The organism is Pseudomonas sp. PGPPP4, assembly GCF_002256045.1.
In the GTDB taxonomy this organism is placed as follows: domain Bacteria; phylum Pseudomonadota; class Gammaproteobacteria; order Pseudomonadales; family Pseudomonadaceae; genus Chryseomonas; species Chryseomonas oryzihabitans.
The window spans coordinates 55561-112308 of sequence record NZ_NKID01000002.1; the positions used below are offsets into that span (position 1 = coordinate 55561).

Consider the following 56748-nt stretch of genomic DNA (forward strand, 5'->3'; position numbering starts at 1 on the left):
CTCGGGCTGCCGCCGCTGGGCCTCCTTGGCCAGCATCACGCCATTCATGCCGCCGGGCATGATCAGGTCGCTGAACAGCAGGTCGATGGCGGGTTCGCGCGCGAGAATGTCCAGCGCCTGTTGGCCATTGTGGGCGACCAGCACCTGATAGCCGGTCTCTTCCAGGATGGCCTGGGCCAAGGCAGCCACGTCCGGACGATCGTCCACCACCAGGATGGTCTCGGAACCGCCGCCGTCCTCGTGCAGGGTCGGCAGGGGCGCCGGGTGTTCGCGCGCCTCCTCTTCGGAAACCGGGAAATAGAGCCGCACCGAGGTGCCTATGCCGACCTCGGAATAGAGTCTGACCAGGCCGCCCGACTGCTTGAGGAAGCCATAGACCATGGACAGGCCCAGGCCGCTGCCCTGGCCTTCGTCGCGGGTGGTGAAGAAGGGGTCCAGGGCGCGTCCGAGCACATCGGTCGACATGCCGCAGCCGGTGTCGGTCAGGGCGATGCAGACATAATGCCCCTGGGCCAGGCCGCCATGGGCCAGGTCCTGGCCATTGACCTCGACGTTGAGGGTTTCCAGGGTCAGGGTGCCGGTGCCGCGCTCCTGCATGGCCAGGCGGGCGTTGTCGACGATGTTGAGCAGCGCCGTCTCCAGCTGGATTGGATCGAGCCGGCAATTCCACAGCGCCGGTGCCGGGCGGAAGATGAAGCGGAAGGGGTCGCCCAGCGCCTGGGCCAGACGACTCTGGCGGGTATCGATGAGTTTGTTCAGGTCCACCGCGCGTCCAGTCAGACGCTGCTTGCGGGCGAAGGCCAGCAGCTGCTGGGTAAGGGTCGCCGCCCGGTTCACCGCGTCGCGGGTGTTATCGACATGGCGCTTGGCCTTGTCCCTGTCCAGTTCCGGGCGGTCCAGATTGATCCTCAGGATATCCAGGTAGCCGACCATCACCTGCAGCAGGTTGTTGAAGTCGTGAGCGATGCCGCCGGTGAGCTGACCCAGGGCCTCCATCTTCTGCGCCTGGCGCAGGGCGTCTTCGGCGTCGCGGCGGCGGGAGACGTCCAGCTGCGAGGCGAAGAAATAGCGCAGCTGGCCCTCGGGATCGAGCACCGGCGAGATGAACAGCGCATTCCAGAAGGTCGAGCCGTCCTTGCGGTAATTCAGCAACTCGATATCGCAGTCGCGCTGCTCGCGGATGGCGTTGCGGATTTCGGCGATGTGCTCCTGGCGGGTGTCGGGTCCCTGCAGGAAGCGGCAATTACGGCCGAGCACCTCGTCCAGGGCATAACCGGTGGTACGCAGGAAGGACTCGTTGGCAAAGATGATCGGGTTATCCGGCTGGTGCGGATCCGTCACGATCATCGGCATCCGGGTCTTCTTCACGGCGGCAAAGAAGATGTCGTCGTGGCCGAGACCCTTGCCCAGCTCCGCGATCTGGGCCGCGGCGGGGTGGGAAGACGAGGCGTTGGCGGTTTCGGTCATGGAGAGGAAGCCTGCGAGCGGACAGCGATACTTTTATTGTGACCCTTTATACGGCCACAAGCTCCACCAGTTATCGTCATACGATGAGCAATGTGTCTGGAAGCACGGCGAACGCACAGGATTTGACCGGTTTTGCGTATGATGATCGCTCTCTGTCAAGGAACCCTACCCATGAGCAAGGTGCTGGACAACCTGGTCGATCTGCTGACCCTCGAATCCCTGGCCCCCGACCTGTATCGCGGCGGCAGCCAGGATCTCGGCTTTCCCCAGCTCTTTGGTGGTCAGGTCCTGGGGCAGGCGCTGTCGGCGGCCAGCCAGACCGTGCCGGTGGAGCGCCGGGTGCACTCGCTGCACGGTTACTTCCTGCGCGCCGGGTCGGCGGTCGAGGCGGTGACCTACCAGGTGGATCGCATTCGCGACGGCGGAAGCTTTTCCACGCGCCGGGTCACCGCCTTCCAGGGCGAGCAGCCGATCTTCTTCTGCAGCGCCTCCTTCCATATCGAGGAGCCGGGTTTCGAGCATCAGACGACCATGCCGGAGGTACCGGCACCCGAGACCCTGCAATCGGAAATCGCCCACGCCCAGCGCTATGCCGAGCTGATTCCTGCGCCGCTGCGCGACAAGCTGCTCGGCCCGCGCCCGATCGAGATGCGCCCGGTGGTCTTTACCGACCCCTTCCAGCCGCAGCCCACCGAACCGGTCCGCCACGTCTGGTTCCGCGCCACCGGCGACCTGCCGGACCAGCCGGCCCTGCATCGCTATCTGCTGGCCTACGCCTCGGATTTCAATCTGCTGCCCAGTTCGCTGCTGCCCCATGGCACCAGCTTCTGGGACCGCTCGCTGCAGATCGCCAGCCTCGACCATGCGGTCTGGTTCCACCGCGATTTCCGCCTGGACGACTGGCTGCTGTACGCCATCGACAGCCCCTGGGCCGGCGGCGCTCGCGGTCTGTGCCGCGGCAGCATCTACAACCGCGCGGGTCAGCTGGTGGCCTCGGTGGCGCAGGAAGGACTGATTCGCAAACGCGGTTGAGGCCAGGCTCTCTGGCTGGCTATTTAGGCGGCACCCTTATAGGCTTTTGCTGCAGAAGGACTGGATGCCCGCAACTGGGCGTCCCAGGCACAACATTAGTTTGAGGCATCGTTCTTGAATCGACTCGAGCGCGTCGTAACCGGTATCCAGGGGCTGGATGAGATCTTGAAGGGAGGCCTGGTTGCAGGTGCGTCCTATGTCATCCAGGGGCGTCCGGGTTCCGGCAAATCGATCATGGCCAACCAGATCGCCTTCAACCATGTGCGCGGCGGTGGGCGGGTTCTGTTCGCCACCATGCTGTCGGAAACCCACGAGCGGATGTTCCAGTTCTTTTCCACGCTGGATTTCTTCGACCGCTCCTGCATCGGCGACCAGGTCCAGTACCTGAGTGCCTTCGACACCATGGAAGGTGAGGGGCTGGACGAGGTGGTCCGCCTGCTGCGTCGCGAGATCAGCCGGCAGAAGGCCAGTCTGCTGGTGGTCGATGGCCTGCTCAATGCCCGGTCGCGCGCGGAAACGCCGATCGACACCAAGAAATTCATCGCCGAGTTGCAGGGGCATGCGGCCTTTGCCGGTTGCACGGTCATCTTTCTCACCAGCGCGCGTCTCGAGGACGGCAGCCCGGAACACACCATGGTCGATGGTGTGCTGGATCTGCACGAGGAAGAAATCGGCAGTCGCACCATCCGCCGCCTGGCGTTGCGCAAGACCCGTGGCAGCGGCGCGCTGCCGGGCTTTCACGAATTCACCATCTCCGATGCCGGCATCACCGTGTTTCCGCGCCTCGAGGCGCTGTATCGCGATCCTTCGGCCGGCGCGACCTATCGCGTCAGTCACCAGCGCGTGCCCAGTGGCATGGCGTCGCTGGATGCGATGATCGAAAACGGCCTGCCGGAGAGTTCGACCACCCTGCTCATGGGGCCATCGGGTGCCGGCAAGACCTCCATCAGTCTCAACTTCCTGGCGGCCTCGACGCCGGAAGCGCCCGCGCTGATGTTCGGCTTCTACGAGCCCCCGGAGCGACTGCTGCTCAAGGCGAGTGCCCTGGGCCTCGATCTGGCCAGCCGGGTCGACGAGGGCGCCTTGCATCTGCACTGGCAACCGACCACCGAGATGCGCCTCGACGAGGTCGGTCTCGAACTGCTGGCCATGGTCAGACGGCACGGCATCAAGCGGCTGGTGATCGACAGCCTGGGCGCCATCGCCCGCTTCGCCCTGCCGCAAGGACGGCTCATCGAATACTTCAGCGCGCTACTGAACGAGCTGCGTACCCAGGGCGTCACAGTTCTAGCCACCTGGGAATTGCGCGACGTCTTTGGCGCGGACATCGCCGCGCCGGCGCCCGAACTTTCCAGCATGGTGGACAATCTGATTTTGCTGCGATTCGTCGAGGCCGAGGCCGAGATCAAGCGGGTGCTGTCGATCCTCAAGGTCAGGGACAGCATCTACGATCCAGCGCTGTGCGAACTGATCATCGACGACTCGGGAATCGAACTGAAAAAGGCATTCAAAGACATGGTGAAGGTACTTTCAGGTTCAGCCATGCCCTCCACACAACCATGATCGCGTCGGGTGGGAGAATCTCCAGATGACGACGATACTGGTGGTCGATGACGAATTCCTGATAGCGGACATCCTGGCCTTCGCCCTCGAAGACGAAGGCTACATGGTGGTCAAGGCGAGCAATGGTCGCCGAGCGCTTGACGTCTTCGATCGCGAACTACCGTCCCTGGTCATCACCGATTTCATGATGCCGGTGATGAACGGCCGCGAGCTGGCAGAGGCCCTGCGTGAACGTCAAGGCTTGCAGCATCTGCCCATTATCCTCATGAGCGGCGCCCAGGCGCATCTGGCTCAGGAGAGTTCGGAGCTGTTCGATTCCGTGTTTCAGAAGCCGTTCAACATCAGCGACATCGTCGATGCGGTGCACAAGCACCTGGTGACCCTGGAGCAATGACGAACCCATAGCAAAAAGGCCTGTCTAGACAGGCCTTTTTGCTATGGGGCTGGCGCAGCGGCCAGCCCTGCGTCTCCGATCAGGAGCGCGAAAGCAGTACGCCCAGCACGAAGCCGACGCCGCCGGCGATGGCCAGGGCAGTGAAGGGCTTGTCGGCGGTCACGTTGCGCGCGCAGTCGATGGCCTGGCCATACTGCTCCTGCAGCTTGCCTTCCAGCTGACGGGCCTTGCCCTGGGCTTGCCAGTCGGCATTGCCGGTCGCCGCGCCAAAGCTATCCTGGACCTTGCCGGTAGCGTCCTTGGCATTGCCTATGATCTGATCGGTATTCATAAATGCACCTCGTGTGGGGAAACGGGGGAGGTCATGCCAAGCGGCATGCTTCCTTTATTGATCCGCGCCAGACGCATTTCGTTCAGGTCAATTTGCTGTTCGCGACGTGTATCGCGGTTCCCTGCCGAGAGGATCCATGATCTCCAGCCGTTTTTCCGCCCTTTGCCTGCTGTCGCTCCTGGCGGGCTGCAGCACTCAGCAGCCGCCGGCCGAAGCCCCGACCGGGGCCGACGACCTCTTCGCCCGTCCTATCATCGCCGAGAGCGTTCTGCGCGAGGGTTCGCGTCTGCAGATGGCGCTCGCCCTGGCCGATGGCGGCTCCGCCCTGGTCTCCCTGGATTGCGTGGCTGACCAGGCCGAGTTGCTCTACCTGGATGGCGCTCAGCGGGTCTATCCGGGGCGGGTGAATGCCTATGCCGCGCCCTTGCCGTTGAGCGCGGCCAAGGTCGCGGCGCTCAAGCAGCGTCCCGATGTGGCGGCGCTCTGCGCCCGGCCCGCCAACGCCGACTGGCGCGCCCTCGCCAGGGGCCCCGGCGGCGACACCCTGGTGATTGATCGCAACAGCCTGGTGGACGATAACGGCGTGCGCCGTTTCTGGGCGGGTCAGCAACTGCCCGTCGTCCTGCAGACGCCACGCTACGGTGCTCCGGTGCGCCAGTGGCGCGAATCCCTGGCGGCCGACTGCACGGCGCGCCGCTACCTGCTACTGGCGCGCTACGGCCTGGACGATGCGGGGCGGGTGACCGACAGCCAGCCGAGCGCCCAGGGCCAGGAAGCCTTCACGGCGGCGCCGGCCGAACGGCGTACCCTGCTGGAAGCCGCCTGTGATCGGCGAGACGCCTTGTTGGCTACGCCGCGCATGGAAGAGGTGAGGGCCGCCGCCACACCGCCGGCTGCTCCGCCGCCTCCCGGCGAACTACCCGCGGCCCAGGCGCAGCCCCTGCAGGCGCTCAAGGCGTTGGCGCTGCCCGCGCCGCGGGTGGTTGTGCAGCGCTTCGTGGAGGAGGGCGAGAGCCGCTACGAAGGCCAGACCCATGCCTATCGCGAAGAGGTGCAGGTCAGCCCTGGCGCCCAGCCCGGACTGCTGCGCTTCAGTGCCCAGGGCAAGGCGGCCCGGGTCGATTCGCTCACCTGGCGCGGGCTGATCGACCTGGTACGCCGTACCCGTATCGACAACGGCAACCTGCCGGTGGAAGAAGTCGCCAGCCTGGATCAGCTGACCTTCAGCGGCGACTGGCGCGCCCTCGCCGTTGGCAGCCAGGTCGGTTACCAGGCGCGGCAGACCCTGACCGGCAATCTCAAGGGCGCCGAGCAGCGCGAGATCAGGCTGTCCTGCAAGGTGGTGGGCGACGGCGAGGCGCGCCGGGTATTGGCCAGCCTCAGCGGCCGGGCCAAGACCCTGGAGTGCCGGCATGGCGAGGCGGGCCATGGCCCCCTGAGTCGCTGGACCTACCTGGAGGACTACGGCTTCTTCCACCTGACCAGTGTCGGAGCCGGACGCGCCATGGGCCTGGAAAAGCACCTTAGCGACCTGCGATAGCCGGCCCAGAGCCCCTGGTCAGGCCGGGGGCTGCTGCATGAGGTCTGGAAGTTCCCAAGTGATATTTTCCTCAGAGGTAAATATCACTCTCTAAAAGGACTCTTTTTGGCGAATTAGTACTGGGAGTACGCTGTGTCTATCGAAACAGCACAACCAAGAGGTATTCGCTATGAAAGTCCTGGGTGTCCAAGCCATCGTCGCCGTCCTGTTCATGGGTCTGCTGTCGGGCACGGCGTCCGCCGCCAGCCGCGATATGTCGAGCAAGTCGATTCGCGCCAACGCTCAAGCCCAATTCCAGTCGGAGCATCCCAACCGGGTCTCCGCGCTCTACCAGAACAACGCCAACTAATCTGGCGGCTGTCTCGACGCCCCGGCGACCCACTCATCGCCGGGGCGTCGTCCTGTCTGGCCCCTCATCAGCCGGACTATCCATGTCTTCCCCCTCCGGTAACGTCGCTCCCTCAACCCCCTGACCGTCTTCCGTCCTTGCTGCAGCGGCTCCGGCACGGCAGGCTGTGCACCTCAGCTCAACGAGACAGGATGATGAAGATCGGCGAATTGGCCAGGCGCACCGATTGCGCCGTCGAGACCATCAGGTACTACGAGCGCGAAGGGCTGCTGAATCCGGCGGCGCGCAGCAGCAGCAACTACCGCAGCTATGACGAAAGCCAGGTCGAGCGCCTGGTCTTCGTTCGCCATTGCCGGTCGCTGGACATGACGCTGGAAGAGATTCGCGCCCTGCTGGCCCTGCGCGATACCCGCGAACCCGGCTGCGCCCAGGTGGACGCCCTGATCGGCGCCCATCTGCATCATGTCGAGGTACGTATCCGCGAGTTGAATCAGCTGCGTGAACAGCTGGTGACCCTGAGGCGCCACTGCCAGGGAGAGGGCGAAGGGGACCGTTGCGGCATCCTGCGCGAACTCGGTCAGCCGGCGGCACCGTCGGCGACCACCGCCAGCTGCAGTGCGGCCGGGCACGCCCATGTGCCCGGCACCCACCGCCTGCATGACTAGCTAGGAATCAGAGCGCCTCTGCCCAGAGGTCGTACTCGTCGGCGTCGGTGACCCGCACCCAGACCTTGTCACCCGGCTTCAGCGGATTGGCGCTGTCGACATAGACGTTGCCGTCGATTTCCGGGGCATCGGCATAGGAACGGCCGATGGCGCCCTGGTCGTCCACCTCGTCGATCAGCACCTCGATCTCGCGACCGATCTTGAGCTGCAGGCGCGCGGCGGAGATGGCCTGCTGGTGCGCCATGAAGCGCTCCCAGCGCTCCTGCTTGATCTCGTCCGCCACCGGCTCCAGGCCCAGCTCGTTGGCGGGTGCGCCCTCGACCGGCGAGTACTGGAAGCAGCCGACGCGATCGAGCTGGGCCTCGGTGAGCCAGTCCAGCAGGTACTGGAAGTCTTCCTCGGTCTCGCCGGGAAAGCCGACGATGAAGGTGGAGCGGATGGTCAGCTCCGGGCAGATCTCGCGCCAGCGCTTGATGCGCGCCAGGGTCTTGTCCTCGAACGCCGGGCGCTTCATGGACTTGAGCACCTTCGGGCTGGCGTGCTGGAAGGGGATGTCCAGGTAGGGCAGCAGCTTGCCGGCGGCCATCAGCGGAATGACGTCGTCGACATTGGGGTAGGGGTAGACATAGTGCAGGCGCACCCAGACGCCCATGCCCGACAGCGCCTCGCACAGCTCCAGCATGCGCGTCTTGACCGGCTGGCCGTTCCAGAAGTCCAGCTTGTACTTGAGGTCGACGCCGTAGGCGCTGGTGTCCTGGGAGATCACCAGCAGCTCCTTGACGCCGGCCTTGACCAGGCGCTCGGCCTCGGACAGCACGTCGCCCACCGGGCGGCTGACCAGCTTGCCGCGCATGGAGGGGATGATGCAGAAGCTGCAGCTGTGGTTGCAGCCTTCGGAAATCTTCAGGTAGGCGTAGTGGCGCGGGGTCAGCTTGATGCCCTGGGGCGGCACCAGATCGATCAGCGGATTGTGCTCCAGCTGCGGCGGCACCACCTCGTGCACGGCGCTGACCACCTGCTCGTACTGCTGCGGACCGGTCACCGCCAGCACGCTGGGATGCACGCCGCGGATGTTGCCCTCGTCCACACCCATGCACCCGGTGACGATCACCTTGCCGTTCTCGGCGATGGCCTCGCCAATGGCGTCCAGGGACTCGGCCTTGGCGCTGTCGATGAAGCCGCAGGTGTTGACCACCACTACGTCGGCGTCTTCATAGGTCGGCACGATCTCGTAGCCTTCCATGCGCAGCTGGGTGAGGATGCGTTCGGAGTCGACGGTGGCCTTGGGACAGCCGAGGCTGACGAAACCGACCTTGGGGGCGGACGTTTGGATGGACATGGGCTAACCTCGGCGGGCGCTCAGGAGGCGCCTTGATCAAAAAACGCGCGATTCTAGCCATCTCTGCCGCTGCTTGGAAGGGGCAGGCAGGTCCTGGCGACCGCGCAGAGCTTTTTGCCGACCAAGGAGTCTATGGTGCTGGAAGCGCTGCGCTGAGAGGTTGCGCGCGCCACGCTACCGGCCTTTTCAACTTGATCCTGACGCCGCTTCGGCGCAGGATGCGCCGATTTTAGACTCTAGGAGCCCTGCATGAGCCGTCCGGAACACGAGCACGGTGGTAAAGCCCCTTCGGCCTTGGGAATGATCGTGCTCGCCACCGGTGTGGTATACGGCGACATCGGCACCAGTCCTCTCTATACCCTCAAGGAAGTCTTTTCGCCGCACTACGGCTTGCCGCTGAATCACGACAGTGTGCTCGGCATCCTGTCGCTGATCTTCTGGTCGCTCATCTGGGTGGTCACCCTTAAATACATCACCTTCGTCATGCGTGCCGACAACCAGGGCGAGGGCGGCATCATGGCGCTCACCGCCCTGGCCCGGCGTGCCGCCCAGGGCTCGCCGCGCCTGGCCACCACCCTGGTGCTGCTGGGGCTGTTCGGCGCCGCGCTCTTCTATGGCGACAGCATGATCACCCCGGCGGTCTCGGTGCTGTCGGCGGTGGAGGGCCTGGAACTGGCCTTCGATGGCCTGGAAGCCTGGGTGGTGCCCATCGCCCTGGTGATCCTGGTCGGCATCTTCGCCATCCAGAAGCGCGGTACCGCCACCATCGGCAAGTTCTTCGGGCCGGTGATGGTGCTCTGGTTCACCACCCTGGGCGCCCTGGGTGTCTATGGCATCGTCCAGCAGCCCGAGGTACTCAAGGCCTTCAATCCCTACTGGGCGGTGCAATTCTTCGCCGATAACCCGGTGAAGGGCTTCATCGTGCTGGGCGCGGCCGTGCTGGCGCTGACCGGCGCCGAGGCGCTCTACGCCGACATGGGGCACTTCGGCCGCAAGCCCATCGCCCGGGCCTGGCTGCTGCTGGTGCTGCCGGGGCTGGTGCTCAACTACTTCGGTCAGGGCGCGCTGTTGCTCGCCGATCCCGCGGCGGTGCGCAATCCCTTCTATCTGCTGGCGCCGGAATGGCTGCTGCTGCCGATGATCGGCCTGGCCACCCTGGCCACCGTCATCGCCTCCCAGGCGGTGATCACCGGCGCCTTCTCCATGACCCGCCAGGCCATCCAGCTGGGCTACATCCCGCGCATGCAGATCCAGCACACCTCCAGCCAGGAGCAGGGGCAGATCTACATTCCGCTGATGAACTGGGCGCTGATGCTGGGGGTGATCTTCCTGATTCTGACCTTCCAGTCCTCGGCCAACCTGGCCGAAGCCTACGGTGTGGCGGTGACCGGCACCATGCTGATCACCAGTTGCCTGGTGTCGGCGGTGATCCTGCTGCTGTGGAAATGGCCACGCTGGATCATGGTGCCGCTGCTGATCGGCTTCCTGCTGGTGGACGTGCTGTACTTCTCCGCTAATGCGCCAAAGATCTTTTCCGGCGGCTCCTTCCCGGTGATCGCCGGTATCGTCATCTTCATCCTGCTGACCACCTGGAAGCGGGGCCGGCAACTGGTGGTGGAGCGCCTGGACGACGGCGCGCTGCCGCTGCCGATCTTCATCAGCAGCATCCGCGCCCAACCGCCGTTCCGTGCCAAGGGCACCGCGGTGTTCTTGACCGCCCGTACCGACGTGGTCCCCCACGCCATGCTGCACAACCTGCTGCACAACCAGGTGCTGCACGAGCAGGTGGTGCTGCTCACGGTGCGCTACGAGGACCGTCCGCGGGTGTCGCGCGGCGAGCGCATGGAGGTCGAGGACTTCGGTGACGGCTTCTATCGGGTGGTGCTGCACTACGGCTTCATGGACGAACCGGACATTCCCCTGGCGCTCAGCCATTGCCCCTATCCGGGACTGGACTTCACGCCGATGCGTACCACCTACTTCCTCAGCCGGGAGACGGTCATCGCCTCCAAGCGCCTGGGCATGGCGCCCTGGCGTGAGAATCTCTTCGTCTTCCTGATGAAGAACGCCAACGGCAACCTGAGATTCTTCAAGCTGCCGGTGAACCGGGTGATCGAACTGGGTACCCAAGTCGAGATCTAGCCGAGCGCGAAAAGCACAAAGGCCCCAGCAGGGGCCTTTTCTTTGCCTAGTTGAAGACTGGTGGGGGGAGGGCGTCGGGATCGGTGATGAAGGGCATCTGCCAGCTGTCGAGGGTCTGGCCGCGGCTCTCCAGCTCGCTGCGTACCGTGCCGATGTAGCCGGCCAGGCGCAGGGGATCGGCGTAGTCCGCCTCGCCGAGCTGTTCTTCGGTATAGAGCGTCTTACCCTGGGCATCCACCACGCCCAGGGCCAGGTCATGGCCATCCGCACCGGACGACACCACGCAGCCAAGGGGTTGGAAGGCATCCACCAGGATCTTGCTGGCGGCATCGGCGGAAAGCGGTGTGCTCATGTCGGGGGTCTCCGTGGCTGTTGCAGCCATAGACCGCGGGAGACCATCCCCTTGTTCCGGCCGTTCGTCCGGGCCCCAAGCCAGTCCAAAGTCTGCTGCGCGTCGGCTAGGCGGCGTTGAAAATAGCTTCGCGGGGCCGCCTAGGCCTTGCTTAGCTCTAGCTCGCTAGACTTTGAACAGGCTTCAAGCCCGGTCTATCTGGTGGCTATTGCGGCGTACGGGCCTCGATGGCCTTGACCATGAAGTCGGCCAGCTTGTCGTAGTTCTCGTCGAAGTGATGACCGCCCGGGCGGCCCAGCTTCTCGCCCGGCTGGCCTGGCTGGGTGCAACCGCTGTCGTCCTTTTCTTCCTCGCCATAGACGCAGAACAGCTTGGCGGCGGGGATCTTGCTGGTTTCCGGCAGGGTGTCGGCTTCGTCACCCGGCTTGCCCAGCCAGCCTTCCACGGCGATCTCGAAGTTGCTCTTGCGGCTGAAGGCCAGCAGCAGCAGCGAGGTCACCTGGTCCTGATCCGCCTTCGGCAGGCGGTTGTAGACTGCCGGCAGGATGTCGGCGCCAAAGGAGTAACCGGCCAGCACGAAGTGCTTGGCGTTCCACTTCTCACGGTATTCCTGCATCAGGTTGGCCAGGTCGGCGGCCACCTGTTCCGGACTCTTGTGCTGCCAGAAGTAGCGCAGCGCATCCACACCCACCACCGGATAGCCTGCTTCGTTCATGGCCTGGGCGGAGAGCCGGTCGATGTCGCGCCAGCCGCCGTCACCGGAGTAGAAGATGGTCACCACGTCGGGATGGCCGGGCTTGACGTCAGGATCGGCCGGCATCTCGATGGTCGGGATATCGTTGTGCTGACCTAGCAGGCGGTTCTTCAGCTGGGTGCGCAGCACCACCGGCAGGGCGGTGCCGTAGTCGGCGATGGTCAGGTCGGCATTGCTCTGCTGACGCACGAAGATCGCCGAATCATCGGTCGGATGATCGTTCCAGGCGATGTGCCACTGGCCGGCTGCCGCCTTGGCGGGCAGGGCGTCCGGGCAATCCAGGGTTTCCAGGTTGAAGCCGACACTCAGGGCGGCGGCCTTGGCGTTGTCCTGGGTGGCCAACCAGCGCCAGGCGCGGGCGGCGCCCGGGCCGATGCCGCCGACAAAGGTCGGCGCGCCGCTCAGTTGCTTGGCGGCGGCGGCGAAGTCGTCGTTCTGCGCCTGGCAGTTGTTGGAGATCTGGACCTCGTATTGGACGATCTCGGCGCCGGTGTTGGTCGCCAGCCCCAGCAGATCGGCGTCCGCCAGCTGCAGATCCGCAGGTGTGGCCAGCACCACGCGAGCGTGCGGCTCGCCCTTGGGCGCGGCCATGGTCAGCAGGCGGCCGTCCGGCTGCGCCATGACCTTGACCTGGGGCGCCGAGGGCCAGCGATGGAGCCACCACCAGCCGAGGCCCCCCGCGATCAGCAGGATGACGAGCAGTACTGCGAGTGCACGTTTCAGCATAGGAGTCTCAACGTTTGACCAGGCCGGTATAACCCCCGGCGATTAGGGCGGCGGTATCGGCGAAGGCGACCAGGGGATCCAGGCCGGCGGGGACCGCCATGTAGCGCGGTTCCCATTCCGGATCGAACTTGTCCTTGAAGCGGCGCAACCCCTGGAAGTTATAGAACTGTTCGCCGCGTCTGAACACCATGGCGCCCAGGCGCTGGGTGATGGGGGCGCCACGGCGGGGATGCAGGCCGGCCAGCGGAACCATGCCCAGCGAGAAGCGCGCGAAGCCGGCGGCCTTGAAGTGCAGGATCAGCCCGAGCATGAGGAATTCCATGGTCTGCTTGGGCGCATCCGCGGTGACCCGCATCAGGTCGATGCTGGCCAGATCCGGGCGTTCGGTCTCCAGGAGGTTGGCGAAGGCCACCGCCTTGCCCTGGAAGCGCACCACGGCGATGCGGAAGTGCTTGAGATAGGTCGGATCGAAGCGACCCAGGGAAAAGCCCTTCTCGCGCACCTGCTTGCTTTCCAGCCAGACGTCGGAGATGGCCTTGAGCTCGGCCAGGGGCGCCTCGCCCGGGGCGTGGAATTCGATGGCGAGGCCATCGCGCTGACCACGATTCCAGGTGTATCTGAGGTCCTTCTTGCCCTTGCTGTCGAGATCGAAGGCATGCAGGTCGACCCGCGCCTCTTCGCCGAGCTTGAGCGCGGTGAGGCCGATGTCCATGTAGAAGGGCAGGTTCTCCGCCCGTACCTGGTAGAACACCGGGCGTGCATGGTGCAGGTCGCAGAGGTCGCGGAATTTCCAGATCAGCTCGGCGCGGGGCTGGGAGCGGCCGATGGGATCGAAGAGGGCGATCAGGCTGCGGCCGCGGCGTCCGTACATCAGGAAGGCATCGTCGGTTTCGTGGAAGAGCAGGGCCTTGTCGCCGGTCATCACCAGGCCGCCATCCGGCTGGCTGGACTTGCGCACGATGCCGAAGGCGCGCTCGAGCTCGGCGCCGGTGGGCGCTTCGATGGGCGGCGGCGCGGCGCGCAGCAGCCAGCCCAGGGCGATGATCAGCAGTAGGACGGAGCTGCCCAGGGCGGCACGCAGGCCGCGCGGGGCATCGGCGTCCAGCGCGAATTGCCACCAGAGGCGGGTGTCGTAGGGCACGTCCTGATAGGCGAACAGCAGCAACCATACCGAGGCCGCGACCACGCAGATGCTGGCGGTCACGTACAGCGGCGAGAAGGGCTGTTCCATCAGCCGGCTGCGGCGATAGAAGGATTTACGGAAGATGGCGAGCAGCGCGGCCGTCATCGCCAGAATGGAGGCTTCCTCCCAGTCGAAACCTTTCAACAGGGACAGCAGGCAGCCCAACAGCAGCAAGACCAAGGTCACCGCCCAAGCCGCGGAGAGGCGCCGACGCAATCCCTGCGCCAGCAATAGACAAACGACGCCGATCAGGCTCGCGCCCAGGTGGGAGGCATCGATCAGCCGCTGGGGGAGCAGGAAGTCCATGCCCTCCAGGCGGGTGTCTATTTCAGGGGTGACCCCAGAAAAAAGCAGCACCACCCCAGAAAAAAAAACCAGGATGGCGAGGATGGGTGCGGCCAGGCCGGAGGCGACCCGTACGGCCGGACTGTTCGACAGCAGGCGCCGGCCTTCGCTGAACAGCAGCACCAGGCAGGCGATCACGAACGGCAGCAGCACATAGAAGAGGCGGTAGACCACCAGCGCCGCGGCCAGCTGCGCGGCGCCCAGTTCATTGGCGAAGGCGGCCAGCAGTACCGCTTCGAACACGCCGACACCGCCCGGAACATGACTGAGCACCCCGGCGGCCAGGGCCAGCAGGTAGACCAGCAGGAAGGCACCGAAGGGCGGCGCCGTGGGCAGCAGCAGATAGAGCACCATCGAGGCGGCGGTCACGTCGAGGATGGTGATCACCAGCTGCAGCACGGACAGCCGCAGGGTCGGCAGGCGCAGGGCGCGCTTGCCGATGCGGAAGTGCAGGGCATGGGCGCAGGGCTGCTCGGGCGCGCGCCAGCGGCGCAGCGCCAGGATGCCCACGGCATAGCCGATCAGGATCAGGGCAGCCACCGTGACGATGACAGCTTCCGGCACGCGCAAGGCCTGGGTGGAGGCCGGCAGGTTGGTCAGGGCGGCGATGGCGGCCAGCGGCGGCAGGGCGGTGCCCAGCGCCAGACTGGAGAATACCGTCATCTGCGCCACTTCCAGGGCACTGAGCCCCTGACGGGCATAGAGGCGATAGCGCACCGAGCCGCCGGACAGCATGGACAGGCCGATCGCGTTGCCGATGGCGAAGGCGGTAAGACCACCCATGGTCCAGGTTCGGGCCGGCAACTTGACGTCGGCGAAGCGCATGGCCGACCACTCGTAACCGAGCAGGATGGTGAAACCGGCGGCCGCGGCGATGAGGGCGCCGATCAGCGAGGAATGGGGGATATCGTGGAGGGCATCGTGAAGGGCTTCGCCATCGATGCTGCTGAGCAGGTGCCAGCAGACCACCAAGGCGGCGGCGAACAGTACCAGGGTGACGCCCAGTTCGATGGGTTGTCGATAGGCCGTCAACCGCTCCAGAAGGCGCCAGGGTAGCGCTTGAGGGGGCGCTACGGGGTGGTCCGCAGGGGATGCCGGCTTCGAGGAGACCTCTTTGGCTGGATCAGGTGCAGTCATGCAAACTCCTCTAGACAGGAACGCGCGTCAGATTACTGGTCGCGCGCGGTTTGCCAAGCCTTGTACAGATAAAAAAGCTCTATACCAACCTTTGTAGCTCTTGCAGCTGCCAAGTTCGCACCGCTTGGATCTGACCTGGGTCAAATTCAGCGCAAAAAAAAACCACTCAAGAGAGTGGTTTTTTCGAATTTGGTTGCGGGAGCTGGATTTGAACCAACGACCTTCGGGTTATGAGCCCGACGAGCTACCAGACTGCTCCATCCCGCGTCCGATGGGGCTCAGTATAGGGCCAAGAAAAAATTCGTCAAGAAAAATTTAATAGCGATCAAAGGCTTATTTACCAAGCAGGGGCGGGCCTACTTGTCGCCGTCGCTTTTCTGCATCTGCACGGATGCCTTTTCACCGCTCGAGCGATTCTGTTGATCCGACTGGTCGCGATCGAAGCAGCCGCCCAGCATGAGGCTGAGGAGCAGGGCGGAGGACAGGAGTAGAGGGCGTTTCATGAGGGTTCTCCTAGAGGTACGTCCTCAGTCGACCTGTCCTGGCGGCAAAGAGTCCGGAAACCCGATGAGAGTGCCTCTTCGATCAAGTGAGAAGGTGATAGCAAATCGCCGCTAAGCGGCTAAGGCGGGTGGTGGCCATGTGCTATCCTCGATGAGTGTTATGGAGAACCTCATGCAGCCTTCCCAGGATTCGAGTTGTCTGGATCAGCGCATCATGCGCGTGATGGATCACGATATAGCGACACTGGTCGCCCAGTTGTGCAATCTTTCCCTGGCGCTGACCGGCAGCAGTGCCAAAGGCGCGTCGGAGATGGCACTTCAGGTCGTGGAGAAAGTCGAATTGCTCGTCGACGACATGCAGACGCTCCGCGCCGCTGCGCAGGAATTGCTGGACACCACGTCCCGCCATGTTCGCTCCGGCCATATAGAAGATCGGACCGCCATCGCCGGCGACGAGAGTGCACCTTTCGACGATGGGCAGCGCGACCGGACCGTTTGACCAGGAAAGTCCAAGGGGCCGCCATGAATCTCCTGCTGGAAACCTTGCTCCACCATCTCCAGGGCCTGGGTCGCATCGAGTTCTTCGAGCGCAGCGAGCATTTCGCACGATTGATGATCACCACACCCGACGGCGTGATCGCCGAACGCCACCTTTATTACGATCAGCTGCACCACGCCCACGATCTCAAGGCGGTGGTCGATGAGCTGCGCGAAGAGGTCGTGCACCGGCAACGCCTGCTGCAAGACGTCGGTTGACGGGTGATTCGTCGTTCGCCATGGACAAATCCGGGCGGTCTTGGCTTACTGTGCGGATAATCAGCCGTCATGCCCGGCCCGGCATCTGCTCCCATGGCTCCGGACAATTCTCCCGCCCAGCTCCCACCCAAGCGCCAGCGCAAGATCATCCATGTCGACTGTGACTGCTTCTATGCGTCCATCGAGATGCGTGACGATCCGCGCCTGGGCGGCAAGCCGCTGGCGGTAGGCGGGACCCCCGATCGGCGCGGGGTGGTCGCCACCTGCAACTACGAAGCCCGGGCCTTCGGGGTGCGTTCGGCCATGTCCTCCCATCAGGCGCAGAAACTCTGTCCCGACCTGGTGTTCGTCAAGCCGCGCTTCGAGGTCTACAAGGAGGTGTCGCGGCAGATCCACGGGATCTTCCAGGACTACACCGAGCTGATCGAGCCGCTGTCCCTCGACGAAGCCTACCTGGATGTCACCCAGTGCGAGCTGTTCAACGGCAGCGCTACCCTGATCGCCCGCGATATCCGCCGTCGGGTGTGGCAGGAGCTCAACATCACGGTGTCCGCCGGGGTCGCGCCCAACAAGTTTCTCGCCAAGATCGCCAGCGACTGGAAAAAGCCCAACGGGCTGTTCGTCATCGCTCCTCACGAGGTGGCCGACTTCGTCGCCGCGCTGCCGGTGGCCAAGCTGCACGGCGTCGGCAAGGTCACCGCCGACAAGCTCAAGCGTCGCGGCATCGTCCTCTGCAGCGATCTGCAGACCTGGTCGCGCTTCGATCTGCTGCGCGAATTCGGCAGCTTCGGCGAGCGCCTCTGGTCGCTGGCCCATGGCATCGACGAGCGCCAGGTCAAGGTGGACAGCCAGCGGCAGTCGGCCAGCGTGGAACGCACCTATGACCGCGACCTGCCCGACGCCGCCGCCTGTGCGCAGGAATTGCCCGACTTGCTGGCCAAACTCGAAGAGCGGCTGACACGCCTGGCGGACCGCTATCGCCCGGAGCGGCCCTTCATCAAGGTCAAGTTCCACGACTTCACCCAGACCACCCTGGAGCAGCAGGGCGCCGGTCGCGATCTCGACAGTTATCGGCGCCTGCTGGAGCAGGCCTACCGCCGGGGCAATCGACCGGTACGGCTGCTGGGCGTGGGCGTGCGCCTGACCGATCTGCGCGAGGCGGCGCTGCAGCTGAGGCTGTTCGAAGACTAGCCCGCTAGAGCGGGCTCTTGGCCTGGGTCGACAGGTTGACGATAGCCGCGTCCAGTTCTTCCAGCGCCGGGCTGGAGGTGGGAGCGCCCTGCTTGAGCAGGGTTTCGCTGTGCTGGCAGGCCGCGCGCAGCTGGGGTACGCCGCAATAGCGGGTGGCACCATGCAGGCGGTGGACACGCTCGATGAGGGCGATCCGATCGCCGTCTTCGCGGGCCAGGCGGATGGCCTGGCGATCCGCGGCCAGGGAGGCGAGCAGCATGCTCAGGAGATCCTTGGCCAGATCCGGCTTGTTGGCGGCCAGCCGCAGGCCTTCGTCGGCATCCATCACCGGCAGGGTGGAGATGTCCTGGCCGCCGCTGTTGAGGCTGGTGACCTCGGGCGCCGAGCTGTGCAGCAGGCGCAGGCCGGTCCACTTGAGGATGACCTGGGCCAGTTGCCGATCGCTGATGGGCTTGGTGAGGTAGTCGTCCATGCCGCTCTGCAGCAGCGCGCGTTTCTCGTTGGCCATGGCGTGGGCGGTGAGGGCGACGATGGGCACCGGGGTGCCGCCCTCGCTGGCTTCCCAGTCGCGGATCGCCTCGGTGGCCTGGCGTCCGTCCATGCCGGGCATCTGCACGTCCATGAACACCAGGTCGAAGCGTTCCTGCTGGACGGCTTCCACCGCGGCATAGCCGCTTTCCACCGCCGTGACCTGGGCGCCCAGGTCGGTCAGCAGGGTCTCCACCAGCAGCAGGTTGGCCGGATTGTCGTCCACGCAGAGCAGTCGCGGCGGGCGGTCGGTAATGCCCAGGCCACCGCTCTCGTTGCGCTGCGGCCGCTGGTTGAGCAATTCCGCCACCGCCTGCTCCAGCTTGCGACTGCAGGCCGGCTTGGAATGCAGCTGGCAATGGACATCGGGCAGCGAGGCATGGAAGACCGCCTGGTCGGTGGTCGGGCAATAGACCAGGGTATTGCAGTCCTGGCGGCCCAGTTCCCAGATGCGCTCGGTGAGCAGATCCGGCGGGATGCTGCGGGCGCTGACGCCGAGTACCGCCAGACTGACCGGCAACTTGCCGGAGGCCGGATGGGCGACGGCTTCGCTGAGCTGCTCGAGGGTCTCGAACGGCTCCACGCTCAGGCCACATTCTTCCAGCTGGTGCTGCAGCGCCTGGCGAGTGAGGGGGTGGGGCTCCACCAGGCCGACGCGGCGACCGGCCAGGGCAATGCGCTTGTGGCTCTCGACGCTGCCATGGGCTTTGGGCAGGTTGAGGGTGATCCAGAATTCAGAGCCCTCGCCGGGAATGCTCTCCAGGCCGATCTCGCCGCCCATCTGCTCGATCAGGCGCTTGGAGATGACCAGGCCGAGGCCGGTGCCGCCGGCCTGGCGGGTCAGGGAATTGTCGGCCTGGGAGAAGGCCTGGAACAGCATCTGGCGGTCTTCGTCGGTGAGGCCGACGCCGGTGTCCTGGACACTGATGCGCAGCTGGGCGTGGTCGTCGGTCTCTTCCTCGACCATGGCACGCACGGCGATGGTGCCGGAGTGGGTGAACTTGATGGCGTTGCTCACCAGGTTGGTGAGCACCTGGCGCAGGCGCTGCGGATCGCCGACCAGGTGGGTCGGGGTGTCGCGATAGACCAGGCAGACCAGTTCCAGGTGCTTTTCGTGGGCCGAGGGCGCCAGGATGGTCAGGGTGTCCTGGATCATGTCGCGCAGGTTGAACGGCAGATTCTCCAGCACCAGCTTGCCGGCTTCGATCTTCGAGAAATCGAGAATCTCGTTGATGATGCCCAGCAGGCTCTCGGCGGAATTCTGGATGGTGCTCAGGTAATCCTGCTGGCGCGGGGTCAGTTCGCTCTTCTGCATCAGGTTGGTGAAGCCGATGATGCCGTTGAGCGGGGTGCGGATCTCGTGACTCATGTTGGCCAGGAATTCCGACTTGATGCGGCTGGCCTCCAGCGCGGCCTTGCGCGCCAGATCCAGCTCTATGTTCTGGATCTCGATGGTTTCCAGATTCTGGCGCACGTCCTCGGTGGCCTGGTCGATGTTGTTCTGCATCTCGAACTGGGCGTTTTCCATGGCTTCGGCCATGCGATTGATGCCGGTGGCCAGTTCGTCGAATTCGGGACTGCCGAGCTGGGTCGGCAGGCGGGTCTCCAGGCGACCTTCCTGCAACTGGCTGACACCCTGGGCGATCACCTGCAGCGGCCGGTTGATGCGCCGACCCATGCGCACTGCGATGAAGGCGGTGAAGGCCAGGCCGAGCAGGATCAGCAGGAGACCGGCCACCAGGTTGCGATAGCCGCGCAGCAGGGTGGCGTGGTGGGAGAGTTCGAGCTGGATCCAGCCCAGCGTCTGGGGGGTGGCCGGGCTGCCGTCGCTGCGGGTCAGGCGCAGGTCGTGGGTCTGCACCGGCAGGTTGAAGTGGGTGATGTCCAGCCCGGATCTCATGCTGATGGTCTGGTAGTCGCGCCCGGTGAGCTCAACCGTCATCGAGGGGCCGGCGTGGGCGAGGACGTTGCCGTCGGCATCCAGGAAGGTGATGGCGCGGACATCGGCCTGGTCTAGAGCGCGCTGGGCGATGCGGTTGAGCTGGTCGTTGTCGCCGGTACGCATGGCCGGCGCGATGAGCGGCGCCATCTGCTGGGCCACCAGCTGGCCATGCTCGATGAGCTGGCTGCGCATGTCGGACAGCTGCACCCAGCTGAAGTAGACCCCCAGCAGGGCCGCCATGCAGCAGGTCGGGAGGACGCTCAACAGCAGGATGCGCCCCTTGAGTCCCAATTCGTCCAGCACTGCACGTCCCCCAGAGGAAATTTGGCCAGTCTAACCCCTTTACCAAATGTAAAGAGAGTCTTTGCGAAAGGGGTCGCACCCCCTGGCGCTCTGATTCGAGAAAATCCGCGAAGGCTGCCACGGTCCCTGGCCGCGGTGCACAACCATTGACCCCATCGGCGGTCTGGTAGGGACTGCCGGTCGTTCCGGTGCGGTTGCGTTCGAGGAGATCCTTTGAAGAAGAGTTGCAGTCTGATGCTGGCGGGCGCCCTGTTGCTGGGGACCGGCTGGCTGGCGCCGACCCAGGCCCAGGAGCCGAAGAAGACCACCCTGGTAGAGCGGGGGTCGATGTACTACAGCTTCGAGACGCACCTGCTCGACTCGGCGGATGGCAAGCGCCGCTATCGGGTCTATATCGGCATTCCCAAGCAGCCGGCGCCGATGATGGGCTATCCCGCGCTGTTCCTGCTCGATGGCGATGCCGCCCTGGCGCAACTCCAGGATGTCTGGCTGTCGCCCCATAAACTGAAGAGTGCCCCGGTGCTGGTGGCGATCGGTTATGCCGATGCCGCGGACGCCATGCAGGAGCGCACCTACGACTACACCCCGGCGGTGAGCAATGGCCGCACCCGCGACGACGTGCGCAAGGACTGGCCGGCGGGGGGCTCGCGGGCCTTTCTCGACCTGATCGAGCAGCGCATCAAGCCGCTGCTGACCCAGAGCGTGCCGGTGGATCCCAATCGCCAGACCCTCTGGGGCCACGGCTACGGCGGCCTCTTCGTGCTCGACACCCTTTATAGACAGCCGCAGGCCTTCCAACGCTATGTGGCGAGCGATGTCGCCTATGGCTGGCAGCAGGGCTTCATTCTCAAGCGGGCGCAGGAATTCCAGGGCGTGGGTGGGGCCCGGCCGGTGCAGCTCTGGCTGTATTCCGGTACCGAGGACCTGACCCGCAAGGTGGCGCCCGATGCCGCCAAGCGCCTGGCCGAGCGTCTGGCCGGGCTGCCGGGGATGCAGGTGACGCCCGAGATACGGCCGAACCTGGGTCCGGAGGGCGTGCTGTCGGTGAGCCTGCCCGCGGCCCTGGAAGTGGCCAGCGACGGTGCCGCCACGCGCCGACCCTAGCGAGGCGCCGGACGGGTAGGGTCGGCGGGGCTTTGGGAGTATCATGGAAGGCTTTCACCCCTGGCGGAACGAGCTGATTCATGAGTCTGCACTATCCCACCATCGCCGATTGCATCGGTAACACACCGCTGGTGCGCCTGCAGCGCCTGGCCGGCGACACCCGCAGTACCGTGCTGCTCAAGCTGGAAGGCAACAACCCGGCGGGCTCGGTCAAGGACCGCCCGGCGCTGTCGATGATCCGCCAGGCCGAGGCCCGCGGCGACATCCAGCCCGGAGATACCCTGATCGAGGCCACCTCCGGTAATACCGGGATCGCCCTGGCCATGGCCGCGGCCATCATGGGCTACCGCATGATCCTGATCATGCCCGACAACTCCAGTGCCGAGCGCAAGGCGGCCATGACCGCCTATGGCGCCGAGCTGATCCTGGTGAGCAGGGAAGACGGCATGGAAGGGGCGCGGGATCTGGCCACCCGCATGCAGGCCGAAGGCCGCGGCAAGGTGCTCGACCAGTTCGGCAACGGCGACAATCCGGTGGCTCACTACCTGGGGACCGGTCCGGAAATCTGGCGCCAGACCCATGGCAGCATCACCCATTTCGTCAGCTCCATGGGCACCACCGGGACCATCATGGGCACCTCGCGCTACCTCAAGGAGCAGAATCCCAAGGTGCAGATCGTCGGTCTGCAGCCGGAGGAGGGCGCGGCCATCCCCGGCATCCGTCGCTGGCCGGAGGCCTATCTGCCGAAGATCTACGAGGCCAGCCGCGTGGATCGCATCATCGACATGGGCCAGCAGGAAGCCGAGGACACCATGCGCCGCCTGGCGCGGGAAGAAGGCATCTTCTGCGGCGTGTCGTCCGGCGGTTCGGTGGCGGGCGCCCTGCGCATCGCCCGGGAAGTGGACAATGCGGTGATCGTCGCGATCATCTGTGACCGAGGCGATCGCTACCTGTCGACCGGCGTCTATGACGCGCGCTAAGCGGGGCGGTGGCGGACTGCGCTTCCAGCCGGCCGGTGGCGCCCGGGCGACCGGGGTGCCGACCGGCAAACGGCAGCTGCTGGGCATCGAGCGGCTGTCCCACGACGGGCGCGGCATCGCGCGCGAAGGCGGGCGGACCTGGTTCGTCGCCGGCGCCCTGCCGGGCGAACGGGTCGAGGCGCGGGTGCTCGGTGCCCGCAGCCAGGTGGTCGAGGCCCGTACCCTCAGAGTGCTGGAGGCCAGTCCGCTGCGGCGTACGCCGCCTTGCAGCGTGGCCGACCGCTGCGGCGGTTGCACCCTGCAGCACCTGCCCCACGCCGATCAGCTGACCCTCAAGCAGGAAGCCCTGGCCGAGCAGTTCCGCCGGCTGGCCGGGGTGCAGCCGCTGGTTTGGACCGCGCCCATGGTCGGACCCGAATTCGGCTATCGCCGTCGCGCCCGCATCGCGGTGCGCTGGGACGAACGCCAGGGCCGCCTGGAAGTGGGCTTTCGCGCCGAGGCCAGCCAGGACATCGTCACCCCCGACGACTGCCTGGTACTGGTGCCCGAATTGCAGCCCCTGCTGCGGGCGCTGCCCGAGCTGCTGAGCGGGCTGGAACGGCCCCAGGCGATCGGGCACGTCGAACTCTTCCAGGGGACGGCAACCGCCGTGCTGGTGCGCCATACCCAGGCGCTGCTGCCGGGTGACCAGGCGCGCCTGCGCGACTTCTGCGCGGCGGCCGGCGTCCAGCTCTGGTGGCAGGGCAAGGGCGAGCCGCAACCGGATCAGGCCGATGCCAGGCTGGGCTATCGGCTGGCGCCCTGGGACCTGACGCTGGCCTATCAGCCGGGCGACTTCGTCCAGGTCAATGCCGCCATCAACGAAGCCATGGTCGCCCAGGCCCTGGACTGGCTGGCGCCCAAGGCCGACGACCGGGTCCTCGATCTCTTCTCCGGCCTCGGCAACTTCGCCTTGCCGCTGGCGCGGCAGGCCGCGGCCGTCACCGGGATCGAAGGGGTCGCGGCGATGACATCCCGGGCAATACAAAATGCGCGTGACAACGGCATCGGCAACGCGCACTTTCTACAGGTGGACCTGTCGAACCCGCTACCCGCCGATCTGGGCAGCCATTCGCTGGCGCTGCTGGATCCGCCGCGCGACGGTGCGCTGGAAGTGGTCCGCCAGCTCAGCGGCCTGGGTATCGGGCGACTGGTCTATGTCTCCTGCAATCCGGCCACCCTGGCGCGGGACGCGGGAGAGCTGGTCCGACAGGGCTATCGCATGACAAGAGCGGGCATTCTCGACATGTTCCCGCAGACCGCCCATGTGGAAGCCATGGTGTTGTTCGAAGCGGGCGGGATGCCCGGGTAACGACGGCTCGCCAACCGATGCGAGCCAATCCGGCGAAGGCACCGCCGTGAGGAAGGGGTAGATGGTACAGGTCAGAGCGCATCAGCCAGTCAACGTCGATGGCAGCATCAACCTTCACGCCTGGCTGGATCACATCCAGAGCGTGGATCCGAATCTCGATCGTGAGACCTTGCTGGATGCCTGCGGCTTCGCCCGCACGGCGGAGGAGAATTCCGGCCAGGTCGAGCACACCTGGGCGGAGGGCACCTCCAGTTTCCACACCGGTCTGGAGATGGCCGAGATCCTGGCCGATCTCAAGCTGGATCAGGACAGCCTGATCGCGGCCATCGTCTACCGGGCGGTGCGCGAGGGCAAGGCGACCCTGGAGTCGGCCGCGGAGCATTTCGGGCCGGTGGTGGCCAAGCTGATCGAAGGCGTGCTGCGCATGGCGGCGATCAGCGAGAGTCTCAATCCGCGCAAGTCCATGGTGCTGGGCAGCCAGACCCAGGTCGACAACCTGCGGCGCATGCTGGTGGCCATGGTCGACGATGTGCGCGTGGCCCTGATCAAGCTGGCCGAGCGCACCTGCGCCATCCGTGCGGTCAAGAACGCCACCGAAGAGCGCCGCAACCGGGTGGCTCGCGAGGTGGCCGACATCTATGCGCCCCTGGCCCACCGCCTGGGCATCGGCCATATCAAATGGGAGCTGGAGGACCTGTCCTTCCGTTACCTGGAGCCCCAGCAGTACAAGCAGATCGCGACCCTGTTGCACGAGCGGCGGCTGGATCGCGAGCAGTACATCGCCGATGTCATGCAGCAGTTGCGTGACGAACTCACCGCCACGGGTATCAAGTCCGACATCAGCGGCCGGGCCAAGCACATCTATTCCATCTGGCGGAAGATGCAGCGCAAAGGTTTGGAGTTCAGCCAGATCTACGACGTCCGCGCGGTGCGGGTGCTGGTGCCGGAGGTGCGTGACTGCTACACCGCGCTGGGTATCGTGCATACCCTGTGGCGGCACATTCCCCGCGAGTTCGACGACTATATCGCCAATCCTAAGGAGAACGGCTACCGTTCCCTGCACACCGCGGTGATCGGTCCGGAAGGCAAGGTGCTGGAGGTGCAGATCCGCACCCACGCCATGCACGAAGAGGCCGAACTGGGGGTCTGCGCCCACTGGCGCTACAAGGGGACCGACGTCAAGTCGGCCTCCAACCACTACGAAGAGAAGATCTCCTGGCTGCGCCAGGTGCTGGAATGGCACGAGGAGCTGGGCGACATCGGCGGCCTGGCCGACCAGTTGCGCGTCGACATCGAGCCGGACCGGGTCTATGTCTTCACCCCCGACGGCCACGCCATCGACCTGCCCAAGGGCGCGACGCCGCTGGACTTCGCCTACCGGGTGCACACCGAGATCGGCCACAACTGCCGCGGCGCCAAGATCAACGGCCGCATCGTGCCGCTGAACTACCAGCTGCAGACCGGCGAGCAGGTGGAGATCATCACCGGCAAGCAGGGCTCGCCCAGCCGCGACTGGCTCAACCCCAACCTCGGCTACGTCAATACCTCGCGGGCCCGGGCCAAGATCGTCCACTGGTTCAAGTTCCAGGCGCGCGACCAGAACGTCGCCGCCGGCAAGGCCATGGTCGAGCGCGAGTTGTCGCGCCTGGCGCTGCCGCCGGTGGACTTCAATACCCTGGCGGAGAAGGTCAACTACAAGGGTGCCGAGGACATGCTGGCGGCCCTGGGCGCCGGTGACCTGCGTCTGGCCCATGTGATGCACGCCGCCCAGCAGCTGGTGGAGCCGGACAAGGGCGTCGATACCCTCGATCTCCTGCCGCGCAAGCCGACCAACAAACCGGGCAAGCGCGGCGATGTGCAGATCCAGGGGGTGGGCAACCTGCTCACCCAGATCGCCGGGTGCTGCCAGCCGGTGCCGGGCGATGCCATCGTCGGCTACATCACCCTGGGGCGTGGCGTGACCATCCACCGGCAGGATTGCGCCAACGCCCTGCAGCTGGCCAGTCGCGAGCCGGAACGGACCATCCAGGTGAGCTGGGGTCCGGTGCCGGTGCAGACCTATCCGGTCGATATCGTCATCAAGGCCTTCGACCGTTCCGGTCTGTTGCGCGATGTCTCGCAGATCCTGCTCAACGAGCGGATCAACGTGCTGGCGGTGAACACCCGCTCGAATCGCGAGGAAAACACCGCCAACATGCTGCTGACCATCGAGATCCCTGGCCTGGACGCCCTCGGCCGCCTGCTCGGGCGGATCTCCCAGCTGCCCAACATCATCGAAGCCCGGCGCAATCGCGCCGCCTGAGCGGTGCGACGATGCCCCCACGAGGCGCCTCCTGGCGCCTCGTTCTTTTTCCAGTGACAGGATTCATCCATGTACCAACTCGACGACCTGCTGCACCTCATGGCCCGGTTGCGCGATCCCCAACACGGCTGCCCCTGGGACCTGCGCCAGGACTACGCCAGCATCGTGCCCCACACCCTGGAAGAGGCCTATGAGGTCGCCGACGCCATCGCCCGGCGGGATTTTCCGCAGCTGCGCGACGAGCTGGGCGATCTGCTGTTCCAGGTCGTCTACTACAGCCAGCTGGGGCGCGAGGATGGCCATTTCGACTTTGCCCAGGTGGTGGATGGCATCACCCGCAAGCTGGTGCGGCGCCATCCCCATGTCTTTCCCGATGGCGACCTGCATGGCCCGCTGGACCTGCCGCGGCTGGACGAGGCGACCATCAAGCGCCGCTGGGAAGAGATCAAGGCCGAGGAGCGGGCGGAAAAGGCCGCGGCGCCCGAGCAGCTGTCGCTGCTGGATGACGTGCCAGCCGCGCTGCCGGCCCTGAGTCGCGCGGCCAAGCTGCAGAAGCGGGCGGCCAATGTCGGCTTCGACTGGGCCGATGCCACGCCGGTGGTGGCCAAGATCCAGGAGGAACTGGACGAGGTGCGCGAGGCCATGGCCAACGGCCAGGCGGCCCAGGTGGCGGAAGAGGTCGGCGATCTGCTGTTCGTGATGGTCAACCTGGCGCGGCACCTGCAGGTCGACGCCGAAGACGCCCTGCGCCAGGCCAACGCCAAGTTCGAGCGGCGTTTCCGCTTCATCGAGGAGGCGCTGAAAGCCCAGGACCGCTCGCCCCAGGAGGCCAGTCTGGAGGAGATGGATGCCCTGTGGGACGCGGCCAAAGTGGAAGAGAAGGGCGCCGTCGGGCATTCGTTGCGGCGGGGGTAGGGCAGGCTTTTGCGGGTTTTATCGCGGCCATGCCGGTGCGCCGTAGCGACCGCTCTGACTTGGACTATCGCGGCCATGGGCCGCTCCTACAAAAGCATCACTCCCTGTAGGAGCGGCCCATGGCCGCGATAAGAGAATTAAGTTGGATATCTACGGCATCCGCTCCCAGCCGTACGACAGATCCGGCTGGTCGGCCAAGTGCGCCGGGCACTTGCCCTTGAGGTGCCAGGCGAAGGCGATGATTTCGGCCAGGGTGCGATAGAGCGCCTCGGGAATTTCCGCGCCCAGCTCCAGGCGCGCCAGGATGCGCACCAGGTCGGCGTTCTCGTAGATGGGCACCTCGTGCTCCCGGGCGGTGGCCAGGATGAGTTCCGCCAGTTCGGCGTCGCCCTTGGCGGAGAGGATGGGGGCGCTGCTGCCGTCATAGGACAGCGCGATGGCCTGGCGGGCGGCGGTCGTGCTCATGCGGTGTCGTCGATCCAGCGTTGTTCGAGGGAGGTGCGCGGATGGCGCGCGGGACGGCCCTGGCGGCTGCTGAGGTCGCCGACCACGAAGCCGGCCGCTAGCAGGCGCTCGCGCAGATGGGGCAATTCGGTATCGATCAGGGTGGCGGTGGCGCCTTTTTCCGCCCAGAACTCGCTCGACAGCCGGCCGCTGGCCAGTTGCGCGCGCACCTGCAGTGGGCCGAGCGGCGCCAGATCGAAGGCCAGTTCCACCTTCCACAGGCTGTCGCGGGCTTCACCGCGGCTGTCCGGCGGCGGTCGTTCTTCCTGGAAGCGCACCTGCACCGCGCCGAGGCGCTCGCCATCGCGCCAGGGAATCTCGGTCTGCCAGGTGGAGAGATAATAGCCGTCCGGCAAGACCTGGGTCTGGGCCAGGCTGGCGAGCTGGTGGGTCTGCAACCGGGCGATGACGCCGGTGGCCAGTTGCAGCAATTCATCGAGTTCGGCGTTGGCGGCGCTGAGGCCGCGGCCGTCGCGTTCACCCAGGGGGAAGTCCAGGGCGGTGGGTTGGCGACTGGCGGTGGCGGCGTCGCCCAGCGCCCGGCGCAAGGCATCGGGCAGATTCTGCTGGGCGGTCTGGATCGCGACCTGGGGATTGCGCAGGGCCTCGCCCGGCACGCTGGCCAGCAGGCGATCCACCAGGCGCAGCAGATTGGCCTTGAAGTCTTCCTGCAGCTCGGGACCGCCGCGATCCAGCAGTTGCTGCTCCAGTTGCAGGCCACTGCGCGCCAGGGCGCGAGCCCAGCCCTGCGGGGTGGTCAGGGCCTCGGTGTGTTCGAGATTGGCCAGCAGGGACTTGAGGGCGGCGCCCACCGACGGCGGCAGATCCGCCTCGGGAACGTCCTCCAGCCATTGCAGCAGGGCATTCATCGACAGCTGGCGCTGCCCCTGGCTCTGCAGCTGGCGATCGATGTCGAGCTGGTCGAGGCGCTGCGCCATGGGCAGCACCGTGACCTCCTGGCTGTCCTTGATCACCACGGTCAACAGGCTGCCAACCGGCACCGGGCGGGGCGATTCCAGCTTGAGCTGGCGACCTTCGAGACTGGAACTCAGGGCCTTGGCGATCACCTCGTAGGTGGGCGCCGCGCCGGGCGGCTGTTGCAGCAGGCTGCTCAATACCCGCAGTTGCAGGGTGGTGCCCACCGGCAACTGGCGCAGGTCCAGTTGCTGCAGCGGCGGCGGTGGCGCGTCGCCCTCCAGGCTCTGCAGTAGCACCGCCAGCTGGGTGGAGCCAAGGGTGCTCACCAGCAGCTGGCTGCCCACCGGCAGGTTGTTGGTCGGACTCTGGGTGGTGAGCAGGACGCTGCCGCCCTCGGCCAGCTGCAGTTGCAGCAGAAACTGGAAGCTCTGGCCGGCCGGACGGGTGGCCAGCACCTCGGCGGTGGCCGTGCTGCCGGGCGGAATCAGGTCGTCGAGGGATTGCAGGGCCTGCAGGATCTGCGCCCCCGCGTCCGACGCCTGCGCCGCCGCGGCCCGGACGGGCAGGGCGGGCGTGACGCCAGCGCTGGGTTGGATCGCGGAGATGGAAGTCATCGGGCAGGTCCGGTGGAATCGCCTGTGTATAATGGCGCGCCTTCAAGGGCGTGTGCCGGGTTAACGGCCAGCGCCCGACCGACTTTAGTGCCGTGAGAACCCCTGTCTTGAATCAGCCCCTGCTCGACGCCGTCGCGCTCCGTTGCGAACGGGGCGGTCGCCTGCTGTTCGACGACCTGAGTCTGAGCGTGGCGGCGGGCGAATCGCTGCAGATCGGGGGCGTCAACGGCAGTGGCAAGACCAGCCTGCTGCGCATCCTGGCGGGACTGCTGCCGGCGGATGCCGGTACGGTACGCCGGCCCGCCGCCGGCGAACTGCTCTGGCTGGGGCATGCGCCCGGCATCGCCGAGGGGCTGACCGCGGCGGAAAATCTCCATAGCCTGGCCAATCTGTGGCGCCCGACGACCCGGGAGGCCTGCTGGACCGCCCTGGCGGCCGAGGGACTGGCCGACTGGGCGGACGAGCCCTGCCGACAGCTCTCGGCGGGTCAGCGTCGCCGCGTCGCCCTGGCCCGTCTCCAGCTGCCCGAACCGCCGCGGCTCTGGTTGCTGGACGAACCCTTCACCGCCCTCGACGCCAGCACCTGCGCGCGGCTGGAAGCGCGCCTGCAGGCGCATTGCGCCGCGGGTGGCGCCCTGGTGCTGACCAGTCACCGCGAGCTGGAAGCCGCCCCGGCCGCCCATCGCCTGCTCTGGCTGGACGCTGGTCGATGAGCGGCGCCTGGCTGGCCATCCTCGGGCGCGAAGGGCGCCTGGCCTGGCGCCGACCGGCGCTGTGGCTCACGCCTCTGGCTTTCCATGCCCTGGTGGTGACCCTCTTTCCCCTGGCCCTGGGGCCTGATAGCCAGCAGCTGGCCGCCCTGGCGCCGGGCTTGCTGTGGATCGCGCTGTTGCTGGCCCTGCTGCTCGGTCAGGAAGCCCTGTTTCGCAGCGAGTGGCAGGACGGCTCCCTGGAACTCTGGCTGCTGGCACCCCAGCCCTTGCCGCTGCTGGTCCTGCTCAAGCTGCTGGTGCACTGGTGCTTCGCCGGCCTCGGCCTGGTCGCCCTGACGCCGGTACTGGCGCTGATGCTGGGGCTGCCCGCCGCGGCCCTGCCGGCGACCCTGGCGGCCCTGACCCTGGGCAGTCTGGCCCTGACCCTGATCGGCGCCATCGGCGCGGCCCTCACCGTGGGCCTGGCCCGTGGCGGGCTGCTGCTGGCGCTGCTCAATCTGCCGCTGCAGATCCCGGTGCTGATCCTTGGCGCCAGCACCCTGGACGCGGCGCGGCTGGGCCTGCCGGTAGCGGGGCTACTGCTCTGGCTGGGTTGCCTGACCCTGCTGGCCCTGACCCTGGCCCCCCTGGCGATCGCCGCCGGCCTGCGCATCGGCGCGGCCCAATGACGAGGACGACATGAACTGGACCTGGCTGCATCGCCTGGGCTCTCCCGCCATCTTCTATCGCCTGGCCGGCCGGCTGCAGGGGCCCTGCCTGGCGCTGGCCGGACTGCTGCTGGCCGTGGGTCTGGTGTGGGGCCTCTTTCTGGCGCCGCCGGACTATCAGCAGGGCGACAGCTTTCGCATCATCTATGTGCATGTGCCGGCGGCCTTTCTGGCGCAATCCTGCTATCTGCTGCTGGCGGTCGCCGGAGCCATCGGCCTGGTCTGGCGCCTCAAGCTGGCCGATGTGGCCCTGCGCGCGGCCGCGCCGATCGGCGCCTGGATGACCGTGATCGCCCTGGCCACGGGGTCGCTGTGGGGCATTCCCACCTGGGGCACCTGGTGGATCTGGGACGCCCGGCTCACCTCGATGCTGGTGCTGCTGTTTCTCTATCTGGGCGTGATCGCCCTGGGGCAGGCCATCGACCATCGCGAGAGCGCCGCCCGGGCCTGCGCCATCCTGGCGCTGGTGGGCTCGGTCAATCTGCCGATCATCAAGTATTCGGTGGAGTGGTGGAGCACCCTGCACCAGCCGGCCACCTTCAGCCTGGTGGAGCGTCCCCCGATGCCAGCGGCCATGTGGCTGCCGCTGCTGGTGATGGTGCTGGCGTTCTACCTGTTCTTTGCCGGCGTGCTGTTGCAGCGCATGCGCCTGGAGGTGCTCAGGCGCGAATGGCGCAGTCGCTGGGTACGCCTGGAACTGGGCGAGGAGAGCGCGTGAGCGGCGTGGACTGGGCGCAAGCCCTTGGCATGGGGCGTCATGGCCTCTATGTCTGGCCGGCCTTCGGCCTGACCCTGATCGTCCTCGGCGGCCTGCTGCTGCACGGCTGGCAGGCGCGTCGACGGCTGCAGCGGGAGTTGCGCCAGCGCTGGCGGCGGGAGCGGCGGCCATGAATCCGGTTCGTCGTCGTCGGCTGCTGTGGATCCTGCTGCTGTTGCTGGGCGTGGGCGGCGCAGCGGCGCTGGCCCTCAGCGCCCTGCAGCAGAACATCAACCTCTTCTATACCCCGAGCCAGATCGCCCGAGGCGAGGCGCCGCGCGATACCCGCATCCGCGCCGGCGGCATGGTGGAGAAGGGCAGCCTGGTACGCGCCGCGGATTCCCTGGCGGTGAGTTTCGTCATCACCGATTTCCAGCGAGAGGTGCGAGTGAGCTATGCCGGCATCCTGCCGGATCTGTTCCGTGAGGGGCAGGGGGTGGTGGCCCTGGGTCGACTCGACGACCGGGGGCGCCTGGTGGCCGATCAGATCCTCGCCAAGCACGACGAGAAATACATGCCCCCCGAAGTGAGCCAGGCGCTGCGCCAGGCCGGACGGCCGCTCGACGGCGCGAGGCCGGCGCCATGATCCCGGAACTCGGACAACTCTGCCTGCTGCTGGGGCTGGCCATGGCCCTGGTGCAGGGCACCCTGCCGCTGCTGGGCGCCTGGCGCGGTCAGGCCGACTGGATGCGTCTGGCGCGCCCGGCCGCCTTCGGCCAGTGGCTGTTCCTGGCGCTGGCCTTTGCCGCCCTGACCTGGGCCTTTCTGCAGGACGACTTCTCGGTGGCCTATGTGGCGGCCAACTCCAACAGTCGCCTGCCCTGGTACTACAAGGTCAGCGCCACCTGGGGCGCCCACGAGGGCTCCCTGCTGCTCTGGGCGCTGATCCTGGCGGGCTGGAGTCTGGCGGTGGCGTGCTGTTCGCGGGCCTTGCCCCAGGCGCTACTGGCGCGTGTGCTGGGCATCCTCGGGCTGGTGGCCACGGGATTCCTGACCTTTCTGGTCGCCACCTCCAATCCCTTCGCCCGCCTGCTGCCGCAATTTCCGCGGGAGGGCAACGACCTCAATCCGCTGCTGCAGGACCCTGGGCTGATCCTGCATCCGCCCATGCTCTACATGGGCTACGTCGGCTTTTCGGTGGCCTTCGCCTTCGCCCTGGCGGCGCTGCTGGAAGGTCGGCTGGACGCCGCCTGGGCGCGCTGGGCACGGCCCTGGACCCTGCTCGCCTGGGCCTTTCTCGGTTGCGGCATCGTGCTCGGCTCCTGGTGGGCCTACTACGAACTGGGCTGGGGCGGCTGGTGGTTCTGGGATCCGGTGGAAAACGCCTCCTTCATGCCCTGGCTGGTGGGCACGGCGCTCCTGCACTCCCTGGCGGTGACCGAGAAACGCGGCCTGTTCAAGGGCTGGACGGTGCTGCTGGCCATCGCGGCCTTTTCCCTCAGCCTGCTGGGGACCTTTCTGGTGCGCTCGGGGGTGCTGACCTCGGTGCATGCCTTCGCCAGCGATCCCACCCGCGGCGTCTTCATCCTGGCCTTCCTGCTGCTGGTGGTCGGCGGCTCCCTGGCGCTGTTCGCCTGGCGCGCGCCGGCGCTCAGCGGCTCGGGGTCCTTTGGCCTGGCCTCGCGCGAGGCGCTGCTGCTGGTCAACAACCTGATCCTGGTGACCGCCGCCGCCACGGTGCTGCTCGGCACCCTCTATCCGCTGGTGATCGACAGCCTGACCGGCGCCAAGCTGTCGGTGGGTCCGCCGTATTTCGACCTGCTGTTCGTGCCGCTGATGGCGCTGCTGATGCTGGCCCTGGGCGTCGGGGTGCTGGTGCGCTGGAAAAGCAGCCCGGGTCGCTGGCTGGCGCGCCTGCTGGCGCCCATCCTGCTGGGCTGCGCGGCCTTGGCCGGACTGCTTGGCTGGTGGCTGGACCAACCCAGGGCGGCGATCCTGGCGGTGCTGGCGCTGGCGTCCTGGATCCTGCTGACCGCGCTGCGCGACATGCTGGGCAAGGTGACGGCGCTGGGCTGGCGCCGCGGCCTGCGCAGTCAGCCCCGCAGCTACTGGGGCATGCACTTGGCCCACCTGGGGCTGGCGGTGCTGGCCCTGGGCGTGGTGCTGGCCAGCCAGCTGGATGTGCAACGAGATCTGCGCCTGGCGCCGGGCGAGCACGTCGAACTCCAGGGCTATCGCTTCGGCTTCGCCGGTACCCAGCACTACGAAGGGCCCAACTTCACCGCCGAGCGCGCCCTGCTGCAGGTCGAGCGCGAGGGCCGGGTAGTCGCCCTGCTGACCCCGGAAAAGCGTCATTATCTGGCCAGTGGCGCGGTGATGACCGAAGCGGCCATCGACGCCGGCCTGACCCGCGATCTCTATGTGGCCCTCGGCGAGCCGCTGGGGCAGGGCGCCTGGGCCGTGCGCCTGCAGATCAAGCCCTTCGTCCGGCTGATCTGGCTCGGTGGCCTGCTCACCGCCCTGGGCGGCCTGCTGGCCCTGGCCGATCCGCGCTATCGCCGCCGATCGTCTTCCCCTGCCTCTGCCGCGGAGTCCCGCTGATGCGCCGTCGCCTGTTGCTCTGCCTGCCACTGCTGGCCTTTCTGGTGCTGGCGGGCTTTCTCTTTCGCGGCCTCTATCGCGATCCCCAGGCCCTGCCGTCGGCGCTGGTCGATCAGCCGTTTCCGGCGTTTTCGCTGCCAGGCGTGCAGGATGAGCGACGGTTCACCCGTCAGGACCTGCTCGGCCGCCCGGCGCTGGTCAATGTCTGGGGCACCTGGTGCGTGGCCTGCCGGGACGAACATCCGCTGCTCACTCGACTCAAGGCCGAGGGCGTGGTGATCCACGGCATCAACTACAAGGATGACAATGCCAGCGCCCGCCGCTGGCTGGCGGAATTCCACGATCCCTACCAGCTCGATATCCGCGACGACGAAGGCCGGCTGGGGCTGGACTTGGGCGTCTATGGCGCGCCGGAGACCTTTCTCGTCGATGCCCGCGGCGTGGTGCGCTATCGCCATGTCGGGGTGATCGATCAGCGCGTCTGGGACGCAGAGCTCGGCCCGCGCTATCGCGCCCTGGTGGCGACGCCATGAGGGCCGGCTGGCTGCTGCTGTTGCTGCTCTGGTCGACCCTTAGCCAGGCGGCCATCGACCCCTATGGCTTTCGCGACGACGCCGAACGCGCGCGCTTCCAGGCGCTGACCCGCGAATTGCGCTGCCCCAAGTGCCAGAACCAGGACCTGGCCGATTCCAATGCGCCCATCGCCGGCGATCTGCGCCGCGAGATCCAACGCCTGATGGCGGTCGGGCAGAGCGATGCCGAGATCATCGCCCACCTGGAGCAGCGCTACGGTGAATTCATCCGCTATCGACCGCCCTTCGAGGGGCGCACCCTGCTGCTGTGGCTGCTGCCGGGCCTGGGCCTGCTGGGTGGTGCCGGCCTGCTGCTGGTCCTGACGCGGCGGCGCCGCCCTGAGCAGGCCTTGAGCGAGGCCGAACGCCAGCGCCTGGCCGCGCTGCAGGCGGAGGAGGAGCCATGATGCCGACCTTCTGGGGATTGGCGGGGCTGCTGCTGATCCTGGCGCTGCTGATCCTGCTGGTACCGCTCCTGCGCGGCGGAGCCGCCACGGCGGATCAGCGCGCGGTGCTCAATCGCACCCTCTATCAGGAGCGCCTGGCCGAAGCCCGGGCACGAGCGGCCCGGGGCGAGCTGGACGACCAGGCCCTGGCGCTGGCCGAAGCCGAGGCCGGCCGCAGCCTGCTCGCCGACAGTCCTGCCGAGGAGGCTTCGCCCCAGCGCCGCGGCCGTCGCCTGGGGGTTGCGGTCGCCCTGGGCGGCCCGGCCCTGGCCCTGGGTCTCTACCTGCTGCTCGGCGGCTGGCCGGCCTGGCAACTGAGTCAGCGTCTCACCGCGCCGCCGGCCTCGCCCCAAGCGCTGCTGGCCGATCTGGAGGCGGCGACGCGGCTGCAACCCCAGGCAGCCGACAACTGGTACCTGCTGGCACGCGCCTATGCCGGCCTGGGTCGCTACCGGGATGCCGTGGCCGCCTTCGAGCAGGTCATCCCCCGTGATGGCCGGCGCGCGGAGGTCCTCGGGCAATTGGCCCAGGCCCGCTTCTTCGCCGCCGGGCGCCAGCTGGATGCCCAGACCCGGGCGCTGGCCGACGAAGCCCTGGCCGCTAACCCCGGCGAGCCCACCACCCTGGGGCTGCTGGGCATGGCTGCCTACGAACGGGGGGGCTATGCCGAAGCGGCAGACTATTGGCAGCGCCTGGTCGCGGTGCTGCCAGCGGGCGATCCCCTGCGCGCCACCCTCGCCCAGGGGATCGCCCGGGCGGAGACGGCGGCGCGGGCCGCCGGTCAGGCGCTGGCCATGCCGGAGCTCGAGGTGGAGGTCCGCCTGGCGCCCGCAGTGGCGCAGCGGGTACGGCCCGAGGACAGTGTCTTCGTGCTGGCCCTGGCGGTGGATCAGCCCGGCCCGCCGCTGGCGGTACGGCGATTGCGAGTCGCCGATCTGCCCCGGCGGGTGCGGCTGGACGATCGCGACGCCATGCTGCCCCAGCGCAAGCTGTCCGACCACCGGCGGGTAAGACCCGTGGTGGTGATCGCCCGGGGCGGCGATCCGCTCAGGGGCGACTGGCGGCATGAGGGACAGCCACTGGAGCTCCCTTCTAGTGCGTTCAGCCTATTGCGCGTGGAAGCTGGTGATGCCATTGCGCCATGATCGGCCAGGATTCCAACACGCAGGGCAGGGAAGGCATGTACACCTATGAAGACGCCGTCGCGGCGACCCGCGAACTCTGTCGCCAGATCGAGAACGTGCCTGCCCGGCGGCGGGCGGTCCGCGAGGACTTCTACAGGAGCTTTGGCGACGCCGACCACGATGGCCTGAGCTATGGCGATTCGGAGCTGGCCTTTCTCGACTGGGAAATCCAGGCCGGTGTCCTGGATCCCGTGACCGGCAGCGCCTGGTGGCGCAACGTCAATCTGCACTTCATCTATCTGTCCGAGCTGGCCGGTTGTCTGGCGCAGCATGGCCTGGCCGGTGACCAGGCGCCCTATCCGACGCGCTGCTGGCTAACCTTTATCGCCGATCCCACCCCGCGTCACTGGTATCGGGCGCACAACGCCTCCATCCTCGCCGGCTTCGCCCTGCATCAGGCGGATGCGCGCGCCGAGAACGCGGTGGGTCGGCTGTTTCTCAATATCACCCTCTACCGACTGATGTTCGCCCAGGCCCTGGTAGAGGAGGCGACGCTGTTCGCCGAGCTGGGGGCCTTGCTGGCCGATCCGCGCGGCTTCTCGGTCAAGTTGCTGGTCAGCCTGGCCGACTTTTATCCCCCGCACTATCCCCTCACCGAAGCGGATCGCGAGGTGATCGAGGGTCACGGCCTGGGTATCGAGGAACTGGGCGTGCGCCTCATGGACGGCTGGATTCGGCTGGAATTGCCTCGCCTCTACAGCGAGGCTGCGGTCTGGAACCAGGCGCCCGAGTTGCTGGATTACCTGGACGGCAGCGAGCCTTGCTATCCACCTGCCGTGGACCGCAGCGCCGAGCGCGCAGCGGCCCAGGCGGTGGCACTACTGGAAGGCGTCCTCGCCGGGCAGGATCTCGCCGTGGCCGAGCAGGGCGCGAGCGGTCTGCAGGCCGGATAGGGTCGCTGATTCCACGCAGCCCATGTTGAAGCCGTTGTCGATCCAGTCGCCGGTCAGGTAGAGGTTGCGGCAGACGCTGCCGTCGGTGGTCAGCCGATGGCGGCTGCTGCCCGCCACACTCTGCACATAGCGCTCGCTGGGATCGACGTTGGCCCGCCAGTACTGATAGTCGAAGCGCGCCGGTCCCTGGACCTCGGCGGGTGCCAGCAGAAAGTCCCACCGATAGCCCGCCGGGGTCACGGCTTGGGGCCAGTAGGCACCCAGCTTGACGTTCATGAGGTCGAGGAAGGCCTGCTTCACCTTGGTGGCTTCCTGCTGCGGATAGTCATCCTTTTTGCCGATGGGCGGAGCGGCCGCGGCGGCGAGCACCCCGCAGAAATAGCTGATGTCCGCCGGCGGGGTGCCGTTCGACCAGTCCTCCCGGTCCACCAGGTAGCTGACGTCGGCCCAGGAGTCCATCGGCTGGGCGGCGAAGCCCAGCAGCTCGGGGGCCTGGCCACCCTCGGGTGAGCCGCTCCAGCCCAGTTGCCAGGCGTCGCGGTTCTGCCAGAGTTGCACCGCCTGGGTGGCGACGGTGGCCACCTGCCGGGTCATGCGCGCGAATGCCGGGTCCAGGGCGCAGAGGCTGGGGGCCAGGTCGGCCAGGCCGGCCACGGAGATCCCCAGCACCACCTCGTCGAAGTCGCGGTCGACCTGCAGCTCCAGCTGCTCGACGCCCTGCCAGCCACTCCAGTTGGATTCCAGGTTGATCTGGCCCTCCTGCAGCTCCCGGGCGACCTCGTCGTCGAGTTGCTCGTACAGCGGCGCCGAAGGCCAGCAGGGCAGGCCTTTGACGTCCACCAGCGGTTGGTAGGCGGCGCCCTTGAGCCTGACCTGGCGCTGGATCTGCAGGCGCGTCACCCGCGGCCCCTGGCCGTCGTCGGCGGCTTCGATGGCGGTGACCTGGTGGAAGAAACGGAAGTCCACCCCGCGGCGGGCGAGCACCTGGTAGTAGGGCGCGAAGACCACGTCGCCCATGCCGGCCTGCATGCGCCAGATAAAGGAGCCCTTGGCCGTGGTCAGGGCCAGCAGGGCGGCGCGCAGCACGGTGCCGGCCTCGACGTCGGGCTGGGCGAGATCGCCGTCGCGATAGGCGAAGATGCCGCCGTGCAGGGACTTGAGCACCGCGCCGTCCAGGGTCGCGGCGCTGGCGCCGTGACGGCTCAGCCAGGCCTGGAAGGTTTCTGCGTTGAGCGCCGCGAAGCCCTTGGCATAGACCTCGTCGGCGAGCATGCCGATCAGCACGGTCAGGCCGAAGTCCATCAGCAGCCATAGCCGGTGGGCCTTGACGTGGGTCTGACTGCGGTCGTGCAGGATGTCGCCAAGCAGGCCGCGGAGTTTGCGCAGCAATGCCAGCAGCACGGGATGGTCGACGCCGTCGGGCAGCGCCGTGCGGGCCTGCTGCAGCTGGTGCTCGGCCTCGTTCAGAAGTCGCTCATGCAGCTCCTCGCGACAGTGCGCGCGCAGCCGGGCGAACAGGCCGCCTGGCGCAGCGCCGGTCGAGGTGTCGTTCACCTCGCCCAGCCGCAGCAGCCACTCCAGGAGATCGCCGAGGGCGGCCATGAAGGGCTTGGGATTCCAGCCCTCGCCGGGCTTGCCGGGCAACGCCAGGGTGTCGATGGGCCAGGTGGTCCATTGCGCCTGGAAGTCGTCGGCGAAGGCGGTGTGGGAATGCGGGAAGAAGGCCTCGTCAAGGGTCGCCAGCGGCGCACCGGCGGGCCGGTCCAGTTCCTCGTAGCACTGCCTCAGGCTGTGGAAGGCATTGTAGTAGAAGCCGAACCAGACATGGATGCCGTGTTCCTCGATGCGCTGGTGATCGGCGGCATTGCGTCCGCTGGCCCCCTTGCCGCCGAGACGCCAGCCCTGCTGGTACAGGGTGATCTGGTAACGCTCCTGCCAATTGGGTTCACTAGTAAGACGAAAGGCGGTGGTGACGGCGGACACGCCGCCGCCCAAGATGGCGATTTTGCGGACAGAAGGTACAGCGTCCATGCCTATTGCTCCGAAGTGTGCAAATTGTTGCACCAGTGGACGAATGCCATGTGATGGCTAGGGTAATATCACTTTATCGAAAAGTTCCCTTGAGACTTTAGCAAGGCAACGGAAATAGTTGAGGTGCTGGCCCGGTATCGCCCGGTCGGCCGAGGATCGAGGCGAACGCGGTGTTGAGGATTCCTGGCTACAGCTGCAAGACGCGGGTGAGCGAAAGCCGCCATGCCCTGATCTACCGCGGCACGCGGCTGGTCGATGGCCAGCCGGTGATCCTCAAGCAGCTGGCCGCCGACTATCCCACGCCCCAGGCCCAGGCCGGGCTGCGCCATGAATTCGAGCTGACCCGCCGCGCCAGTGCCAGCGGGGCGGTGAGCGCCGCCCTGGAACTGCTGGAATACCAGGGTCGCCAGGTACTGGTGCTCGAAGACATCGGCGGTAGCGACCTGGCCGAATTGCTCGCCGCCGGGCCGCTGGCGCTGGATGACTTCTTCGACTGGGCGCTGGCCATCGTCCGCGCCCTGGCGCGGCTGCACCGGCTGCGCATCGCCCACAACGACCTCAATCCACGCAATATCGTCTGCAACTGCACCACGGGCAGCCTGCGGCTGACCGATCTGGGCATCGCCACGGTCTTTGGCGCCGTCCAGGGCAGCGATAGCCGCCTGGAAGGCTCGTTGACCTATCTCGCCCCGGAACAGAGCGGGCGGACCGGACGGCACCAGGACTATCGCAGCGACTTCTATGCGCTGGGCGTGACCTTCTACGAGATGCTCGCGGGCGAGCCGCCGTTCCGTGCCCAGGATCCGCTGGAGCTGGTGCATGCGCACCTGGCGATGCGCGCGCCCTCGCTGGTCGAGCGGGTGCCGACGGTACCGCCGATGCTGGCGGCGCTGGTGGACAAGCTCATGGCCAAGGCCGCCGAAGAGCGCTACCAGGGCTGCTTCGGCATCCTGCGCGACCTGCAGCGCTGTCAGGCGGCCCATCAGGCCGGTGAGCGGACGCCCTTCGCCCTCGGTGAGCAGGATCCGCCCGCGCGACTGGTGCCGGTGCGTACCCTGCAGGGGCGCGGCGCGCCCCTGCGCTTGCTGGAAGAGGCACTGGCCCGGGCGACAATGGGTCGGATCGAAGCCGTCTTCGTCAGCGGCCATTCCGGGGTGGGCAAATCGGCGCTGGTGCAGGCCTTCGTCCGCCGCCAGGGCGAACGGGTGCTGCTCGCCCACGGCAAGTTCGAGACCCTTGGTAATGGCGTGCCCTATGGCGCCCTGCGCCAGGCCTTGCGCGAGCTGGTGGAGATCGGCCAGACCCTGGGCGAGGCCTTTGCCGACCGCCTGATCGAGGCCCTCGGCGGCAACGCCGGGGTGCTGACCGAGGTCTCCCCCGAGCTGGCCAGCTGGCTCGGGCCCCAGCCACCGGTGGCCGAATTGCCGCCGCTACAGGCCGAACAACGCTTCGACGAGGCCGTGGTCGCGCTGCTGCTGGCCTTTGCCGCGGACACCCGGCCGCTGCTGCTGTGGCTGGACGATCTGCAGTGGGCCGACAGTGCGTCGCTGCGGCTGATCGAGCGCCTGCTGGCCCGCGGCGATCAGGGGCCGCTGCTGCTGGTGGCGACCCATCGCGAAGAGCAGCTGGCGGGCAGCGCCCTGGAACGGTTGCTCGGCGCGGCGCTGATCCGCAATGTGTCGCTGGGACCGCTGTCGCGGGTAGAAATCGAGCGACTGATCGCCGAGCTGCTGCCGGCACCGGCGGAAGACCAGGCGGCCCTGGCCGGCCTCTGCCTGGACAAGACCCTTGGCAATCCCTTCTTCATCGAGCAGCTGCTGCGCAGCCTGCAGCAGGAAGGCCTGCTGGAATTCGACGGCGAGACCGGCCAGTGGCACTGGGAGCTGGCCCGGCTCCAGGCGCTGGACGTCTACGACAACGTCGTCGACTTCATGGTGGGCAAGCTCAAGGACCTGCCGGCCGCCACCTCGCAGCTGCTGCAATGGGCAGCCTGCCTGGGCACCCATTTCTCCAGCGACCGCCTCGCCGCGCTGATGGCGGAATCGCCCGCGGACATCCGCCGGCGCTGCCAGTCGCTGGTGCAGGAAGGCCTGCTCACCGAGCCCGAGGGTGGCCAGGTGGGTGAGCAGACGCCCACCCACTACAGCTTCCTGCACGATCAGGTACGCCATGCCGCCCATTCGCTGCTGGCGCCCGCCGAGCGCGAACGTGTCCATCTGCGCGCCGGGCAGCTGTATCTCGCCGAAGGCAGCGCCACGCGGCTGGACGCGGTCAGTCACCTCAACCTGGCCGTCGCCCTGATCGAGACGCCCGCCGAGCGGCTGCAGCTGCTGGAGCTCAATCTGGACGCCGCCCGCAAGGCGCGCCAGGCCAATGCCTATCCGGCCGCCCAGGATTTCCTGCGCACGGCCGTTACGCTGATCGACGCCGCCGCCTGGGAGAGCCGCCACGCGCTGCTGTTCCAGCTGCATCGGGAATGGGCCGAGGTCGCGCACCTCTGTGGCGATGCCACCGAAGCCCTGCGCATCTGCGAACTGCTGTTGCCGCGCGCGCGCAGCACCTTCGAGGAAGCCGGGGTGCGGGCCCTGCAGATCGATCTCTACAGCGGCCTCGGGCGCTTTACCGAAGCCCTGACCGTGGCCAAGGCCGGTATCCAGGCACTGGACGAGCCCTGGCCGGAGGCACCGGACGCCATCAATCAGGCCATTGGCGCCGACAGCGCCGAGGTCGAGGCCTGGCTGGCCACGCGCAACCCGGCGGCGCTGCTCGACCTGCCGCGCATGGAAGACCCGCGCGCCCAGTTGCTGATCCGCCTGCTGGGCCTGCTCTGGGGGCCGGCGATCAACGTCGACCTGCCAATGAGCCTGCTGGCGGTCATGCGCATCGTCAAGCTGTCGATCCAGTACGGCAACGGCGATCTCTCGCCCTTCGGCTATGCCAACTACGGCTCGCTGCTGTCGGCCTTCCACGGTCGCTACGAGCTGGGTTATCAGGTCGGGCGGCTGGCCGTCGACCTGGTGGACCGCACCGGCAATCTGCCGCTCAAGTGCAAGGTCTACACCATGTTCGCGGTGACCAACAGCCCCTGGTCGAGCCCCATCGCGGACAACGTCGCCCTGCTGCGCGAGGCCCTGGCGGCCGGTCAGCGCACCGGCGAGATCATCTTCACCGCCTACAGCGCCTTCCACATCCTCAAGCACCTGCAGCACGCCGGCGCGCCGCTGGACGACATCCTCGGCGAAACCGCGGAGATCGAGCGGATCCTGCTAGGGATCGGCGATCCCAACACCCTGGAGATCTTCACCATCCTGCGCCAGTCGCTGCGCCTGCTGCAGGGCCTCACCCCGAGCCAGGAGACTTGGGACGAGGAGGGCCAGGACGAAGCGGCACTGGTGCGGCAGATGCAGGACAGCGGCCATGTCCTCTGCCTGAACTACTACGACTTCAACAAGATGCAGGCGGCGCTGCTGTTCCGCCGACTGCCCCAGGCCCGGCAGCACGCCGAAGCCATGGAGGCCTCGCTGGCGGCCAGCTTCGGCTGGTTCAGCATCGCCGAGCACGCCTTCTATCAGGCGCTGATCCTGCTCGCCGAGGGCGAGCTGGCGGGCGAGACCCTGGCCAAGATCGAGACCGCCCAGGATCGGTTGAGTGGTTGGGCGGCGCACTGCCCGGAAAACTTCGCCCACAAGCGCGACCTGGTGGCCGCTGAACGGGCGCGCCGCGAGGGCCGCGCCGACGCCGCCATGGACCTCTATGAGCAGGCCCTGGAATCCGCGCGGCTGCATGGCTTCCGCCAGGGTGCGGCGCTGGCCGAGGAACTCTATGGGCGTTTCTGGCTGGAACAGCAGCGTCCGCGCATCGCCCGGACCTACCTGCAGGACGCCCAGCGCAGCTATCTGCACTGGGGCGCCGCAGCCAAGGCCCAGGTGCTGGAAAACGAATTTCCCCACTGGTTGCGCGTGGCCGAGGCCACTCCCCTGACGGTGCAGCGCACCCAGGCCCAGTCCACCAGCGACATCATGCGCCTGGACTGGCTGTCGGTGCTCAAGTCGCTGCAGACCATCTCCAACGAACTGGCGCTGGATCAGCTGCTGGCGCGGATGATGCGCATCATCCTGGAGGAGGGCGGCGCTCAGCATGGCTTGCTGCTGTTGCCCGAGGGCGGGCGCTGGCTGGTGCAGGCCTCGGTCTGCAGTGGCGCCGCCGAGCCCAAGGTGCTGCAGGGACTGCCGCTGGCGCTGAACGAGCAGGATGCCGGCGAGGGTCTGGTGCCCCTGACCCTGGTGTCCCATGTGATCCGCCATCGCGAGCCGGTGATTCTCGACGACGCCGCCCGTGCCGGTCGGTTCGTCCGCGACGCCTACATGCGCGCGCGCCGTCCGCGGTCGGTCTGCTGCCTGCCGGTGCTGCGCCAGAATCGCCTGATCGGCATCCTCTATCTGGAAAACAACCTGCTGGCCCAGGCCTTCACCCCGGGGCGGTTGCAGGTGCTGAGCATCCTGGCCACCCAGGCGGCGATCTCCCTGGAACACGCGCAGATTTACGAGACCCTGGAGCAGCGCGTCGGCGAGCGCACCCTCGAACTGGACCAGGCGCGCATTCGCGCCGAAGAGGCGGCCGCGGCCAAGTCGCTGTTCCTGGCGACCATGAGCCACGAGATCCGCACCCCGCTCAATGCGGTGATCGGCCTCAGCCGCCTGACCCTGGGTACCAGGCTGTCCGGCGAACAGCGCGGCCATGTCGGCAAGATCCTCGATTCCGGCGAGACCCTGCTGAGCGTGATCAATGACGTGCTCGACTATTCGCGCAACGAAGCCGGCGGTACCCAGCTGGAACAACTGGGCTTCAACCTGGCCAAGGTGCTCGAACGCACCCTCAATCTCTGCGCCCTCAAGGCCCATGAGAAGGGTGTCGAACTGGTGCTGGATTGCGGTCCGGATATTCCCCTGGCGCTGGAAGGCGATCCGCTGCGCCTGCAGCAGGTGCTGGTCAATCTGCTGAGCAATGCGGTCAAGTTCACCGAGCGGGGCCATGTGCTGATCCGGGTCGGCGCGGTCTGCGAAGCCGGTCGTGCCCATTTCAGTTTGGCGGTGGAAGACACCGGCATCGGCCTGACCGAGGCCCAGCAGGCACAACTCTTCCAGCCCTTCACCCAGGCGGACGGCTCCATCAGCCGCCGCTATGGCGGGACTGGCCTGGGCCTGGCGATCTCCCGCCAGCTCACCGAACTCATGGGCGGCACCCTCGACGTCCACAGCGAAGCCGGGCGCGGCTCCTGCTTTACCCTGCGGCTGACCCTGCCCGTGGTGGGCGAGCCCGAGCGGCTGCCCAGCCAGACCCCGCGCCAGGTCCTGCTGGTGGACGACCACGGTCTGGCCCGGCGCACCCTGGGGCAACGGCTACGCGAACTGGGCATGCAGGTGGTGGAAGCCGAATCCACCGAGCAGGCCCTGGCGGCCATGGCCACGTCGGTCTTCGAATTGGCCATCGTCGACTGGCGCCTGGGCGGCGAAGACGGCCTGGCCCTGGCGCGCCAGCTGCGCGCCCGGCAGCCGGAGTTGGCAGTGACCCTGCTGGCCTCGCCCTACGAGGCGGAAGAGGTGCGCAGCCTGGGCGAGGATCTGCCGGGTCTGGAGCTTCTCGACAAACCGGTTACCGGTCCCGCCGTGCAGCGACTGCTGTCCGGACTGGGCCTGGCGCCGGTCGCCGCGCCGACGGTGGGCCAGAGTGTGGTGGATCTGCAGGGCATCCGCCTGCTGCTGGTGGACGATAACGCCATCAACCGCCAGGTGGTCATCGGCTTCCTGCAGGGCAGCGGCATCCTGATCGACGTGGCCGAAGACGGCCAGGCCGCGCTGGACCAGCTGGAACAGCAGCGCTACGACCTGGTGCTGATGGACGTCCATATGCCACGCCTGGACGGCCTGTCGGCCACCCGCGAATTGCGTACCCGACCGGCGCTGGCCGGGTTGCCGGTCATCGCCATGACCGCCAACGGCCTGCCGGGCGATCGCGAGCGCTGCCTGGATGCCGGCATGAACGATCATCTGGTCAAGCCGCTCGATCCCGCCGAACTGTTCCGCATCATCGCCGCCTGGGCCAATCTCGAGCAGCTGCAACGGGCCGAGCGCAAGGCGGTGGAAGAGGTCGTGGAGGTCAAGGAGATCGGCGTGCTGGCGCGGGCGCGTGCCAGTGCGGTGCTCGAACCCGAGTCGGCGCTGCGCCTGCTGCGCGGCAGCGCCGAACTCTATGAACAGCTGATCCGCGATTTCCGCGTGCAACAGGCCGAATTGCCGGGGCGGATCTCCGCCTGGCGCGCGGCCGACGATGTCACCGCGCTGTTCGAGTGCGCCCACGGCCTGCAGGCCACCGCCGCCTATGTCGGCGCCATCGACCTGCAGGAAGCGGCGCAACGCCTGACCAACAGGATCCGCCTGGCCCAGCCCATCGGCGAGGACGTGCGCCGCCTGCACGCCGAGGCTGAGCGCTGCCTGGCGTCTCTCGACGAGATCCTGGTCGAGGTGACCGGTGGCGAGGAGGGCACGGTCGAGGAGCTGGAGGCCCTGCTCGAACGCCTGGTCGGACTGCTGCAGACCTCGGATTTCGCCGCCGAGGAGGTGCTCGACACCCTGCTGCGCGCCTGCGTCAGCACCCCCCACAGCGCCGACGTGGTGCGCATCCGCGAATGGGTGAACGAGGTCGAGTTCGAACACGCCGCCGATGCCACCGCGGATCTGCTGCGGCGTGTGCGGCAGGCCGGACCACGGTCGAGATAATTGCCCATGGAGGGGCGCCGTCCGGACCTGCCGTTGATCCTCATCGTCGACGATCAGAAGAGCAATCTGCGCGTCCTCGGTGATCTGCTGCGCGACGAGGCGCGCATCATGCTGGCCAAGAGCGGGGTCCAGGCCCTGACCAAGGCCGCTCGCGAGCACCCCGACCTGATCCTGCTGGACGTGGTGATGCCCGGCATCGACGGCCTGCAACTGATCCAGTTGTTCAAGCGCCGCGCCGAGACCAGTGCCATCCCGGTGATCTTCATCACCGCGGCCAATGACCTGCACCGCGAGGTGGAGTGTTTCGAACTGGGCGCCAGCGACTTCATCCAGAAGCCCTTCAATCCTCTGGCCGTGCTGGCGCGGGTGCGGCTGCACCTGCAACTGGCCCGCCAGCGGCGGCTGCTCGAAGAACTGGCGCACATGGATCCGCTGACCGCAGTGGGCAATCGCCGCCGCTTCGACGAGCAGCTGGCGATCGAGTGGCAGCTGGCGGTCAGCCGGCGGGGCGCGCTGGCCATCGCCATGCTCGATATCGACTATTTCAAGCAGTACAACGATACCCATGGCCATGGCGCCGGCGATCAGGCGCTGGCGCGGGTCGCCCAGGTGCTGGAACAGCGTATCCGCGAGCGGGATTGCTTGGCGCGTTATGGTGGGGAGGAGTTCGTGCTGCTGCTACCGGGCGCCTCGCGCACGGCCGCCGAAGCGGTGCTGGAACGCTGTCGGCAGGGCATCGCCGAATTGCGCATCGCTCATCCGCTGGCCGAGGACCGGCTCTGGCTGACCATGAGCATGGGCCTGGCCTGCTGTAATCCGACCCCCGAGCAGACCCCGGAGGGCCTGCTCAAGGCCGCCGACAACCTGCTCTACCAGGCCAAGGCCGAAGGGCGTAATCGCCTGGTCAGTCGCAGCTTCTAGGTCGCAGCCGCCGCGTCCCTAGGCCGGGAGGTCCTTGCCGCTGCCCTTGACCAGGTGCACCCGGTTGCGGCCTTCGGCCTTGGCCTGGTACAGCGCCTGGTCGGTGCGCTCGATGAAGGCTTCGTGGTCGTCACCGCTCTGCGGCTGGATGCTGCCGACGCCGATGGAGATGGTGACGAAGCCCAGGTCGCTGCCGGAGTGGGCCACCTGCAACCGCTCGACACCGGCCCGGCAGGCCTCGGCGACCTTGAGCGCGCCCTCGGCGTCGGTCTCCGGCAGCACCATGGCGAATTCCTCGCCCCCGTAGCGGGCCACCAGGTCGGCCGGTCGCTTGAGTTGCTCGGTGAGCACCGCCGCCACCTTCTTCAGGCAGAGATCGCCGCTGAGGTGGCCATAGGTGTCGTTGTAGCGCTTGAAGTGGTCGACGTCGCACAGCAGCAGGGCCAGCGGCTGGCGATTGCGCCGGGCGCGCAGCCATTCGCCTTCGTAGGTCTGGTCGAAATGGCGGCGGTTGTTGATGCCGGTGAGGCTGTCGATGGCCACCAGCTTCTGCAGCTGGATATTGGCCTCGGCGAGCTGGCGCTGGCTTTCGCGCAGGAAGCGAAAGGCCTCGTCGCGCTGGGCGCGCAGCACATGGGCCTCGGAGTGGTAGCGCACCCGCGCCAGCAGTTCCAGCTTGTCGGGCAACTTGACCAGATAGTCGTTGGCGCCGGTGGCGAAGCTCTGCGCCTTGACCTGGGGGTCCTCCTTGGAGGAGAGCACCACGATGGGCACGTCGCGCAGCGCTGGTTCGGCACGGAAACGCTTGACCGTTTCCAGGCCGTCGATCTCCGGCATGATCAGGTCCTGCAGGACCACCGTGGGCTTGAGTTGCAGGGCCATGCTGACCGCCTGGTGGGCGTCCAGGCAGTAATGCAGCTCGATGTCGGGCTGATCGGCGATCATCCGCCGCAGGGCTTCGATGATGATCAGCTGATCGTCCACCAGCAGCAGGCGCACCTTGGGTGCGGTCAGGCTGTCCAGGGTATTACCCTCGTGCGTGGCCATTACTGCGAGTCCTTGTGCGGGCGGGGTCAAACGTCCCGCGTCTCTTCTTGGCCAGTCCCTGCCACTGCGTCGTCCAACGCTCCTGTTGGCGACCTGTCATATGCTGTTCCGCGAGCCGTTGCCGAAGCGTCGTTGCAGCCAGGCACCGATCTGCGTGGGGCTGAGTACGCGCTCCGCGGCGCCCATTCTAACCGCAGCCGCAGGCATGCCGTATACGGCACAACTGGCCTCATCCTGGGCCAGGGTCGGACAACCGCTCTGGCGCAGGGCATAGAGGCCGCTGGCGCCATCACGGCCCATGCCGGTCAGCAGGATCCCCAGGGCCTTGGCGGCCCGCAGCGGGTGGCTGGCGAGGTTGTCGAAGAACACATCCACCGACGGACGATAGGGGTAATCCACCGGTTCGGCGGTGTAGGCGAAGCGACCGCGCTCGTCCAGCAGCAGATGGTCGTCACCCAGGGCGACGGACACCTGACCGGGGGCGGGCAGGGCGCCGGGCAGGGCGGCGGTGACCGGCCAGGCGATCTGGGTGCCGAGCCAACCGATGAAGCTGGGGGCGAAGCGCCGATCGATGTGCTGTACCAGCACCACGCTGGCCTGGGGCGTGGGCGCCCAGGCCTCGAACAGACTGACCAGGGCTGCCGGGCCACCGGTGGAGGCGCCGATGGCCACCAGGGTGTCCGGCGTCGCCTGCGCACGATCGGCGGGAGCGGCCGCGCTGATCGGTTGCGGGCGGGCGGCGCGTTCCGGCAGGCGCACCAGGGGTTCGATACGGGCGATCTTGCGCAGCAGGGCGCCGCCATCGGCACCGCCGCTCAGGGCCGGGGTGGCCGTCACGTCGAGGGCGCCGGCGCCCATGGCGCGAAACACGCCTTCGCAGTCGTCGGGGGTGGCGGTGACCATGAGGATGGCGCAGGGCGACTGGGCCATGATCCGGCGGGTGGCCTCGATGCCGTCCAGACGGGGCATCTGCAGATCCATGAGGATCAGATCCGGGCGGTCCTCGGCGCAGCGCGCCACCGCTTCCTCGCCGTCGTGGGCGATCCAGGCGACCGTATGGCGACCATCGCCCGTCAGCAGGCGGCGCAGGGCTTCGGTGGCCAGCAGCAGATCGTTGACGATGGCGATTCTCATGGCGCTCCGATGAGGTCCTGCACGGCGGTGATCAGGGCGTCATCGTGGAAGCTGCCCTTGGTCAGGTAGTAGTCGGCACCGGCCTGCATGCCCTTGAGCCGGTCTTCCGGGCGATCCTTGTAGGACACGATCATCACCGGCAGCGCATGCAGACGCGGATCGCGGCGCACCAGTTCCACCAGTTCGATACCGTTCATGCGGGGCATGTCGATGTCCGACAGCAGCATGTCGAATTCGCCGGCGCGTACGGCGTTCCAGCCATCCATGCCATCCACCGCGACCTCCACCTGGTAGCCCTGGCCTTCCAGCAGCTTGCGCTCCATCTCGCGCACCGTGAGGGAGTCGTCCACCACCAGAATACGCTTGACCCGCCGGCTGTCCAGGACGGCGCCGCTCTGCACCTGGCGCAGGCGGCCTTCGCCGAGCAGGCGCTCGATGCCGGTGAGCAGATCGGCGACGTCCAGCAGGAGCACCGGACTGCCGTCGTCGAGCAGCGCCCCGGCGGTGACCGAGCGCAACTTGCCAAAGATCTCGTCCAGCGGCTTGAGCGCCAGGCCCTGCTCGCCCCGCAGGCGATCCACCACCAGCCCGTAGCGCCGGTCGCCGCTGCCGATCACCAGCACGGCGAGATCGCCGCTGGGCGGCGCGCCGTCCAGCTCCAGCAGCTGATGGGCGGCGACCAGGCCCAGGCGATCCTCGCCGAGCAGGAAGAAGGCCTTGCCCTCCAGCGAGTGCACCGCGGCCGGATCCAGGCGCAGCACCCGTTCGATGCGGTTGACCGGCAGGGCATAGGCCTCGCCGGCGATGTCGACGATGAGGGCGCGGACGATGGAGCGACTGACCGGGACCAGCAGGTGGGTGCTGAAGCCCAGCCCCGGGCGGGTTTCCAGGCGGACCTCGCCATCCAGGGCGCGAATGGCGTCGGCCACCACGTCCAGGCCCACGCCGCGTCCGGACAGCTCGGTCACCGTCTCCTTGAGACTGAACCCGGGCAGCAGCAGGAATTCCAATAATTCCGCCGGGCTCAGCTCGGCGGCCACCGACGGCGGACTGAGGCGGCGGGCGATCACCGCCGCGCGGATGCGCTCCAGGTCCAGGCCACGACCGTCGTCGTGCAGACTGACCTGCAGGCGGCCGGCGACATGCCGCGCCTCGAGGCGGATCTGGCCGCACTCGGGCTTGCCCAGGGCGCGGCGTTCGGCCGGGGTTTCCAGGCCGTGGTCGACGGCATTGCGCAGGAGGTGATTGAGCGGGCTTTCCAGCCGTGCCAACACCTCGCGATCGATCAGGGTGTCGGCGCCGTCCACCTGCAGCACGGCGTCCTTGTCCAGACCCCGGGCCAAATCGCGCACCAGTCGCGGAAAGCCCTGGACGGCATCGCGCAGCGGGCGCATGCGCACCCCCAGCACCTCGTCCAGCAACCCCTGGCAGACCCCGAGCAGGCGCCGCTCATAGGCTTCCAGGGCCTGCAGCTGCTGCTGATAGCGATCGAGCAGGCCTTCCTGGCGCTGACGCAACTCGCTGCTGACCGCCTGGGCCTGGCCGAACAGTCCCTGCAATTCGGCGCGATAGCCCTGGAAGCCCTGGACCAGGCTATGCAGGCCGAGGCCCATGACCCGCGCCTCGCTGGTGAGGGCGAGAATCTGGTTGAAGCGACCACTGTCCACCCGCAGCGGATCCCGACTGCGCTCGGCGTCGGGTGCCGGTTCGTCCTGGACCGCCGGGGCAGGCATCGGCTCCTGGGGGGCGGCCACGCCAGGCGGGGGCGCTTCGCTGTCAGTGGCGCTGAGCGCCTGCGCCAGTGCCCGCTGGGCATCACGCTGCTCGCGCTGCCAGCGCTGGCTGGCGGCTTCGTCCAGGCGACTGACCTCGCCGAGAACATCGACGCAGCGAAACAGCTGGTCGATATCCGCCGGTCCGAGCCTGCGGCGCCCGGCCTGAACGGCGACCAGGCAGTCCTCCATGGCATGGGCCAACTCCACCAGGCCGTCGAGATCGACGATGCGCGCCGCACCCTTGATGGAATGGGCCGCGCGCATCATCGGCTCGATCACCCCCGTGTCTGAGGGATCGCGCTCCAGACGCAGCAGGCCGGCATCCAGCGGCTGCAGATGACTCTGCACTTCGCTGGCGAAGAGATCATAGAGGGACATCTCGCGCACATCGCGCGGTGGCTGGCTCATCGCAGCGCCTCCTCCAGGGCCCGCTCCAGCCGTGGCAGATCGAGCAGGCCGACCTGGTACTCGCCTTCGCGATAGACACCGCCCAGATAGCTGAGCAAGTCGCCGCCCAGGGTCGCGGGAGGCGGCTGCACCTCGCCGGGGGCATAGCGCTGCAGCCCCAGCACCTCGTCCACCTGCACGGCCCAGTCGCGGCGGCCGACATGCAACAGCAGCAGGCGCGGAAAGCCACGGGTCTGGGCACCTGGTGCCACCGCCAGCAGCAGCTCCAGGGCAATGCAGGGCTGCAGCTGGCCGCGTACCGGGACGATGCCGCGGAGCAGCGGCGAACGCCGGTGAGGAACGCGGTGCACGGCGGTGGGTTCGGTGGCGGTCACCAGACAACTGCCCGGCAGCCCCAGCCATTCGGCGCCCAGACGAAAGACCAGGGCGCTGGCCGAGCGCGCCTGGCGGTCGTCCAGGGGTTCGGCATAGTGCTCGGCCCAGGCGGCGCGCTCCAGGGCGCTGAGTTCACGATTCAGGCTCATGCGTCGTCACCGGCGCGGGTCTGGATGCGCGCGGCGCGCTCGCGCAGGCGTCCGGCTTCGTCGAGGCGGCCGGCTCTTTCGCAGATCAGCGCCAGGCGACAGAGGGCGGGATAGTGCCCCGGCTCCAGATAGAGGGCCTGGCGCAGCGCCCGCTCGGCTTCGGCGGCGCGGTCGTCGGGCAGGATCAGCGCCAGCAGGAAGTGGGCACCGGCCTGGCTGCGATCCGCCTCGAGCAGGTTGCGCAGCAGCGCCTCGGCTTCGGCGCCACGCCCGGCGTCGGCCAGGCGCTGGGCTTCTTCGAGCGGCTGAGCGCTGCTGGCGACCGGAGTTATCGGAGCGGGTGCGGGTGTGCTTCTGGCGCGCAGGCGGGCGGGCAGCGGCGGCGCCGGGGGCGGCGGTCGCACCGCGGCCTTGCGCCGTGGCGACGCCGGCTGTGGGTGCGGACGCGCGGGTTCGGCGCCCGCGGCCTGGCGTTTGACCAGTGCCGAGGCGTGGGCCACGCCCAGGCTGGCGAAGCCATGCCGCATGGCGCTGACCATTTCCGAACTGCCGACGCAGAGCAGGCCGTCGTCGTGCATCAGGGCGGCCAAGTGGCTGAGGGCGCGGCCCTGGGTCTGGTCGTCGAAATAGATCAGCAGATTGCGGCAGAGCACCACGTCGAAGGGCGCGCCGTCGCGCAGGCTGCCCAGCTGCAGGATGTTGCCCTGGCGAAAGCGCACCTGGTTGCGCACCCGTTCGGCCAGGCGCTGGCGATCGCCCTCGGCGTCGAAATAGCGATCGCGAAAGCCGAGGTCGCGGGCGCGAAAAGAGTTGCGCCCATAGAGGCCGCGGCGGGCGCGCTCCAGGGACGGCTCGTTGATGTCCACCGCGGTGACCTGGAAGGCCTGTGCGGGCAGGCCGGTATCGAACAGCGCCATGGCCAGGGTATAGGGTTCTTCGCCGGTGGAGCAGGGCAGACTGAGCAGCCGCACCGGCGCGCCGCTGCGGGCGTGGCGCTCCTGGGCGAAGCGGGCGGCGTGGGCGATCGCCTGGGGATCGCGAAAGAACCAGGTCTCGGGGATGACCAGCAGGTCCAGCAGATCGGCGAATTCGCCTTCGTCGTCGAGGATGCGCGCCATATAGGCCTCCGCATCGCCCTCCTGGCGCTCGCGCAGGCGCTGGCGGATGGCGCGACCGAGCATGTCGTCGGCGATGGCCAGACCGGTGCGCGCCCGCACCAGGGGCGCCAGCCGGGGATCGAGCTTCACGCGGCCTCCTGGAACAGCAGGGCGGCCAGGGTCGGCGAGAGCAAGCGATCCGATTCCAGCCACAGCCAGAGGCCCTCGGGCGTCTCCAGCACTTCGCCGAGCCAGGGGTAGTCGGGCAGGCGGACACCGGCCGGTCGTGGCGCTCGGGCGGTGACCCGGCGCACGCCGGCGACGCCTTCCACCACCAGGCCGAGCGGACGGCTACCGCCCTCGGGCAGGGTGAAGTCCACCAGCAGGATACGGGTGTCCTGGCGCGCCCGGGCCGCCGGGCCGCCGCTCATGGCGGTGACGTCGACCACCGGGATCGCCGCGCCGTGCAGATTCATCAGGCCGGCGACCCCCGCAGGCGCCGCAGGAAAGCGGGTGAGCTGCAGCAGGGGCAGCACCTGGCGGATCGCCGTGGTCGGCAGGGCCGCCGCGGCCTCGGCCAGCTGGAAGACCAGGATCTGCATGCTCAACGGGTGACCGAGAAGGTGGCGACGCTGCTCTGCAGGTCCTGGGCCGCCTGTTGCAGGTACTGGACCGCCTCGCTGGTGGCCTTGAGCGCCTCGGTGGTCTGCTGGGTGCTGTCGTTGAGCTGGGTGATGGTCTCGGCGATCTGGCCGGCGCCCACCGCCTGGGACTGCATGCCCTCCAGGACGATGTCGAAGCGCGCCGGCAGCTTCTGCACGTCCTCGATCACCTCGGCCAGCTGGTCGCTGACGCTGGCCACCTCCTGCACGCTGCGGCGGATCTCCTCGGAAAACTTGTCCATGCCCATGACGCTGGCGGAGACCGCGGAATTCATGTCCTTGAGCATCTGCTCGATGTCGTCGGTGGCGGCGGTGGTCTGGTCGGACAGCCGGCGGATCTCGGTGGCCACCACCGAAAAGCCCCGCCCCGCCTCGCCGGCCTTTTCCGCTTCGATGGCGGCGTTGAGCGACAGCAGGTTGGTCTGATCGGCGACCTTGGTGATGGTGGTCAGCACCTTGTTGATGTGGCTGGACTTTTCCGACAGGGCGGCGAGCTTGGCGTTGATGGAATCGGTGGCGGCCACCATGCGCTGCATGGTGCCGTCCATGCTCGCCAGGCTGCTGCGCGCCTGCTCCGCGCCCTGGGTGGTCTCGTCCGCCACCTGCACGGCTTCTTCCATGGTGCGCACCAGGGCATTGGCGTTGGCGGCGATCTCCCGCGTGGTGCTCAGCACTTCCACGCTGGTCTGCGCCTGCTCGATGCTGGTGGCCTCCTGCTGGCGGGAGGAGGCGGCGATCTCGGTGGTGGAAGAGGTCACCTGGATACCGGCGCGCTGCACCTTGGCGATCATGCCGCGCAGGTCCTCGATCATCTTGCTCAGGCCGCGAGCCAGTTGGCCGATGGCGTCGTCGCCGGTGACGCTGGTGCGCCCGGTGAGGTCGCCCGCGGCAGCCCGGTTGACCACCCCGAGCAGGTCGTCCACATCGGCGCGCAGGCGGTGCATCAGCGCCTGTTCGCGGGCGTGGTCGTCCTGAATCTGCTGCGCCATCTGATTGAAGGCCAGGCCCACCTGGGCGAGTTCGTCACGGCCTAGCACCTGCACCCGAGCGCCGCTGTCACCGGCGGAGATGCGCGCCACGGTGTCGGTCAGGCGCCGAATCGAGCGCAACAGGTGATGGGACAGCAACCAGGCGATGAGGGCGGCCAGCAGGACGCAGAAGGCGCCGCCGGCCACCAGGGTCCAGGTCAGCTGGTCACGCACTTCCTCGGTATGGCCCGCTCGCTGCGCGGACAGCCGGCGCTCTTCGTCGGCAATGCCCTGGATCTGCTGGCGCAGATTGCTCACCTGGGTGGACAGGGTGGTGACCAGCGGTTCGTTGGCCAATTGGACCGGGCTGAGGTTGCCCGTCTCGCGCAGGCGCAGAAGGGGCTCGAAGGTGTTCTGCCGCAAACTGTCGAGATCGGCGCTCAGGCGCGCGAAGCGCTGCTGCTGGCTGGCGTTGTCCTGGGTCAGTTGCTGGGGCACACGGACGGCCGCGTTCAGGGACGGCAGCGCCTGGCGCGCGGTCTCGGCATCGCCGCTAGCGCCGGAATACCAGAAATTGCGCAATTTGGCGCGGGTTTCCAGCAGGTTGTTGTCCAGCGCCGTGACCGACAGCAGCACCTCGGCGGTGTGCCTGTCCCAGCGATTGGCGTCGACCAGGCTCTGCAAGGCGGCATAGGTCAGCCAGAGCAGCAGGACCACCAGAGCGATGATGGCAGCAAAGCCGGCGAAAAGTTTGTTCTGGATGCGAATGTTGTTGAGCATGGGCACCGGCGCAGTCGGACAGAAGCAGGGAGAGCGCGCCCTGGGCAGCACTCGGGTTGTCCGATAAAAGTAGCACGGTCATGCATTTGTGTGAGATGCGACGCACTTCTGAAGCCAGTGGCCAGTAGGGACAGGGAGACCGTCCACAGGAAGGAGCAGCCTGCCAGAGGTCAGCGCGACAGGAAGGCTGCTGGTGGATCGGCGCCGGTCAGGTCGCTTCGGCGTCGTTCGCGGCCTCGGACCGGCGAGTGCCATGGCTGTTCTGGCCACCCTTGCGCCCGGCTTCGGAAGCCCGTGTCGGATTGTTGGCGAAATTGCCGCCGCTGGCACGCCCACCCTTGCGACCCGCCTCAGCGGCGCGATCGCGATTGTTGGCGAAGTTGCCTGGATTGCTGCTCTTGTTGGCCATAAGAACCTCTCCCACTATCCGCTCTTGAAGAGTTGATGCATGCCCCGAGAGGCTAAGCGATTCGGATATTGAGAGTAGGGGTTTATAGGCCGGGTTCGAGCGAGCTGATGGAGGGGTGCTTTGTTATACGAGGTGCAACTTCGATACAGGCTTGAGCTTGAACTTCGGCGTACTAGAGCCATTGCTGGAAAAGTTGTACAGGGGCTGTAAAAGAATTTGGCAAAGACAGGAATAATTATCAGGTTAAAGGCTTCACCTGGCGCTGAAAATTCTTGAAACATCTTGCTGCAGGGTACGTATTCGTTGAGGTCTGGTGAGCTCAGGCATTCAGACGCCTATATCGAAGTCGCGTTCTGGAGTCGCCTGAAAATTATCATCATCGTCGCGTACCTCTGCTTGTTCGGTGTTACAAAATAACGCTCTTCCATGCCGGTGTAAGAGTACAGACGGCCTGGCTAGAGCCTTGAGCTGCTGAACAGTCCGGAAAGAAATCAGGATATAACGACTTTCCCGGTAAAGAATTTCTCCGATAAAGTTTAACGCGATACCAAGTTTGGCATCGGCCTGCGGCGACAGGCATGACGAAATGGTGGCCTTGCGCTTCTCTCTCTTATGTAAGAAAAATTCCCTGAATCGGGAGGTGGCCATGCTGGATCAACAACTGGCGCTGAGGCTCAAGGCGCTACGCCTGGAGCGTGAATGGTCCCTGGAGCAATTGGCGACCCTGAGTGGAGTCAGTCGCGCGACCCTGTCGCGCCTGGAGAACGCCGAGGTCAGCCCGACCACGGCGGTGCTCGGGCAACTCTGTTCAGCCTACGGCCTGACCCTGACGCGCCTGCTGCACAGCGTGGAAAGCCGCTATCCGGCCCAGGTCCAGCGCCAGGCGCAGCAGATCTGGAGCGATCCCGCGCAGGCGTTCACCCGCCGTTCGGTGTCGCCGCCGGCCCAGGCCCTGGCGGGTGAGGTCATCGAAAGCGCGCTTGGGCCGGGCGTGGACATCCGCTACGAGGCATCGCCCCGCCCAGGCCTCGAACACCATCTGCTGCTGCTCGAAGGCGAGTTGCAGCTGTGGATCGAAGACCAGTCCTACCGCCTGGGCGTCGGCGATTGCCTGCGCTATCGCCTCTGGGGCAGCAGCCGCTTCCTCAGTGGTCCGGCGGGCGCCCGTTATCT

General features: G+C 67.2%; 47 protein-coding genes, 1 tRNA gene and 1 pseudogene (2 of these 49 cut by a window edge). 28 read left to right on the forward strand and 21 right to left on the reverse strand.

Features of this window, described 5'->3' with window-relative positions:
* A protein-coding gene (locus CFE50_RS03125) for a histidine kinase famiy protein (protein WP_286731124.1) crosses the window boundary here: on the reverse strand, window positions 1-1467 show its 5' portion. It extends 150 nt beyond the left edge of the window; only the first 1467 of its 1617 coding nucleotides appear in the window; it begins with the start codon at window positions 1465-1467; the stop codon falls past the left edge of the window.
* Between the two features lie 171 nt (window positions 1468-1638).
* Here CFE50_RS03125 and tesB point away from each other — a divergent pair, with 171 nt between their 5' ends.
* The 3 genes from tesB (at window position 1639) to CFE50_RS03140 (ending at window position 4456) form a co-directional block, all read left to right on the forward strand.
* Window positions 1639-2499 carry an acyl-CoA thioesterase II gene (gene tesB / locus CFE50_RS03130; RefSeq protein ID WP_027599866.1) on the forward strand — a complete coding sequence of 287 codons (861 nt, stop codon included), beginning with the start codon at window positions 1639-1641 and terminating at the stop codon, window positions 2497-2499.
* A 114-nt stretch (window positions 2500-2613) separates the two neighbouring features.
* Window positions 2614-4062 (forward strand): ATPase domain-containing protein, encoded by a 1449-nt coding sequence (locus tag CFE50_RS03135; RefSeq protein WP_286731125.1) that lies wholly within the window; start codon window positions 2614-2616, stop codon window positions 4060-4062.
* Between the two features lie 25 nt (window positions 4063-4087).
* A complete protein-coding gene (locus CFE50_RS03140) occupies window positions 4088-4456 on the forward strand; it encodes a response regulator (RefSeq protein ID WP_007158982.1) in 369 nt (122 codons plus the stop codon).
* Between the two features lie 79 nt (window positions 4457-4535).
* Here CFE50_RS03140 and CFE50_RS03145 read toward each other — a convergent pair whose 3' ends face one another.
* Window positions 4536-4787 carry a CsbD family protein gene (locus CFE50_RS03145; RefSeq protein WP_007158981.1) on the reverse strand — a complete coding sequence of 84 codons (252 nt, stop codon included), beginning with the start codon at window positions 4785-4787 and terminating at the stop codon, window positions 4536-4538.
* 136 nt (window positions 4788-4923) lie between these two features.
* Here CFE50_RS03145 and CFE50_RS03150 point away from each other — a divergent pair, with 136 nt between their 5' ends.
* The 3 genes from CFE50_RS03150 (at window position 4924) to cadR (ending at window position 7341) form a co-directional block, all read left to right on the forward strand.
* Window positions 4924-6327 (forward strand): hypothetical protein, encoded by a 1404-nt coding sequence (locus CFE50_RS03150; protein ID WP_278389040.1) that lies wholly within the window; start codon window positions 4924-4926, stop codon window positions 6325-6327.
* A 169-nt stretch (window positions 6328-6496) separates the two neighbouring features.
* On the forward strand, window positions 6497-6676 hold the full coding sequence (locus CFE50_RS03155; protein WP_007158979.1) for a hypothetical protein: 180 nt from the start codon (window positions 6497-6499) through the stop codon (window positions 6674-6676).
* Window positions 6677-6870: 194 nt separating this feature from the next.
* The gene (gene cadR, locus CFE50_RS03160; protein ID WP_286731945.1) at window positions 6871-7341 is read left to right on the forward strand and encodes a Cd(II)/Pb(II)-responsive transcriptional regulator; all 471 of its coding nucleotides are present in this window, start codon (window positions 6871-6873) and stop codon (window positions 7339-7341) included.
* 7 nt (window positions 7342-7348) lie between these two features.
* Here the strand turns inward: cadR and rimO are convergent, their stop codons facing one another.
* Entirely contained in the window at window positions 7349-8674 is a 1326-nt protein-coding gene (rimO, locus tag CFE50_RS03165) for a 30S ribosomal protein S12 methylthiotransferase RimO (RefSeq protein ID WP_286731947.1), read from the reverse strand.
* Between the two features lie 306 nt (window positions 8675-8980).
* Between rimO and CFE50_RS03170 the strand changes: the two genes are divergently transcribed.
* Window positions 8981-10822, forward strand: coding sequence for a potassium transporter Kup (locus CFE50_RS03170; RefSeq protein WP_007158976.1), 1842 nt, complete (start codon window positions 8981-8983; stop codon window positions 10820-10822).
* Window positions 10823-10868: 46 nt separating this feature from the next.
* Here the strand turns inward: CFE50_RS03170 and CFE50_RS03175 are convergent, their stop codons facing one another.
* The 5 genes from CFE50_RS03175 to CFE50_RS03195 all read right to left on the reverse strand — a co-directional run bounded on the left by CFE50_RS03175 (window position 10869) and on the right by CFE50_RS03195 (window position 15822).
* Window positions 10869-11174, reverse strand: coding sequence for a hypothetical protein (locus tag CFE50_RS03175; protein ID WP_027599859.1), 306 nt, complete (start codon window positions 11172-11174; stop codon window positions 10869-10871).
* 205 nt (window positions 11175-11379) lie between these two features.
* Window positions 11380-12654: a virulence factor family protein gene (locus CFE50_RS03180; protein ID WP_286731131.1), complete on the reverse strand. Its 1275-nt coding sequence runs from the start codon at window positions 12652-12654 to the stop codon at window positions 11380-11382.
* A gap of 7 nt (window positions 12655-12661) precedes the next feature.
* Window positions 12662-15319 (reverse strand): bifunctional lysylphosphatidylglycerol flippase/synthetase MprF, encoded by a 2658-nt coding sequence (gene mprF / locus CFE50_RS03185; RefSeq protein WP_286731132.1) that lies wholly within the window; start codon window positions 15317-15319, stop codon window positions 12662-12664.
* Between the two features lie 190 nt (window positions 15320-15509).
* Window positions 15510-15586 (reverse strand) — tRNA-Met (locus CFE50_RS03190).
* A gap of 89 nt (window positions 15587-15675) precedes the next feature.
* Window positions 15676-15822 carry a hypothetical protein gene (locus tag CFE50_RS03195; RefSeq protein ID WP_165904647.1) on the reverse strand — a complete coding sequence of 49 codons (147 nt, stop codon included), beginning with the start codon at window positions 15820-15822 and terminating at the stop codon, window positions 15676-15678.
* 172 nt (window positions 15823-15994) lie between these two features.
* Between CFE50_RS03195 and CFE50_RS03200 the strand changes: the two genes are divergently transcribed.
* The 3 genes from CFE50_RS03200 (at window position 15995) to dinB (ending at window position 17769) form a co-directional block, all read left to right on the forward strand.
* On the forward strand, window positions 15995-16321 hold the full coding sequence (locus CFE50_RS03200; RefSeq protein WP_027599856.1) for a hypothetical protein: 327 nt from the start codon (window positions 15995-15997) through the stop codon (window positions 16319-16321).
* A gap of 23 nt (window positions 16322-16344) precedes the next feature.
* Entirely contained in the window at window positions 16345-16578 is a 234-nt protein-coding gene (locus CFE50_RS03205) for a hypothetical protein (protein ID WP_007158971.1), read from the forward strand.
* Window positions 16579-16671: 93 nt separating this feature from the next.
* A complete protein-coding gene (gene dinB, locus CFE50_RS03210; RefSeq protein ID WP_058791578.1) occupies window positions 16672-17769 on the forward strand; it encodes a DNA polymerase IV in 1098 nt (365 codons plus the stop codon).
* A gap of 4 nt (window positions 17770-17773) precedes the next feature.
* Here dinB and CFE50_RS03215 read toward each other — a convergent pair whose 3' ends face one another.
* Entirely contained in the window at window positions 17774-20542 is a 2769-nt protein-coding gene (locus CFE50_RS03215; RefSeq protein WP_286731137.1) for a response regulator, read from the reverse strand.
* Between the two features lie 213 nt (window positions 20543-20755).
* Here CFE50_RS03215 and CFE50_RS03220 point away from each other — a divergent pair, with 213 nt between their 5' ends.
* The 5 genes from CFE50_RS03220 (at window position 20756) to mazG (ending at window position 27194) form a co-directional block, all read left to right on the forward strand.
* Entirely contained in the window at window positions 20756-21646 is an 891-nt protein-coding gene (locus CFE50_RS03220) for an alpha/beta hydrolase (protein ID WP_286731139.1), read from the forward strand.
* An 80-nt stretch (window positions 21647-21726) separates the two neighbouring features.
* Window positions 21727-22626 carry a cysteine synthase CysM gene (gene cysM, locus CFE50_RS03225; protein ID WP_007158967.1) on the forward strand — a complete coding sequence of 300 codons (900 nt, stop codon included), beginning with the start codon at window positions 21727-21729 and terminating at the stop codon, window positions 22624-22626.
* The gene (rlmD, locus tag CFE50_RS03230; RefSeq protein ID WP_286731140.1) at window positions 22613-23977 is read left to right on the forward strand and encodes a 23S rRNA (uracil(1939)-C(5))-methyltransferase RlmD; all 1365 of its coding nucleotides are present in this window, start codon (window positions 22613-22615) and stop codon (window positions 23975-23977) included. Before cysM ends, rlmD begins: the two co-directional genes overlap by 14 nt.
* A gap of 61 nt (window positions 23978-24038) precedes the next feature.
* Window positions 24039-26279, forward strand: a complete 2241-nt coding sequence (gene relA, locus CFE50_RS03235; RefSeq protein WP_007158965.1) for a GTP diphosphokinase — start codon at window positions 24039-24041, stop codon at window positions 26277-26279.
* Window positions 26280-26348: 69 nt separating this feature from the next.
* The gene (gene mazG / locus CFE50_RS03240) at window positions 26349-27194 is read left to right on the forward strand and encodes a nucleoside triphosphate pyrophosphohydrolase (protein ID WP_286731143.1); all 846 of its coding nucleotides are present in this window, start codon (window positions 26349-26351) and stop codon (window positions 27192-27194) included.
* 150 nt (window positions 27195-27344) lie between these two features.
* Here the strand turns inward: mazG and CFE50_RS03245 are convergent, their stop codons facing one another.
* Both CFE50_RS03245 and fliK read right to left on the reverse strand, forming a co-directional pair.
* On the reverse strand, window positions 27345-27659 hold the full coding sequence (locus CFE50_RS03245) for an EscU/YscU/HrcU family type III secretion system export apparatus switch protein (RefSeq protein ID WP_007158963.1): 315 nt from the start codon (window positions 27657-27659) through the stop codon (window positions 27345-27347).
* Entirely contained in the window at window positions 27656-29230 is a 1575-nt protein-coding gene (gene fliK / locus CFE50_RS03250) for a flagellar hook-length control protein FliK (protein WP_286731146.1), read from the reverse strand. The genes CFE50_RS03245 and fliK overlap by 4 nt, the downstream gene beginning before the upstream one ends.
* Before the next feature lie 107 nt (window positions 29231-29337).
* Between fliK and ccmA the strand changes: the two genes are divergently transcribed.
* The 10 genes from ccmA to CFE50_RS03300 are packed head-to-tail and all read left to right on the forward strand — an operon-like array spanning window position 29338 to window position 37043.
* Window positions 29338-29943: a cytochrome c biogenesis heme-transporting ATPase CcmA gene (gene ccmA, locus CFE50_RS03255; protein WP_042133391.1), complete on the forward strand. Its 606-nt coding sequence runs from the start codon at window positions 29338-29340 to the stop codon at window positions 29941-29943.
* Window positions 29940-30611, forward strand: coding sequence for a heme exporter protein CcmB (gene ccmB, locus CFE50_RS03260; RefSeq protein ID WP_027599850.1), 672 nt, complete (start codon window positions 29940-29942; stop codon window positions 30609-30611). The genes ccmA and ccmB overlap by 4 nt, the downstream gene beginning before the upstream one ends.
* 10 nt (window positions 30612-30621) lie before the next feature.
* Window positions 30622-31368, forward strand: a complete 747-nt coding sequence (locus tag CFE50_RS03265) for a heme ABC transporter permease (protein WP_042133393.1) — start codon at window positions 30622-30624, stop codon at window positions 31366-31368.
* Window positions 31365-31541, forward strand: a complete 177-nt coding sequence (ccmD, locus tag CFE50_RS03270; RefSeq protein ID WP_074583134.1) for a heme exporter protein CcmD — start codon at window positions 31365-31367, stop codon at window positions 31539-31541. The genes CFE50_RS03265 and ccmD overlap by 4 nt, the downstream gene beginning before the upstream one ends.
* Entirely contained in the window at window positions 31538-31993 is a 456-nt protein-coding gene (gene ccmE / locus CFE50_RS03275) for a cytochrome c maturation protein CcmE (RefSeq protein WP_286731149.1), read from the forward strand. The genes ccmD and ccmE overlap by 4 nt, the downstream gene beginning before the upstream one ends.
* Window positions 31990-33948: a heme lyase CcmF/NrfE family subunit gene (locus CFE50_RS03280; protein WP_286731150.1), complete on the forward strand. Its 1959-nt coding sequence runs from the start codon at window positions 31990-31992 to the stop codon at window positions 33946-33948. Before ccmE ends, CFE50_RS03280 begins: the two co-directional genes overlap by 4 nt.
* On the forward strand, window positions 33948-34481 hold the full coding sequence (locus CFE50_RS03285; protein WP_241808936.1) for a DsbE family thiol:disulfide interchange protein: 534 nt from the start codon (window positions 33948-33950) through the stop codon (window positions 34479-34481). The genes CFE50_RS03280 and CFE50_RS03285 overlap by 1 nt, the downstream gene beginning before the upstream one ends.
* Window positions 34478-34927, forward strand: a complete 450-nt coding sequence (locus CFE50_RS03290) for a cytochrome c-type biogenesis protein (protein ID WP_241808935.1) — start codon at window positions 34478-34480, stop codon at window positions 34925-34927. The genes CFE50_RS03285 and CFE50_RS03290 overlap by 4 nt, the downstream gene beginning before the upstream one ends.
* Window positions 34924-36111, forward strand: coding sequence for a c-type cytochrome biogenesis protein CcmI (ccmI, locus tag CFE50_RS03295; RefSeq protein WP_286731153.1), 1188 nt, complete (start codon window positions 34924-34926; stop codon window positions 36109-36111). The genes CFE50_RS03290 and ccmI overlap by 4 nt, the downstream gene beginning before the upstream one ends.
* 35 nt (window positions 36112-36146) lie before the next feature.
* Window positions 36147-37043 carry a hypothetical protein gene (locus tag CFE50_RS03300; protein ID WP_286731155.1) on the forward strand — a complete coding sequence of 299 codons (897 nt, stop codon included), beginning with the start codon at window positions 36147-36149 and terminating at the stop codon, window positions 37041-37043.
* Here CFE50_RS03300 and CFE50_RS03305 read toward each other — a convergent pair.
* The gene (locus CFE50_RS03305; protein ID WP_286731157.1) at window positions 36969-39074 is read right to left on the reverse strand and encodes an NAD(P)-binding protein; all 2106 of its coding nucleotides are present in this window, start codon (window positions 39072-39074) and stop codon (window positions 36969-36971) included. The two genes, CFE50_RS03300 and CFE50_RS03305, sit on opposite strands and share 75 nt — an antisense overlap.
* 170 nt (window positions 39075-39244) lie before the next feature.
* Here CFE50_RS03305 and CFE50_RS03310 point away from each other — a divergent pair, with 170 nt between their 5' ends.
* Entirely contained in the window at window positions 39245-45850 is a 6606-nt protein-coding gene (locus CFE50_RS03310; RefSeq protein WP_286731160.1) for a response regulator, read from the forward strand.
* A gap of 6 nt (window positions 45851-45856) precedes the next feature.
* On the forward strand, window positions 45857-46771 hold the full coding sequence (locus CFE50_RS03315) for a diguanylate cyclase domain-containing protein (RefSeq protein WP_286731162.1): 915 nt from the start codon (window positions 45857-45859) through the stop codon (window positions 46769-46771).
* An 18-nt stretch (window positions 46772-46789) separates the two neighbouring features.
* Here the strand turns inward: CFE50_RS03315 and CFE50_RS03320 are convergent, their stop codons facing one another.
* The 9 genes and pseudogenes from CFE50_RS03320 to CFE50_RS03360 form a co-directional block, all read right to left on the reverse strand.
* Window positions 46790-47818, reverse strand: a complete 1029-nt coding sequence (locus tag CFE50_RS03320) for a GGDEF domain-containing response regulator (protein ID WP_027599840.1) — start codon at window positions 47816-47818, stop codon at window positions 46790-46792.
* 96 nt (window positions 47819-47914) lie between these two features.
* A complete protein-coding gene (cheB, locus tag CFE50_RS03325) occupies window positions 47915-48952 on the reverse strand; it encodes a chemotaxis-specific protein-glutamate methyltransferase CheB (protein WP_286731166.1) in 1038 nt (345 codons plus the stop codon).
* Complete coding sequence (locus CFE50_RS03330; RefSeq protein ID WP_286731168.1) at window positions 48949-51135, reverse strand: hybrid sensor histidine kinase/response regulator; 2187 nt, start codon at window positions 51133-51135, stop codon at window positions 48949-48951. The genes cheB and CFE50_RS03330 overlap by 4 nt, the downstream gene beginning before the upstream one ends.
* Complete coding sequence (locus CFE50_RS03335) at window positions 51132-51659, reverse strand: chemotaxis protein CheW (protein WP_044340740.1); 528 nt, start codon at window positions 51657-51659, stop codon at window positions 51132-51134. Before CFE50_RS03335 ends, CFE50_RS03330 begins: the two co-directional genes overlap by 4 nt.
* Window positions 51656-52906, reverse strand: a complete 1251-nt coding sequence (locus CFE50_RS03340; RefSeq protein ID WP_286731171.1) for a CheR family methyltransferase — start codon at window positions 52904-52906, stop codon at window positions 51656-51658. The genes CFE50_RS03335 and CFE50_RS03340 overlap by 4 nt, the downstream gene beginning before the upstream one ends.
* Window positions 52903-53358, reverse strand: coding sequence for a chemotaxis protein CheW (locus CFE50_RS03345; RefSeq protein ID WP_286731949.1), 456 nt, complete (start codon window positions 53356-53358; stop codon window positions 52903-52905). The genes CFE50_RS03340 and CFE50_RS03345 overlap by 4 nt, the downstream gene beginning before the upstream one ends.
* A gap of 2 nt (window positions 53359-53360) precedes the next feature.
* On the reverse strand, window positions 53361-55166 hold the full coding sequence (locus CFE50_RS03350) for a methyl-accepting chemotaxis protein (protein ID WP_286731173.1): 1806 nt from the start codon (window positions 55164-55166) through the stop codon (window positions 53361-53363).
* Window positions 55167-55374: 208 nt separating this feature from the next.
* Window positions 55375-55551: pseudogene (locus CFE50_RS03355) on the reverse strand (con-10 family general stress protein); the annotation flags it as partial.
* A 351-nt stretch (window positions 55552-55902) separates the two neighbouring features.
* Complete coding sequence (locus tag CFE50_RS03360; protein ID WP_286731176.1) at window positions 55903-56223, reverse strand: hypothetical protein; 321 nt, start codon at window positions 56221-56223, stop codon at window positions 55903-55905.
* Here CFE50_RS03360 and CFE50_RS03365 point away from each other — a divergent pair.
* Window positions 56222-56748: the 5' portion of a helix-turn-helix domain-containing protein gene (locus CFE50_RS03365; RefSeq protein ID WP_286731178.1), read on the forward strand. It continues 16 nt past the right edge of the window; only the first 527 of its 543 coding nucleotides appear in the window; its start codon is at window positions 56222-56224; its stop codon lies beyond the right edge, outside the window. The genes CFE50_RS03360 and CFE50_RS03365 overlap by 2 nt on opposite strands.

What these genes read in the sequence shown, in the direction of transcription:
- CFE50_RS03180 (WP_286731131.1), bottom strand. Translation starts at nt 12,654, where the DNA reads ATGCTGAAACGTGCACTCGCAGTACTGCTCGTCATCCTGCTGATCGCG.
- cheB (WP_286731166.1), bottom strand. Translation starts at nt 48,952, where the DNA reads ATGAGAATCGCCATCGTCAACGATCTGCTGCTGGCCACCGAAGCCCTG.
- CFE50_RS03345 (WP_286731949.1), bottom strand. Translation starts at nt 53,358, where the DNA reads ATGCAGATCCTGGTCTTCCAGCTGGCCGAGGCCGCGGCGGCCCTGCCG.
- relA (WP_007158965.1), top strand. Translation starts at nt 24,039, where the DNA reads ATGGTACAGGTCAGAGCGCATCAGCCAGTCAACGTCGATGGCAGCATC.
- ccmB (WP_027599850.1), top strand. Translation starts at nt 29,940, where the DNA reads ATGAGCGGCGCCTGGCTGGCCATCCTCGGGCGCGAAGGGCGCCTGGCC.
- CFE50_RS03305 (WP_286731157.1), bottom strand. Translation starts at nt 39,074, where the DNA reads ATGGACGCTGTACCTTCTGTCCGCAAAATCGCCATCTTGGGCGGCGGC.
- ccmI (WP_286731153.1), top strand. Translation starts at nt 34,924, where the DNA reads ATGATGCCGACCTTCTGGGGATTGGCGGGGCTGCTGCTGATCCTGGCG.
- CFE50_RS03315 (WP_286731162.1), top strand. Translation starts at nt 45,857, where the DNA reads ATGGAGGGGCGCCGTCCGGACCTGCCGTTGATCCTCATCGTCGACGAT.
- CFE50_RS03205 (WP_007158971.1), top strand. Translation starts at nt 16,345, where the DNA reads ATGAATCTCCTGCTGGAAACCTTGCTCCACCATCTCCAGGGCCTGGGT.
- CFE50_RS03320 (WP_027599840.1), bottom strand. Translation starts at nt 47,818, where the DNA reads ATGGCCACGCACGAGGGTAATACCCTGGACAGCCTGACCGCACCCAAG.
- CFE50_RS03140 (WP_007158982.1), top strand. Translation starts at nt 4,088, where the DNA reads ATGACGACGATACTGGTGGTCGATGACGAATTCCTGATAGCGGACATC.
- rlmD (WP_286731140.1), top strand. Translation starts at nt 22,613, where the DNA reads ATGACGCGCGCTAAGCGGGGCGGTGGCGGACTGCGCTTCCAGCCGGCC.
- CFE50_RS03285 (WP_241808936.1), top strand. Translation starts at nt 33,948, where the DNA reads ATGCGCCGTCGCCTGTTGCTCTGCCTGCCACTGCTGGCCTTTCTGGTG.
- mprF (WP_286731132.1), bottom strand. Translation starts at nt 15,319, where the DNA reads ATGACTGCACCTGATCCAGCCAAAGAGGTCTCCTCGAAGCCGGCATCC.
- CFE50_RS03245 (WP_007158963.1), bottom strand. Translation starts at nt 27,659, where the DNA reads ATGAGCACGACCGCCGCCCGCCAGGCCATCGCGCTGTCCTATGACGGC.
- cysM (WP_007158967.1), top strand. Translation starts at nt 21,727, where the DNA reads ATGAGTCTGCACTATCCCACCATCGCCGATTGCATCGGTAACACACCG.
- mazG (WP_286731143.1), top strand. Translation starts at nt 26,349, where the DNA reads ATGTACCAACTCGACGACCTGCTGCACCTCATGGCCCGGTTGCGCGAT.
- CFE50_RS03170 (WP_007158976.1), top strand. Translation starts at nt 8,981, where the DNA reads ATGATCGTGCTCGCCACCGGTGTGGTATACGGCGACATCGGCACCAGT.
- CFE50_RS03360 (WP_286731176.1), bottom strand. Translation starts at nt 56,223, where the DNA reads ATGGCCACCTCCCGATTCAGGGAATTTTTCTTACATAAGAGAGAGAAG.
- CFE50_RS03150 (WP_278389040.1), top strand. Translation starts at nt 4,924, where the DNA reads ATGATCTCCAGCCGTTTTTCCGCCCTTTGCCTGCTGTCGCTCCTGGCG.
- CFE50_RS03195 (WP_165904647.1), bottom strand. Translation starts at nt 15,822, where the DNA reads ATGAAACGCCCTCTACTCCTGTCCTCCGCCCTGCTCCTCAGCCTCATG.
- CFE50_RS03280 (WP_286731150.1), top strand. Translation starts at nt 31,990, where the DNA reads ATGATCCCGGAACTCGGACAACTCTGCCTGCTGCTGGGGCTGGCCATG.
- CFE50_RS03290 (WP_241808935.1), top strand. Translation starts at nt 34,478, where the DNA reads ATGAGGGCCGGCTGGCTGCTGCTGTTGCTGCTCTGGTCGACCCTTAGC.
- CFE50_RS03300 (WP_286731155.1), top strand. Translation starts at nt 36,147, where the DNA reads ATGTACACCTATGAAGACGCCGTCGCGGCGACCCGCGAACTCTGTCGC.
- cadR (WP_286731945.1), top strand. Translation starts at nt 6,871, where the DNA reads ATGAAGATCGGCGAATTGGCCAGGCGCACCGATTGCGCCGTCGAGACC.
- CFE50_RS03335 (WP_044340740.1), bottom strand. Translation starts at nt 51,659, where the DNA reads ATGAGCCTGAATCGTGAACTCAGCGCCCTGGAGCGCGCCGCCTGGGCC.
- CFE50_RS03175 (WP_027599859.1), bottom strand. Translation starts at nt 11,174, where the DNA reads ATGAGCACACCGCTTTCCGCCGATGCCGCCAGCAAGATCCTGGTGGAT.
- CFE50_RS03350 (WP_286731173.1), bottom strand. Translation starts at nt 55,166, where the DNA reads ATGCTCAACAACATTCGCATCCAGAACAAACTTTTCGCCGGCTTTGCT.
- CFE50_RS03330 (WP_286731168.1), bottom strand. Translation starts at nt 51,135, where the DNA reads ATGAGCCAGCCACCGCGCGATGTGCGCGAGATGTCCCTCTATGATCTC.
- fliK (WP_286731146.1), bottom strand. Translation starts at nt 29,230, where the DNA reads ATGACTTCCATCTCCGCGATCCAACCCAGCGCTGGCGTCACGCCCGCC.
- CFE50_RS03155 (WP_007158979.1), top strand. Translation starts at nt 6,497, where the DNA reads ATGAAAGTCCTGGGTGTCCAAGCCATCGTCGCCGTCCTGTTCATGGGT.
- CFE50_RS03200 (WP_027599856.1), top strand. Translation starts at nt 15,995, where the DNA reads ATGCAGCCTTCCCAGGATTCGAGTTGTCTGGATCAGCGCATCATGCGC.
- dinB (WP_058791578.1), top strand. Translation starts at nt 16,672, where the DNA reads ATGGCTCCGGACAATTCTCCCGCCCAGCTCCCACCCAAGCGCCAGCGC.
- ccmE (WP_286731149.1), top strand. Translation starts at nt 31,538, where the DNA reads ATGAATCCGGTTCGTCGTCGTCGGCTGCTGTGGATCCTGCTGCTGTTG.
- CFE50_RS03145 (WP_007158981.1), bottom strand. Translation starts at nt 4,787, where the DNA reads ATGAATACCGATCAGATCATAGGCAATGCCAAGGACGCTACCGGCAAG.
- CFE50_RS03265 (WP_042133393.1), top strand. Translation starts at nt 30,622, where the DNA reads ATGAACTGGACCTGGCTGCATCGCCTGGGCTCTCCCGCCATCTTCTAT.
- tesB (WP_027599866.1), top strand. Translation starts at nt 1,639, where the DNA reads ATGAGCAAGGTGCTGGACAACCTGGTCGATCTGCTGACCCTCGAATCC.